The sequence below is a fragment of the Variovorax sp. S12S4 genome (assembly GCF_023195515.1).
In the GTDB taxonomy this organism is placed as follows: domain Bacteria; phylum Pseudomonadota; class Gammaproteobacteria; order Burkholderiales; family Burkholderiaceae_C; genus Variovorax.
On the sequence record NZ_JALPKR020000002.1, the window covers coordinates 1,058,385 to 1,114,664 of the forward strand.

The window sequence follows — 56,280 nt, forward strand, 5'->3', positions numbered from 1 at the left end:
GATTCCGGGCGCCCGGCGCGCCACCGACTCGCCGGGCCGCGAGACCGACATCGCCATCGACCACAGCGAGTTCACCCAGCTGAGCGAGGAAACCATCGCACAGGTGGTGGCGCTGATGCGCAGCGAAGGCATGCACGCTACCGTGAGCAGCATCCACATCAACGGCTGGTACGGCGACAACGACAAGCTCGAAGGCGCGCGCTGGATCGTGCGCGAGCTCTGGGGTCGCATGCTCGATGACGAAATCGACCGCTGGGCCTACGTAGGCGATTCGACCAACGACCAGCTGATGTTCCGCACCTTTGAGAGCAGCATCGGCGTGGCGAACGTTGCGCGCTTCGTGCCGCAGCTGGAGCACCTGCCGCGCTACGTAACCGAAGGCGAGCGCGGCGCGGGCTTTGCCGAGGCGGCGCGGGCCGTGCTCTCGGCGCGCGCTACTCGCTGACCGGCAGGCTGCGCCCCGGCGCGCCCCGCAGCGCCGCCCATTGGCGCCAGGCGCCGAAAGCCGCGATAAGCAGCAGCACAGCCGCATAGCCTTCCGCCACACGCAGCAGCCCCAACGGCGCCACCAGGAAGCCCGCGAGCATCGCAGGCAAGCTGAACGCAAGGTAGGAGACCACGAAGATGGCCGCGAACAGCTCGCCGCGCTCATGCGCATCCGCGAGCGGGGCCAGAATTTGAATCAACGCCGAGAACGCGCCGCCGAAGCCGATTCCCGCGACCGCCGTACCGACGAAGAAGAGCGTGAGCGACTGCGTGGCCAGCGAAGCGAGCAGCAGCACCAGCCCGATCGCAATGCTGACTGTGCCGAAGATGACCGAACGAGGGGCACCCAGGCGGCCCAGCAGCGTGGGCGCGACCGCGCCAAAGCCCGATAGCACCGCGATCGTGAGGCCGTTGACCACACCGTTGTCGATGCCGAACACGTGGTGCATCAGCGAGGGAGCGAGCGACAGTTGCAGCCCGCCGAGCGCCCACACCACGATAAACACCGGCAGGCCGCGCGCAAACTCTTGCCGCGCCCGCACGGGAATCGAGACGCGCGGCACCAGCGAGGCCAGCGCACCGGCACGCGGCGTCACGGTTTCCGGCAGCCACAGCACGGCGACTGCGCCCAGCACGAACACCGCCGCCAGCACACCGAAGACCAGCGCCACCGGCACGCCGGTGAACTTGACCGCCATGCCCGTCAGCAGCGCCCCCACTGCGAGCCCTGAGAGTGGCGACACGCTCGTGATCAACGCCCCCAGCCGCTTGCGCGATGCCGGCGCCGCCTCGACCACCGCTGCACTCAGCGCGCCGCTTGCCACGCCCGTGGCTACGCCCTGCACGATGCGCGCTGCGATCAGCCCCGCGATGTCATGCGCCCACAAGAAAAGCCCCATCGCCACGGCCTGCAGCACCAGCGCCGCCAGCACCACCGGCCGGCGCCCGATGTGGTCCGACAGCGATCCCGCCACCAGCAGCGAGATCAGGAGCGCAATTGCGTAGACCGCAAAGGCCACCGTGAGCATCGACGCCGAGAAACCCCAGGCGTGCTGAAACACCACGAAGAGCGGCGACGGCGCGGCCGCCGCAAAGAAGAACGCAAAAAGCACCGCAGCGAGCAACACAAAGCTGAGCGACGCCGGAAGACGCCAAGGCTTGGACCGAGTGGCGGTGGCGGCTGTGGCAACCGCGAGTTCAGGGCAGGAAGACGGCATGGCAGATCCTTAACGCAACTTTTTTAGCTTTTGCGATTCTAGACCTGCATACCCCTAAAGCAAATATCTTTGCGTTAAAGTGTGGCCATGAATGATGTCGTTCTTCCCAGCAAGCGGCCCGGCGGCCGCAGCGCGCAAGTGCAGGCACTGGTGCGCACCGCCCTCGAGGAATTGGTGGCCGAGCAGGGCCGTGAGCGCGTAACCGTGCCCGCCGTGGCCGAGCGCGCGGGCGTCAGCGCCTCGAGCATTTACCGGCGATGGGGCGACCTGTCAGGCCTGCTGGCCGAAACCGCAACCCACCGGCTCGACCCGAACCGGCCCTTGCCAGATACGGGTTCGCTGCGGCAGGACCTGGTGGCCTGGGCGCAGGAACTCATCACCCATCTGGCGCAGCCCTGCAGCAAGTCTTTGTTGAAAGCCGCAGCCGCGTTGGCCAACGACGGCGCGGACACCGACTGCCTGCGCAACCGCCGCAAGGAGGCGGCCACGCTGGTCGAGCAGGCGCACGCCCGCGGCGAGCATGCGCCCGAGACGCAGCAAGTGATCGATCACCTGATTGCGCCCATCGTCTTCCGGCTGGTGTTCGGGGCCGAGCCGGTGAAGCCCGAACTCGCCCAGCGGCTGGTGGACGAACTGTTTGCGATCAGTTCGCCTTCGGCGGCTCCTTCGCCAGGCCCAGCTTCTCGATAACGGCCTTCTCCTTCACCACGGTCTCCTGCGCAAACTTGGTATAGGTTTCCGAGCTCATGTAGTTCGGCAGCATGTCGTAGCGGCCAAGCGACGCCACATAGCTCGGCTCTTCCATCGCCTGCTTGAACGCATCGTGCAGCTTCTTCACCACCTCGGGCGGCGTGCCCTTGGGAGCGCCGATGCCGAACGGCGAGTTCTGCACCAGGTCGTAGCCCAGTTCCTTCAGCGTCGGCGCATCGGGGAACTTGGCCAGGCGCTTTTCGCCCCAGGTGTTCAGCACGCGCAGCTTGCCGGCCTCGACTTGCGGCGCAAAGCCGGTGCTGTCGGCGGCGGCCATCAGCTGGCCGCTGACCACCGCGAGCATCAGGTCGGCGCTGCCCTTGTAGGGCACGTGCTGCAGTTCGATGCCGGCCTTCTGCGCAATGATTTCGGTCGTGAGGTGCGGACTCGTCAGGTTGCCGGTGGAGCCGTAGGTGAGCTTGCCGGGGTTGGCCTTGGCGTAGGCGACAAAGTCGGCCCAGGTCTTGAACGGGCTGCTTGCCGGCACCACGATGCCGAAGGCGTATCCCGTCACGTTGAGGACATAGCTGATGTCCTTGAGCGGATCCCAGTTGATCTTGGTGGTGTAGCCAAGGCGGAACACGCCGAGCGGGATCTGCGCGACCGTGTAGCCGTCGGGCTGCGAGGTTTGCAGCGCCTGTGCGGGCAGCGTGCCGCCGGCGCCGGGCTTGTTGTCGACGATGACGGGCTGGCCGAGGATCTTGCTCGCGTTGTCGGCCAGCTGGCGCATGGTGATGTCGGTCGGGCCGCCCGCCGGGAAGGCGATGACCAGCTTGATCGGCTTGCTGGGAAAGGCCTGGGCAAGCACCGCCAAGGAAAAGCAAGTCCGCACGCGGCAAGCGTGGCGGCACAAAGAAGGGAACGGCGGGACATGGCGGAAGACTCCTGAAACTGAAATGAACCGCGCATTGGGCCTTGCCCCGCCGCCCCCGGCAATCGGGGCTCACCCCACTGCTGTCGCCGAGGTTGCTCAGCCGGCCCGCTGGCCGAAACCTTCGAGCACGTTCACCGTGTTGATGCCCACTTCCGCGACCGCGTAGCCACCCTCGAACACGAACACCGTGGGCAGCCCCGCGCCTGCGAGGTCTTCGCCCATGCGCAGGTAGTCCTCGCTTTTCAGCTTGAACCCGGAGATCGGATCGCCCTCGAAGGTGTCGACGCCGAGCGACACCACCAGGGCACCGGCCTTCACTTTCGCGATGCCGTCGAGCGCTGACTTGAGCGCCGTGCGCCATGCGGCAAAACCGGTGCCGCGCGCGAGCGGCAGGTTGTGGTTGAAACCCTCTCCTTGGCCGGCGCCGCGCTCGTCGGCATGGCCGAGGTAATACGGGTAGTCGGTGAGCGGGTCGCCGTGCAGGCTTGCAAAGTGAACATCGCTTCGCTCATAGAAGATGGCCTGCGTGCCGTTGCCGTGGTGGTAGTCCACGTCGAGCACCGCAACGCGCTCCACACCGGCGTTGCGCAGCGCCTCTGCGGCGACCGCGGCGTTGTTGACAAAACAGTAGCCGCCAAAGAAATCGGCGCCCGCATGGTGGCCCGGCGGCCGCGTGAGCGCAAAGGCGGAGCGGCGACCGCCAATGACGCGCTGCGCCGCGGTCCATGCGCAGGCGGCGCCATGCCGCGCGGCGTCCCAACTGCCCGCCGTGAGCGGCGTGCCCGCATCGAACGAGAACAGGCCCAGACGGGCCGGAAAACTCTGGGGCAGCACATCGGTGCGCATGCCGCGCGTGGGCCAGTAAGAAGGCAGCGCATCGCGCGAGGCGTTGGCTGCGTCGAGCGCCACCCACTCCTCCCAGGCATGCGCGATGAAGTCCAGGTAGCGCGGCGCATGCACCTTGGCGAGCAGCGCCTCATCGAACGCATCGGGCACCTGCAACGGACCCAGGGCTCGACGCTCCAATTCATGCTTCACATGGTCGACGCGGGCCGGCACCTCGAAGCACGGCACCAGCTCGCCGCGGAACATCTCGACTTTGCCTTGGTGAAGTGCGTGCTGGTCGTTGTAGATGGTGAGCATGAATGAAAAAGCAGGTGGGCGTTGCTGCGAAGCCGCCCATCATGCCGCACGCCGCAGCACCGCACGGCGCCGGCCGGATGCAGTCAACCCGAACAGATCCTTCGGGTCGTCCAGCTCGGGCACCAGCGCAATCTGCTGGCCCACACCCCGCTCGATGGCCAACTGGTGGATGTAGCGCAGCGCGGTGTAGTCCTCGAGCGCGAAGCCGACCGAGTCGAACACGGTGACCTGGTCGGCGGTTTCGCGGCCCGGCACGTCGCCGACAAGCACCTTCCAGAGTTCGTGCACAGGAAAGTCGGCCGGCAGTTGCTGGATCTCGCCCTCGACGCGGGTCTGGGCCTCGTACTCGACGAACACGCGTGCCAGGCGCAGCACATCGGGGTGCAGCTCGGTCTTGCCGGGCGAATCGCCGCCCACGGCATTGATGTGCATGCCGGGCTCGATCATGTCCGGCGTGAGGACGGTGGCCTGCCCCTGAAATGCGGTGACGGTGGTGACGATGTCCGCGCCGCGCACGGCATCGGCCACGGAATGCGCGCGCACGACGTCCAGCGGCGTGCACACCGAGAGATGGCGCACCAGCTTGTCGGTCGCCCGCGGGTCGATGTCGAACACACGCACTTCCTCGATGCCCAGCAGCGCATGAAAGGCCAGCGCCTGGAACTCGCTTTGCGAGCCGTTGCCGATCAGCGCCAGGCTGCGCGAGCCGGGCCGCGCCAAGGCCTGCGCCGCCATGGCCGAAGTGGCAGCGGTGCGCAGCGCGGTAGTGAGCGTGAGTTCGGACAACAGCACCGGGTAGCCGGTATCGACCTCGGCCAGCACCCCGAAAGCCATGACCGTGGGCAAGCCGACCGACGTGTTGTGCGGATGCCCGTTGACGTATTTGAAGGCGTAGGCGCCGTCGTCGGCCACAGGCATCAGCTCGATCACGCCGAGATGCGAATGGCTGGCCACGCGCGCTTTCTTGTCGAACTCGCGCCAGCGCAGGAAATCGTCGCGCAGCGCGTCGGCCAACGCCTTGAGAAATTGCGGAACGCCGGTTTCGTCCACCAGGCGAACCAGGCTGTGAACATCGATGAAGCGGGTCATGACATGGCTCCTTGCGTAGCCCCGGCACGGCGCTTCATCCTGTCACCCGACTCGATCCCCCATGGCTGATTCAGGATGCGCCTGCGCCAAGGATTGAAGCCATTGTGCGCCGCCTTTCGGCGCTTTGCGAGCCCCGGCGCAGAACACCGCGGGACCGGCGTTTGCCGGTCCGCGGTGTTGCCTATCTCGTCAATACCGGCGCCAGGGCCACGCCCGTGTGGGTACCCAGCCGCACCACCTCTTCCGGCGGCGCCGCCGCGACGATGCGACCGCCGGCGTTGCCGCCTTCCGGCCCCAGGTCGATGATCCAGTCGGCCTCGGCAATCAGGTCGAGATCGTGCTCGATCACCACCACGCTGTGGCCGCCGTTCACCAGCCGGTGCAGCACGTGGATCAGCTTCTCGACGTCGGCCATGTGCAGGCCTACGGTCGGCTCGTCGAGCACGTAGAGCGTATGCGGCGCCTTCTGCCCGCGGCGCGTGATGTCGTCGCGCACCTTGCTGAGCTCGGTCACCAGCTTGATGCGCTGCGCCTCGCCGCCCGAGAGCGTGGGCGAAGGCTGCCCGAGCGTGAGATAGCCCAGGCCGACGTCCTTCAGCAATTGCAGCGGATGGCTGATGTTGGGCATGGCCGCGAAGAACTCCACCGCCTCGTCCACCTCCATCTGCAGCACGTCGCCGATGCTCTTGCCGCGCCAGCTCACGGCCAGCGTCTCGGGGTTGAAGCGCGCACCGTGGCACACCTCGCACGGCACTTTCACGTCAGGCAGAAAGCTCATCTCGATGGTGCGCACGCCCGCGCCGTCGCAGCCGGGGCAGCGACCTTCGCCGGTGTTGAAGCTGAAGCGCGCCGGGCCGTAGCCGCGCGCCTTGGCTTCGAGCGTGTCGGCAAACAGCTTGCGGATGGTGTCCCAGAAGCCGATGTAGGTGGCCGGGCAGCTGCGCGGCGTCTTGCCGATAGGGGTCTGGTCGACCTCGAGCACGCGGTCGATGGTTTCGTAGCCCTCGACGCGATCGCAGCCGGACCACGCCGGGCGCTTGCCCGCGGCATCGGCGTCGCGGCCGGCCTTGGTCATGCGCTGAATCACGACGGCCTGCACGCTGGCCAGCAGCACGTCGCGCGCAAGCGTCGACTTGCCCGAGCCGCTCACGCCGGTGACCACCACCAGGCGGTGCAGCGGCAGCGTGGCGGTCACGTCCTGCAGGTTGTGCAGGTCGGCGCCGTGCACCGTGAGCCAGTTGCCGCTGTCTTCCGCCTTCGGGTCCGGCGAGGGAATGAGCCGGCGCGCCTGCAGCGGATGCTTGATGGCATCGCGCAGGTAGCGGCCGGTTTGCGAATCGCCCGCCGACTGGATGTCGGCCACCGAGCCTTCGGCCACGAGGCGGCCGCCCCGCTTGCCGGCGCTGGGGCCGATGTCGATGATGTGGTCGGCGCGGCGGATGGTGTCTTCGTCGTGCTCCACCACCACCAGCGTGTTGCCCTTGTCGCCGAGCTTGTGCAGCGCGTCGAGCAAGATCTGGTTGTCGCGCGCATGCAGGCCGATGGTCGGCTCGTCGAGCACGTAGCACACGCCCTGCAGATTGCTGCCGAGTTGCGCTGCGAGCCGGATGCGCTGGGCTTCGCCGCCGCTCAATGTCGGCGCGCCGCGGTCGAGCGTGAGGTAGCCCAGGCCCACCTCTTCGAGAAACTCGAGGCGGCTCTTGATCTCGGGGACCAGGTCGCGCGCAATCTCGGCTTCGCGGCCCGTCAGAGCCAGGCCTTCGAACCATTGCCGCACCTCGGTCACGCTCATGCGCGCGAGTTCGGTAATGCCGATGCCGCCCATGCCGTCCGCCAGCGATGCACCGAAGCTCACCGCGCGCGCCGTGGCATTGAGCCGCGTGCCTTCGCAGGTCGGGCAGGCGGTGTCGGCCAGGTCTTCCACCTCGGGCTCTGCAAAGGTCTGCTCGCGGCCCTTGTTGTCGTCGTCGCGAATCGAGTCGTCGAAGACCTTGCGCTGGTCCTTGCTGAGCTTGACGCCGGTGCCCACGCAATCGGGGCACCAGCCGTGCTTGCTGTTGTAGCTGAACAGCCGCGGGTCGAGCTCGGCATAGCTGGTGCTGCAGACCGGGCAGGCGCGCAATGTGGAGAACACATTCACGCGACCGATGCCGTGTGCCGACACGCCGGCCATCATCGCGGCCTTCAGGCCGTCGAGCTGGCTCAGCACGTGCACCACGCCCTTGCCGTGTTCCAGCGCCTTGGTGAGCGCCTCGCGCAGTTCGTTCTCCTTCGATGGCAGCACGTCGAGGCTGGCCACCGGCAGTTCGATGCTGTGCTCCTTGAAGCGGTCGATGCGCGGAAAGCCCGTGGTCGGAAGAAACTCCCCGTCCACGCGCAGGTGCGTAAAGCCGCGCGGCCGCGCCCAGTCGGCGAGCTCGGTGTACACGCCCTTGCGGTTGCTCACCAGCGGCGCCAGCAGGCCGATGTGCTGGCCCTTGAAGTTGCGCATCAGCTGCGCCGCAATGCTGTCGGGCGTCTGCGGCTGCACGGCCGCGCCGTCGTGCGTGCAATGCTGGATGCCCAGCTTGACGTACAGCAGGCGCAAGAAGTGCCACACCTCGGTGGTGGTACCCACCGTGCTCTTGCGGCCGCCGCGCGACAGGCGCTGCTCGATGGCCACCGTCGGCGGAATGCCGTACACCGCATCCACTTCGGGCCGGCCCGCGGGCTGCACGATGCTGCGCGCATAGGCGTTGAGCGATTCGAGATATCGCCGCTGCCCTTCGTTGAACAAGATGTCGAAGGCCAGCGTCGACTTGCCCGATCCGCTGACGCCCGTCACCACGCTGAATTTGCCGCGCGGAATATTGACGCTGAGGTTCTTCAGGTTGTGCTCGCGCGCGTTGACGATCTCGATCGCCTTGCCGCCCGGCGCCGTCTTGGCGTTGGCCACATAGCGCCGCGCGGCGCGCTCGGCCACCTTGTAGGCCTCGGGGCCAATGGCCAGCTCGTAGTCGGCCAGCGCCGCGCCGGTCAGCGAAGCGCGGTTCTCGCGCAGCTGCTCGGGCGTGCCCTCGGCCACCACCTGGCCGCCGCCCTCGCCGCCTTCGGGGCCAAGGTCGATGCACCAGTCGCTTGCGCGGATCACGTCGAGGTTGTGCTCGATCACGATCAGCGAATGGCCCGCGTCGAGCAGCTTGCGCAGCGCGCGCATCAGGCGCGCAATGTCGTCGAAGTGCAGGCCGGTGGTCGGCTCGTCGAACAGAAACAGCGTGCCCTTGCGCGCGACCGATTGCTTGCTGGCCGTGCCGTTCTTTGCCGCTTCCGCAAGAAACCCCGCGAGCTTCAGGCGCTGCGCCTCGCCGCCACTCAGCGTGGGCACCGGCTGGCCGAGCTTCACGTAGTCGAGCCCCACGTCTGAAATGGGCTGCAGCACCCGCAGCACGTCGCGGTCGGCTTCAAATACGGCGGCCGCTTCGGCCACGGTCAGCTCGAGCACGTCGGCCACGTTGTAGCTCTTGCCTTTGCGCTCGACCTTCACTTCCAGAATTTCGGGGCGGTAGCGCTTGCCGTCGCAATCAGGGCAGCGCAGGTACACGTCCGACAAGAACTGCATCTCGACGTGCTCAAAGCCCGAGCCGCCGCAGGTCGGGCAGCGGCCGTCGCCGGAGTTGAAGCTGAACTTGCTCGCGGTGTAGCCGCGCTGGCGCGAGAGCGCAGCGGTGGCGAAGATCTCGCGAATCGCGTCCCACGCGCCCACGTAGCTCGCCGGGTTGGAGCGCGCCGTCTTGCCGATGGGCGACTGGTCGACAAAGACCACGTCGCCCAGGTGATCGGCGCCCAGCAGGCGGTCGTGCGCACCCGGCGTTTCGGTGGCCTTGCCGAAGTGGCGCATGAGCGCGGGTGCCAGCACGTCCTGGATCAGCGTCGACTTGCCCGAGCCGCTGACGCCGGTCACGCACACCAGGCGCGCGAGCGGAAACTCGACCGTCACGTTCTGCAGGTTGTGCTCTCGCGCACCTTCGAGAATGAGCCGGTGCGTGTTCTCGCTCACGAGCCGCTTGAAGCCCATGCCGATTTTCTTGCGCCCGCCCAGGTACTGGCCAGTGAGCGTGTCGGCGTCGCGCAACTGGTCGGTGGTGCCGTCGAACACGATCTGCCCGCCGCGAATGCCGGGGCCGGGGCCCATGTCGATCACGCGGTCGGCCGCGAGCATCACGGCCGGGTCATGCTCGACCACCACCAGCGTGTTGCCTGCATCGCGCAGGCGCAGCATGGCCTCGGTGATGCGGTTCATGTCGCGCGGATGCAGGCCGATGCTGGGCTCGTCGAGCACGAACAGCGTGTTGACAAGCGAGGTGCCGAGCGCCGTCGTTAAATTGATGCGCTGCACCTCGCCACCCGAGAGCGTGCGGCTCTGGCGGTCGAGCGTGAGGTAGCCGATGCCCACGTCGTGCAGGTAGCGCAGGCGGGTGGTGATTTCTTCATGGAGGAGCTTGAGGGCCTGGGCTTCGCCCTGTCTTGCTCCTTCCCCGCTGGGGAAGGTGGGGATGGGGGCTCCCGGCCTCCACCACCGCCACAACTTTTGCAGAGGCCGCGTGCCCCCACCCCAGCCCTCCCCCAGCGGGGAGGGAGCCAAACCCATGCGGTCGAAAAACTTGCGCAGCCGCTCGATCGGCAACAGCATCAGGTCATGCAGGCACAGCCCCGGCAGCGCTTCCAGCTGCGCGCGGGTCCACTTGGCGCCGGTCGGCATGAAGCGCTTGGCGGGCTCCAGCACGGCATCGGCGTCTTCCTTGCTGCCGATGCGCCACAGCAGGCTGTCCAGCTTGAGCCGCGCGCCGCTGCACACGGGGCACGGCGTGTAGCTGCGGTACTTCGACAAGAGCACGCGGATGTGCATCTTGTAAGCCTTGCTCTCCAGGTAGCCGAAGAAGCGGCGCACGCCGTACCACTGCTTGTTCCAGTTGCCCTCCTTGTAATTGGGCGTGCCCTCGATCACCCAGTGCTTCTGCTCGTCGGTGAGCTTGTTCCAGGGCGTGTCGCGCGGAATGCCGGCCGCCTCGGCGTGCCGCATGAGGTCGTCCTGCGCTTCTTTCCAGGCCGGCGTCTGAATGGTCTTGATCGCACCGGCCCGCAGCGTGAGCTTGTCGTTCGGAATCACCAGGCCGAGGTCGACCCCGATCACGCGGCCGAAGCCGCGGCAGGTGTCGCAGGCGCCCACGGCCGAGTTGAACGAGAACATCGACGGGATCGGGTCGGTGTAGCGGATGTCGCTCTCGGGGCAGTGCAGGCCGGTCGAGAACTTCCACACGTCCGTCGGCGCGTTCTCATCCGCGCCCGTGGCATGCACGGTGACGCGCCCGCTGCCGCGCTTGAGCGCCACTTCAATGGCTTCGACCACGCGCGACCGCTCGGCGCTCGAAATGCGGAAGCGGTCGGCCACCACGTCGAGCATCTTGCGCGGCCCGGTGGGCGTGGCCACCTCGCGCTCCGCCTGCACCCGCGTGAAGCCGCTGGCCGACAGCCACTGCGTGACTTCTTCCGCCGAAGTGCCCGCGGGCAGTTCGACCGGGAAGGTGACCACAAGGCGTGGATCGCCCGCCGCAGCCGCGCGCTCGGCAATCTGCGCATAGATGCTGTCCGGCGAATCGTGGCGCACAGGCAACGCGGTTTCGCGGTCGAACAGCTGGGCCGCGCGCGCGTAGAGCAGCTTCAGGTGGTCGTTCAGCTCGGTCATCGTGCCGACCGTGGAGCGCGAGGAGCGCACCGGGTTGGTCTGGTCGATGGCAATGGCGGGCGGCACGCCCTCCACTTTGTCGACGGCCGGCTTGTCCATGCGGTCCAGGAACTGGCGCGCATAGGCGGAGAAGGTCTCCACATAGCGCCGCTGGCCTTCGGCATAGAGGGTGTCGAACACGAGGCTCGATTTGCCCGAGCCGCTGGGCCCGGTGACCACGGTCATCTCGCCTGTGCGGATGTCGAGGTCGAGGTTCTGGAGGTTGTGCTGGCGCGCGCCGCGAATCCGGATGGAGCCCTGTGTCATGAGTGCCTTGGGGGGTGGGGCAAACATTCTAGGGAGTGGCTGGTGACGAATTTGTGCACTCCGTCACATGGACTGTGCCCGTGCAGGGGTTTATACGGATTCAGTCGAAGACACTTTGAGTAACAAATAGACGATTTTGTTTACGTTTACTCGAACACCTCCGGACGACCACCCATGAAGACGCTGCACGCGCTTTGCGCCGCCCTCCTGACGATGGCCGCTACGGCCGCTTCGGCCCAGATCCTGATCGGCCAGACGACCGGCGTGACCGGCTCGGTGGCCGCCAGCGTGAACGAAGCCCTGGGCGGTGCCCAGCTGGTGATCGATGCCGCCAATGCCCAGGGCGGCATTCACGGCGAGAAGATCGAGATCCTCCGCATGGACGACGCCTTCGACGTGAAGCGCGCCAGCGAAAACGCCCGCGTGCTGATCGAAGACAAGAAGGTGCTGGCGCTGTTCCTGAGCCGAGGCACTCCGCATTCGCAGGCCATCGTGCCCTGGCTCGACAAGCATGGCGTGCCGCTCATCGCGCCTTCCACCGGCGCCATGGCGCTGCACAAGCCGGTTCTCAAGCACGTGTTCAACGTGCGCGCCACCTACCAGCGCGAAGCGGAAAAGGCGATCCAGCACCTGCTCACCACCGGCATCGCGCGCATTGCGGTGGTCTACGTGACCGATTCCTTCGGCCAGGACGCGCTCGAAGGCGCAATGACCGGCTTTGCCAAGGCCCAGGCCAAGCCCATCGTTACCGTGCCGGCCGACCGCGAGAAGCCCGACTACAAGTCCATCGTGCCGGCCATCAAGGACGCCAATGCGCAGGCGGTGCTCTGGATCGGCTCGGGCGTGGCGGTGGTCGAAGGCATCAAGGCGCTGCGCGCGGGGGGCTCCTTCGCGCAGGTGGTCACCTTGTCGAACAACGCCTCGTCGGGCTTCATCAAGCAGTTGGGCGATGCGAGCAAAGGCGTGATCGTGACCCAGGTGTTCCCGAGCGAACGTTCCATCAGCTACCCAATGGTGAAGGAAGCCATGGCGCTTGCACAGGCCAAGGGCCAGACCGAACTCTCACCCGCGGCGCTCGAGGGCTTTGCCTCGGCCAAGGTGCTGGTGGAGGCGCTGCGCCGCGCCGGGCCCAAGCCCACGCGCGCCAAGGTGCTCGCGGCGCTTGAAACGCTGCGCGCCTATGACCTCGGCGGCCTGGAAGTGAGCTATTCGCCGCAGGACCATTCGGGCATCGACTTCGCCGACCTGGCCATCATCAGCGACGGCCGCTTCAAGCGGTAAACCGCGCCCGCGCGAGCCACGTTGTTGCGGGGCTCCCTGTCCGTTCCATAGGAAACTATGGTTTGACAGGGTTTCCACGAGCGAGTGAACGCCACTCGCTGCAACACATTTGCGCATCTTCCGACGGAAGCATCCGCTTCGCGTAAAGGCTCGTTCGATGAAGATGTACAGGTTCCGCGCCGCCGCGCTCTTCTTGGGCGTGGCCTTGGCCATGGCGGTCTCCGGCGCATCGGCGCAGATCGTCATCGGCCAGTCGGCCGACCTGTCGGGTCCGGCGGCGGTGGGCGTGAAGGAAACGATCATGGGCTCGCAGCTGGTCATCGACCATGTGAACGCCCAAGGCGGTGTGCATGGCCAGCAGATCGAGGTGATCCGGCTGGACGACGGCCTGGACCCCAAGCGCTCGGTCGAGAACACCCGCATCCTCATCGAGGACAAGAAGGTGCTGGCGCTGCTGCTCAACCGGGGCACGCCCAACACCCTTGCCGTCATTCCCCTGCTCGATCAACACGGCGTGGCGCTGGTCGGCCCTTCGACCGGTGCCATGGCGCTGCACAAGCCGCTGCAGAAAAACGTATTCAACGTGCGCTCGACCTACCAGCGCGAGGCCGAAACGGCGGTGCAGCACCTGTACACCACGGGCATCCAGCGCATTGCGGTGGTGCAGGCCGACGATGCATTCGGCAGGGACGCGATGGAAGGCGCGAGCCGGGGCTTCGAGCGGGCCGGTCTGGCGCCGGCGGTGCTCGCGCTGGCCGACCGCAGCAAGCCAGACTACGCGGCGATCGTGCCGCAGCTCATCAAGGCCAACGCGCAGGCGGTGCTGTGGATAGGCTCCGGCACCGCGGTGACCGATGGCGTGAAGGCGCTGCGCGCCGCGGGCTCGGCGGCGCAGATCATCACGCTGTCGAACAACGCGGCGTCAGGCTTCATCAAGGAGCTTGGCTCCGTCAGCACCGGCGTGATCGTGACGCAGGTGCTGCCCTACGAGCGCGCGCTCGGCCATCCGCTGGTCAAGGAAGCGATGGCGCTCGCGCAGGCCCGGGGCCAGACCGAGCTGTCGCCGGCATTCCTCGAAGGCTTTGTGGCCACCAAGGTGCTGGTGGAAGCCCTGCGCCGCACCGGCCCGAGGCCGACCCGCGCCCGGCTGATCGCCACGCTCAACCGCTTTCGCTACGACGTGGGCGGCAAGCTCGACGTGAGCTACTCGCCGCAGGACCACACAGGCATCGACTACGTCGACCTGTCGATCGTCAGCGAAGGCCGCTTCAAGCGGTAGCGGCTTACTTGGCGGGCGCAGCAGGCGCTGCGGGGGCCGCCGGGGTGGCGGGCGCCGGCTCGTGCGTCACATCGCCGCCGTGCTTCTCGCCGGACATGTCGATCTTGTCACCGCCCTTCGAAATCACGTAAAGGGCAACAGCGGCAAAGATGACGAAGCCGACAACGAGTTTCCACATGGGTTCAATCTCCTGATGGGGTTCAATGGGTTCAAGAAAAAGGCCTCATGCCGACGGCATGAAGCCCCTTTGTTGAACGGAGGGCCGGCTTGCGCCCTCCTGTCGAACATGCCTCGCGTCAGTCGTTCGCGTAGATGTCCACGTCCTTCGTCTCGCGGATGAAGAGCATGCCCACCACCAGCGTCATTGCCGCAATGATGATCGGGTACCAGAGGCCGTTGTACATGTTGCCGGTGGTCGCCACGATCGCGAAGGCGGTGGTCGGCAGCAGGCCGCCGAACCAGCCGTTGCCGATGTGGTACGGCAGGCTCATCGAGGTGTAGCGGATGCGCGTGGGGAACAGCTCGACCAGCATGGCGGCAATGGGGCCGTACACCATGGTCACCAGCAGCACCAGCCAGAACAGCAGTGCCACGACCATCAGCTTGTTCATCTTGGCGGGGTCGGCCTTGGCCGGATAGCCCGCCACCTTCAGGTCGTCGGCCACGGCCTTCTTGAAGGCTGCGATTTCCTTGGCGGACGATTCGTCGAACTTCAGGTTGACCACGTTGCCGACCGGCGCTTCGATGGTCTTGCTGCCGATCTTGACGATGGCCTTGGAGCCCGGGGCGCCTTCGACGTTGTCATAGCTCACCGAGTTCTGCACCAGGTAGCGCTTGGCAATGTCGCAAGAGCTCCTGAAGTCGATCTCGCGTGCCACCGGGTTGCCCTGGAACGAGCACGACTTCGGATCGGCCGTCACCGTGACGCCGGCGGTCGCTTGCGCGCGGGCCAGGTCGGGGTTGGCATATTCCGTGATCATCTTGAAGACCGGGAAGTAGGTCACCACGGCCAGCAGGCAGCCCGCCATGATGATCGGCTTGCGGCCGATCTTGTCGGACAGCGTGCCGAACACCACGAAGAACGGCGTGCCCAGCAGCAGCGAGGCGGCGATCATCAGGTTGGCGGTGGTGCCGTCGACCTTCAGTTGCTGCGTGAGGAAGAACAGCGCGTAGAACTGGCCCGTGTACCAGACCACGGCCTGGCCGGCGGTCAGGCCGATGAGCGCCAGGATCACGATCTTGAGGTTCTTCCACTGGCCGAACGATTCGGACAGCGGCGCCTTCGAGGTCTTGCCCTCGGCCTTCATCTTCTGGAAGGCGGGCGACTCGCTCAGCGACAGGCGAATCCACACCGAGATGCCGAGCAGTGCGATCGACACCAGGAAGGGAATGCGCCAGCCCCAGTCGCCGAACGCCTGTTCGCCGAGCCAGGTGCGCACACCCAGGATGACCAGCAGGCTCAGGAACAGGCCGAGCGTTGCAGTGGTCTGGATCCACGAGGTGTAGGCGCCGCGCTTGCCGTGCGGCGAGTGCTCGGCCACGTAGGTGGCGGCACCGCCGTACTCACCGCCGAGCGCAAGGCCCTGCAGCATGCGCAGCGCAATCAGGATGACCGGCGCGGCAACGCCGATGGTTGCGTAGCTGGGCAGCAGGCCGACGATGAAGGTCGACAGGCCCATGATCAGGATGGTGACCAGGAAGGTGTACTTGCGTCCGATCATGTCGCCCAGGCGGCCGAACACGATGGCGCCGAACGGCCGCACCAGGAAGCCCGCGGCAAATGCCAGCAGCGCAAAGATGAAGGCGGCGCCCGCATCGAGGCCGCTGAAGAACTGCTTCGCGATGATCGCTGCCAGCGAACCGTAAAGGTAGAAGTCGTACCACTCGAACACCGTGCCAAGGGAGGAAGCGAAGATGACCTTCTTTTCCTCCGCGGACATGGGCCGGGGGGCCGGATGCGGCATCCCCCTCGAATCCAGTGTTGCTGCCATTTGCGTCGTCTCCTGTGTATGCGTTCGTTCAGCCCCGGCATTCGGGACCGTGAGGCATTCTTGGAGGCGCGACTGACCCGAGCCTTTCGCGAAACTGAACCGACGCTTACGGATTAAGGTGAAACCCGCAGGGCTCGTTTCAGGTTGTAAGAAATCGGGAAACCACCAATCAGTTTTTGCTGCTGCGCAGCATGGATGGACGCTGGTCGGCACCGGCCCATTGCGGCCCGTCGAACCACGTGTCGCCGGCCAAGTAGGCACGCAGCATCGCAAGCCCGTCGAAGCCCCAGAACAGTCGGCCGTCCACCGCATAGGCGGGCGTGCCGAACACGCCGGCCTGCAGCGCTTCGTCGATGTTGCGCTTGAGGAGGGCCTTGCTCTCGTCGCTGTTCATGTCGCGCTTGGGCTGCAGCTGCGCAGCCAGCGCGGCCAGGCGCGCGGTATCGCCGGCCTCTTCTCCGCCGCGCCACACGTTGCGAAAGATCGTCTCGGCCGCGAGGCGGCTGATGCTGCCGTCGTCCGAAGTCGCGACCGCAAGCCGCAGGTGCGGCAGCGGGTTGTACGGATGCGATGCGGGCATCTCGATGTGGATGCCGTTCGCATGGCCGAGCCAGAGCACATGCCGGTAGGTCCAGGCGCGCTTGGCTGGAATCTCCGCGGGGCCGAGCTGGCCGTGGTGCTTGAGCAATGCGCCGAGCAGCACGGGCTTGTAGGCCACGCTGTAGCTCAGGCCTTCGAGCGCCTCTGGCAGGTGCTCGAAGGCAAGGTGCGCATAAGGCGAAATGAAGTCCAGGTAAAAGTCGATGTGCTTCATGCGTGCTTGTCTCCAGATGCCTCGGGGATGCGCCAGATGCCGGCGCGCGCCCGCAACTCTATGGCACGCCACACGCCGCGCCGCGCGGCATCGTCCATCTTGCTCCAGGCCGCAATCTCGGGAATGGTGCGCAGGCAGCCTTCGCAAAAGCCGCTCTGGCGGTCCATGCGGCAGACGGAGGTGCAGGGCGAAGGCGCATCGCCGGCCGAGCTCTGTACGGCGGTGGCGCGCTCGGCCAGCAGTTCCGCGGCGTCGAAGTTCACACCACGTCCGCCACCGGCGCGCCGGTGAGCTTCTCGAGGTCATGCGGACGCAGCTGGAACACCGCGTGCGGATGGCCCGCGGCCGCCCATATCTCCTCGAAGCGGAACAGTTCGCGGTCGATCAGAACCACCGGCTTCGTCACATGCCCCACTGGCGACACGCCGCCGATGGTGAAGCCGGTGCGCGCCTTCACGAACTCGGCGTCGGCGCGGCCGGTCTTGCCGATGAGTGCGTCGACCTTCTTCTCATCAACACGCTTGTCACCCGAGGTAATCACCAGCACCGCCGCGTCGTCGCTCTTGCGACGGAAGATGATGCTCTTGGCGATCTGCCCGACCAGGATGCCGAGCGCGTCGGCAGCCTGCTGCGCGGTGCGGCAGGCGTCGTCGAGCATGCGCGGCAAATGGGGGTGACCCGCGTCCTGCAGCACACGCGAAACGCGCTGCACGCCCTCGGGCAGCGAATGAAGTTCAGCACCGCACATCAGTTTGCCTCCGCGCTTTCGTTACTCTCATCAACCAGCCCTCTTGGTACGGATCGCTTTCGACGCACGCGAATTCGGCTCACGTCCCAGCGCCTCGCTGATGTACACGCCCGCGTCGATCAGCTTGTCCAGGTCGATGCCGGTCTCGATGCCCATGCCGTGCAGCATGTAGACCACGTCCTCGGTCGCCACGTTGCCGGTCGCACCCTTGGCGTAGGGACAGCCGCCCAATCCGGCGGAGGATGACTGGAAGTTCCAGACCCCCAGCTCCAGCGACGCCAGCGTGTTGACCAATGCCTGGCCGTAGGTGTCGTGGAAGTGGCCCGATATCTGGTCCACGCCAAAGTGCGCCAGCGTGGCCTCGATGGCAGCCCGCACCTTGCGCGGCGTGCCCACGCCGATGGTGTCGGCCACGTCCACGCGCTGCACGCCGATGTCCTTCATCAGCTTGGCCAGCATGCTCACGCGCTCGGGTGCAACCTCGCCTTCGTATGGGCAGCCCACCGTGCACGACATGGCGCCGCGCACGTCGATGCCCTTCTCGCGAGCCGCGGCCACCACGGGCGCGAAGCGCTCGATGCTTTCGGCAATCGAGCAGTTGATGTTCTTCTGGCTGAAGGCCTCGCTCGCGGCGCCGAACACCACGATCTCGTCGGGCCACTCTTCGCGCGGCGCGGCAATGGCGGCCTCGAAGCCTTTCATGTTTGGCGTGAGCACCGAATAGCGCACGCCGGGCTTGCGCTGGATGCCGTGCATCACCTCGGCGTTGTCGGCCATCTGCGGCACCCACTTGGGGCTCACGAAGCTGGTGACCTCGATCTCCTTCAGGCCGGCGTCCTGCAGGCGATGCACCAGCCCGATCTTGACTTCAGCCGAGACCGGCTGCTTCTCGTTCTGCAGTCCGTCGCGCGGACCGACGTCGACGATCTTGACCTTGGCGGGGAGTTTCATGGCGTGTCTCTGGGTTCGCTGGAGAAAGGAAAAAGCGTGCGCCGATTGTCGGCCGTCTGCGTCCAGCGTGCTCGGCCGCGCCTGCGCCTGGGGTTGCAATGCCTGCCAGCGGCGTTGCAGATCGCGCCAGCGCGTCTGTTCACACAGTTTCGCGCTGCACGAAATCCGTTGGCGGCTCTGCGGGCGCGGGAGCCTCCACCGCATCGAGCGCATCCACGCGTGCGCCGTCCGGACCGCTGCGGGCCCAGGCGACGAGCGCATCGACCGCCGCAGCCGGCCCGAAGGCCATCGCCTCCACGCTGCCGTCGCGGCGGTTGCGCACCCAGCCGCACACGCCCAGGCGCCGCGCGGCCTGCACCATCGACCAGCGATAGCCCACGCCCTGCACCAGGCCGCGGACGACGAGATGACGGGTGACGGCGGATGGATTCATGGCATGGGCAACATCAGTACGACTTGGGCAGGCCGAGCGCTTTTTCCGCGATGAAGTTCAAGATCATCTGCGGGCTGACCGGCGCAATGCGCGGAATGTAGCTCTCGCGCAGCAGCCGTTCGACATGGTATTCCTTCGCATAGCCCATGCCGCCCAGCGTGAGAACCGCGTTCTGGCAGGCGTCGTGTGCCGCCTCGGCCGCGAGGTACTTGGCAGCGTTGGCCTCGATGCCGCAAGGCTCGCCCGCGTCGTACAGCGTGGCGGCCTTGAACACCATCAGGTCGGCCGCCTCGAGGTTGGCCCAGGCGCGCGCAAGCGGATGCGCCACGCCCTGGTTCTGGCCGATGGGCCGGCCGAACACGATGCGCTCCTGCGCGTACTGCGAGGCGATGCGCAGCGCGGCACGGCCGATGCCGATGGCTTCGGCCGCGATCAAGATGCGCTCCGGGTTGAGCCCGTGCAGGATGTATTCGAAGCCTCGCCCCTCCTCGCCGATGCGATCTTCCTCGGGCACCTGGAGCCCATCGATGAAGAGCATGTTCGAGTCCACCGCCGCGCGTCCGAGCTTGTGGATCTCGCGCACCTCGACCTTGGCGCGGTCCAGCGGCGTGTAGAACAACGTAAGGCCCTGCGTGGGCTTTTTCACCTGGTCGACGGGCGTGGTACGCGTGAGGATCAGCATGCGGTCGGCCACCTGCGCGGTCGATATCCAGATCTTGCGGCCGTGCAGCAGATAGCTGCCGTTGGGCTGGCGCACCGCCTGCGTCTTGAGGCTCGTGGTGTCGAGCCCCGCGTCGGGCTCGGTCACGGCAAAGCAGGCCTTCTCGGTGCCGGCAATCAGCGGCGGCAGGAAGCGCTGGCGCTGCGCCTCGCTGCCGAACACCACCACCGGGTTGAGCCCGAAGATGTTCATGTGCACCGCAGAAGCACCCGACATGCCCGCGCCCGATGCGCTGATGGCGCGCATCATCAGCGCCGCCTCGGTAATGCCCAGGCCCGCACCGCCCTGCGCCTCGGGCATTGCGATGCCGAGCCAGCCGCTGTCGGCCATGGCGCGGTGGAACTCGTGCGGGAACACCGCGCGGTCGTCGTGGTCGCGCCAGTAGTCGGCGGGAAAGTCTTCGCACAGCCGCTCGATGGCCGCCACCAGCGAGCGCTGGTCTTCGTTCAGGGAAAAGTTCATTCGCTGTCCTTCGTGGGTTCCGGCTGCAGCGTGACGCCGCGCGCGAGCATCCGGTCGATCTCTTCGCTTGCATAGCCCGCCTCGCGCAGCAGCTCGACGCTCTGTTCGCCGATGCGAGGTGCGGGCCGACGAATGGCCGCGGGCGTGGCGCTGTAGCGGCCGACCGGCGCCAGCGTGCGGATGCGGCCTTCGCTCGGATGGTCGAGTTCGGGAAAGAAATCGACCGCGCGCAGGTGCGGGTCGCCGAGCAGGCTCTCGGTGCTGTGCAGGCGCGCGACCGGAATGTCGGCGGCTTCGAGCACCGCCATCCATTCATCGCTGCCACGCGCAGCCATCACCTCGGCCACGAATGCGTAGACCGCACCAATGTTCGCGGCGCGCGCCGTGTGCGTGCCGAACATCGACGAGTCGCGCAGCTCGGGCCTGCCGATCACGTCGAAGAAGGCCTGCCAGTGCTTATCGTTGTAGATCAGCACGCTCAGGTAGCCGTCGGCCGTGGCGTAGGGCTTGCGGTGTGGCGCGAGCAGGCGCGCATAGCCGGTGGGGCCGAGCGGCGGCTCGAAACTGTGGCCACCAAGGTGGTCGCCCATCACGAACTGCGAGAGCGCCTCGAACATCGGCACTTCCACCGCCTGGCCCTTGCCGGTGCGCTGCGCATGCAGCACGGCAGCCAGCAGGGCGATGGCCGCCTGCAAACCCACGGCGCGGTCGGCCAGCGTGACCGGAGCGTAGCGCGGCGCATCGCCGCTTTGCTGCGCGAACAGCGAGGCAACGCCGGCCGCGCCCTGAATCAAGTCGTCGTACGCGGGCTTGCCGGCATACGGGCCTTCTTCGCCGTAGCCGAACGCACCGAGGTAGACGATCTTCGGGTTGACCGCGGCCACCGCTTCGTAGCCGAGCCCGAGCCGCGCCATCGCCTGCGGCCGCGTGTTGTAGATGAGGGCATCGCAGCCGGCCGCGAGCCGCAGGCAGGCCTCGCGGCCTTCGGGCTGCTTGAGGTCGAGCACGATCGAGCGCTTGTTGCGGTTGAGGTGCAGCGCCATCGCGCCCATGCCGGCATTGCGCATCGGACCGACCGCGCGCAGGTTGTCGCCTGAGGGCGGCTCGACCTTGATGATGTCCGCGCCCAGGTCGCCGAGCGTCTGCGTGGCGTACGGGCCCATCACCACGGCCGTGAGGTCGAGGATGCGGATGCCGTCTAGAGGTCCCGTGGTGTTCATGTCTTGGTGTTGGTATTGGCTCCTTCCCCTCTGGGGGAAGGCTGGGATGGGGGCAGGCAGAGCGCCCGATGGATACGCCGCGTGCCCCCACCCCTGCCCTCCCCGGGAGGGGAGGGAGAAATTCAACAGCACGCTCATTCCGGTTGAATACCCGCGGCCTGAATCAGCTTCTTCCACTTGGCCAGTTCCGCCACAGTGAATGCACCCAACTCTTCAGGCGTGCTGCCGAACGCATCGAAGCCCAGCTTCGCGACGCGTTCCCGAAACACCGCGCCGTTCGCCATTTCCGACAGCGCCTTGTTGAGCTTCAGCACAACGTCGCGCGGCGTACCTGCAGGCGCGAACACGCCGTTCCACGAGGTGATGTCGAAGCCCTTGAGCTCGGGCGTATCGGCCAGCGGCGGCAGTTCGGGAAAGAGCTTGGTGCGCTCCTGCGTGGTGACCGCAATCGCGCGCATCTTCCCGGCCTTCACCGTGGCGAGCCCCGCGGCCAGGTCGACCACCATCATCGACACCTGCCCGCCGATCAGGTCGGCAATGGCCGGCGGCGTGCTCTTGTAGGGAACGTGCAGCATCGGCACGCCGCTCATGCGCGACAGCGTGGCGCCGCTCACGATGCCGGTGCTGTTGCCGCTTGCATAAGTGAGCTTGCCCGGATGGGCCCGCCCCCAGGCCAGCAGCTCGGCCACGCTCTTCACCGGCAGGTCGTTGTTCACCACCAGCATGAACGGCAGGTTGCCCATGCGGCTCACGGGTGCGAAGTCCTTCACCGGGTCGTAGGGCAGCGACTTCATCAGGCTCGGGTTGGCCGAATGCGTGGTGTTGGTCGTCATGAAGAGCGTGTAGCCGTCGGGCGCCGCCTTGGCCACGAACTCGGCGGCGATCACGCCGTTGGCCCCTGCGCGGTTGTCGACGATGACCGAGGTCTTCAGCGCCTCGCCCAGCATCTGCGCGGTGATGCGCGCCACCGCATCGGTGCCGCTGCCGGCCGCAAAGGGCACGATGAGCTTGATGGGCTGCTTCGGATAGCCCTCTTGCGCAAAAGCCCACGGCGCCGCGCCGGCCAAGCCCGCGGCGGCACCGATGGAAATGAAACGGCGGCGGCTTGCCACCGCGACTGTTTCTGTCGCGTTCTTCGTCGTCTGCATGTTGTCTGTCTCCGGGGTTGTTGTCGGTCAGGGCCGGGTCACGCGCTCCGGCAATTCCTCGTACGGCGGGCTGTAGATGACCAGCACGCGCACCGGCTCGTCGCTCACCACCGTGAAGGTGTGCATCGCATCGGCCGGAAAAAAGCAGCTGTCGCCGGGGTGCAGCTCTTGCCGCTGGCCGCCCACTTCGGCCACGGCCCGCCCTTCGAGCATGTAGCAGACCTGCTCGATGCCGGGGTGGGCATGGGGCAGCGCGCCCTTGCCCTTCTGGATGTGGCCGACCAGCACCTCGAGCTGCTTCGCGCCCACGGTCTCAGGGCCGATGAGCCGCTTGTTGAGCGTGCCGGTGTGGTTGGCCGGGTGGTAGCCGGCGATGTCGGCTTCGCGGACGAAGTAGCGTGGGAGGGTCATGGTCTTTCAGCCTTTGTGTTCGATGGCCAGGCAGGCGGAGCGCAGCATGGCGGCCACCTCGTCGATGCGGGGCTCCAGCCGGTAGCGCGGGCCCGCCACCGAAATGGCGTAGGCCTCGCCTCCGATACGCAGCGGCCATGCGAGGCCGACCAGATCGGGAATGCTTTCGCCCAGGTTGCCGTACCAGCCGCGTGCGGGCGAGCGTTCGAGCTCTTGTTCGATGGCTTCGGCGGTGGTCAGCGTGGCATCGGTCAGCGGCACCAGCCGGGTGGCTTCGAGCAGCTTGCGGCGCGCCTCGGGCGCGAGCGTGGAAAGCAGCGCGCGGCCCATCGAGTTGGCATAGGCCGGGCGGGTTTCGCCCGACTCGGCGGAATAGCGAATGCTCTGAGGCGCACTGAGCACCTCCAGGTAGACGACAGTGCTCGGGTCGCGGAACTTGCCGAACAGCACGGTTTCGCGCGCGCCGTCGCGCAGCTCTTCGAGCGCGGGCCGCACGCGGTCGAGCACCGGGTCGTGCGCCGCGATGATCTGCGCCATGGCGAGCAGCCGGCCGGTGGGGTAGTAGCCCTGGCGCCGCCCGGTTTCGTACATGTAGCCCTGCTCTTCGAGCGTACGGATGAGGCCCAGGCAGCTGGACACGGGCATTTCGAGCAGGCGCGCCATTTCGGACAGCGCCAGCGGCTGCTTCTCCCGGGCGAAGAGCTCGACGATCTCGATCACGCGAAAAGCAGTTTTCACAACCATGAAGGAATTTTCGCGTATGTGAAAAACAAACGCGTCGGGGTTTGCCCCTGCCTGCCCCTCCTTTCAGCGCAATCGGCGATAACGCATGCCGTTCGTTGTCAGTAGCCCCGAACCGGATCGACCACGCCGCTGACCGGCAGGCCCTGTTCCATCGCGCGGATCTTTCCGGCGATCTGGGCGATGGATTCTTCACGCAGCGTGCGCGCCGAGCCGTGCGGCGTCACCGTGATCTTCGGATGGCGCCAGAAGGCATGGTCGGCCGGCAGCGGCTCGACCTGGAACACGTCGAGCGTGGCGCCCGCCAACTGGCCCGCGTCGAGCATCGGGATCAGGTCGTCTTCGACCAGGTGCGCACCGCGCGCGATGCTGATGAGATAGCCGCCGGGCCGCAGCTTGCCGAGCGTGTTGCGGTTGAGAATGCCGCGCGTGGCATCGGTCAGCGGCAGCAGGTTGACCAGCACGCGCGTGGACGACAGGAACTCGTCGAACTGCGCCTCGCCGCTGAACACCTTCACGCCGTCGATCGCCTTGGGCGAACGGCTCCAGCCCAGCACCGGAAACTCGAACTGCGCCACGGCCTTGGCAACCCTTTCACCCAGCACGCCCAGGCCCATGATGCCGACCGGAAAGTCGCGCCGCAGCCGCGGCTTGCGGTAGCTCCAGCGCCCTTCGCGCGCATCGGCTTCATACACGTCGAATTCGCGAAAGTGCCGGATCAGCGTGTGGCACACGTACTCGGCCATCTGCACCGACATGCCGGCATCGTCGAGCCGCACGATGCGCGTCTGCGCCGGCACCTTCAGCTTGAGCAGCGCATCCACGCCCGCGCCGATGTTGAAGAGGCCGCGCAGTTGGGGCTGCTCGTCGAGCAGTTGCTGCGGCGGCGCCCACACCACGGCATGGTCGGCCTGGGCGGCACCCGGCTGCCAGGTCTCGATCTGCGCTTCAGGCAACTCGGCCTTGAGGCCTTCGATCCACGGTTCGGGGCGGTTGTCGGTGAGAGAGACGATGATTTTCATGGCTCAATCTTAGAGGGGCCATCAGACCGGTTGCTGGAGGGGCCGGCCACGCCGCGGCCTGCCCGGGCCCATGACCAATGGCCGCTTGTAGCGCCCCGGGCCTTCTTCTATGCTGGTGCGCGACCACCGAAGACATCGAAACACCAGGAGACCGAAGCAATGATCAAAGTCAGCGTGATGTACCCCTACACCGAGGGCGCCCGGTTCGACCACGCCTACTACCGCGACACGCACATGCCGCTTCTGAAGGCCCGCATGGGAGACGCCTGCAAGTCGTACACCATCGACAAGGGCCTCGCCGGCGGCGCGCCCGGCACGCCGCCGACCTATGTCGGCATGTGCCATGTGTTCTGCGAATCGACCGACGTTTTTCAGGCGGCCTTCGGTCCGCACGCCAAGGAAATCCTCGGCGACATCAGGAACTACACCGACATCGCGCCCGTGATGCAGATCAGCGAAGTGGTGGTGGGCTGACTCAGGCTGCTGCCGCGGCCATCCGCAGCAATTCTTCGCCCTCGGCCACCTGCTCGCCGGGCGCGAACATCAGCTCTTCCACGGTGCCGTCGGCCGGCGCGGCGATGGTGTGCTCCATCTTCATGGCTTCCATCACCGCGAGCGGCTGGCCGCGGCTGACCTTGTCGCCGGCCTTGACCGCGAACGACACGACCTTGCCGGGCATCGGCGCAGTGAGCCGGCCGCCTTCGGCATGGGTGTCGCCGGCATGGGCGAGACGGTCGATAGCCGTGATCTTCGTCGCGCCCTTCGATGCGAAGACGTGGGCCGTCGCGCCGTCCAGATGCACGTCGAGCGTCTGCCGCGTGCCCGCGAACTCGACCTCGAATTCACCCGACGGAAACTGGCCCACGAGCAGCGGGCCTTGCACGCCACCGGCTTCGAGCCACAAGCTGCCGTCGCGCTTGTAGGTCAGCAAGGCCGTCTGCTCGGCGCCGCGAAACTCGAAGTCGAAGTGGCGCCGGTACTCGCCCATCGCGCGCCAGCCGTCGCGCCGTTCGAACGGGTCGGGTGCGCCAGCCGGCCGTTCGGTAATCAGCGTGCGCGTGATGGCGGCAGCAGCGGCCAGCGGCAGGCCCAGCGCCTCGCGGTCGAACAGCACGGCGCGCTCGCGCTCGATCAGCGCGGTGTCGAGGTTGGCCTTCGAGAACGATTCGGTCGCGAGAATGCCGCGCAGGAACTGCACGTTGGTCGACACACCCACGATCTGCACCTGCGCCAATGCGGCATCGAGCCGGGCCAACGCCTCGGCACGCGTGGAGCCGTGCACGATCAGCTTGGCGATCATCGAGTCGTAGAACGGCGAGATCTCGCCGCCCTCGCGCACGCCGTCGTCGATGCGCACGCGGCTGCGTTGGAACGCCGTCGCCTGCGGCTTGCGGTACACGCGCAAGGTGCCGGTGGCCGGCAGGAAGTTGTTGTCAGGGTTCTCGGCGCAGATGCGCGCCTCGATGGCGTGGCCGTGGATCTGCAAGTCTGCCTGTTTCGCGGGCAGCGCCTCGCCCGAGGCCACGCGCAGTTGCCATTCGACGAGGTCGAGGCCGGTGATGGCTTCGGTCACCGGGTGCTCCACCTGCAACCGCGTGTTCATCTCCATGAAGAAGAAGTTCATCTCGCCGCCTTCGCGCTGCTCGACGATGAACTCGACGGTGCCCGCGCCCACGTAGTTCACGGCACGCGCCGCGGCCACCGCTGCATCGCCCATTTCCTTGCGCATCGCCTCGGTCATGCCGGGCGCGGGCGCTTCTTCGAGCACCTTCTGGTGCCGGCGCTGCACCGAGCAGTCACGCTCGAACAGGTAGACATAGTTGCCGTGCGTGTCGCCGAACACCTGGATCTCGATGTGGCGCGGGCGTTGCACGTACTTTTCGATGAGCACCGCATCGTCGCCGAAGCTGTTGATCGCCTCGCGCTGGCACGAAGCGAGCGCCGCCGCGAAGTCTTCCGCCTTGTCGACCGCGCGCATGCCCTTGCCGCCGCCGCCCGCACTGGCCTTGATGAGCACCGGGTAACCGATGCGGTCGGCCTCGCGCTGCAGCAGCGCCGGGTCCTGGTCGTGGCCGTGGTAGCCGGGCACCAGCGGCACGCCGGCCTTTTCCATCAGTTGCTTCGATTCGGCCTTCAGGCCCATGGCCTTGATCGCCGAGGGCGGCGGGCCGATGAAGACGAGCCCTGCGTCCGCGCAAGCCTGTGCGAACTCCTCGTTCTCGCTCAAAAAGCCGTAGCCCGGATGCACCGCTTCGGCGCCCGTGGCCTTGGCCGCTTCGAGGATCTTCTGCCAGCGCAGGTAGCTGTCTTTCGGTGCGCTGCCGCCCAGATGCACCGACTCATCGCAGGCGCGCACGTGGTTGGCATGCGCGTCGGCGTCGGAGTACACGGCCACGGTGCGGATCGCCATGCGGCGAGCGGTCGCTGCAACACGGCAGGCAATCTCGCCTCGGTTGGCGATCAGGATCTTCTTAAACATTCGGAGTGTCTCCCGGAGGATTCTTTTTCAGTTGAAATGCAGGCACGACGCCCGGATCGGGTCGGCCGCTGAAGATGCGCGCAACGCGGCTGAACAATGCCCTCAGAAAGCGCCAGCTCTTGCGGATGAGCCACACGCTGAGCACAAGCACCAGCACAAAAAGCACCAGGAAGACCAGCGGATGCGCCACCGCCAGCCACAAGCCGGCGGGCACCATGCTGTCTTCGACCAGCGAAGCGCCTACGTTAGAGAACGGCTCGGGTGACGTGTTGATGGCCGCGCGCGTCGTGGCCTTGGCGGCATGCGCGGTGGCCGCAAAGCCGCCGCCGAGCAGCGCCGCAACCACGGCCATCGCGCCATGGTCGGCGCCGAACACGCTGGCCGCGAGCGCCGCGCCGGCCGGAATGCGGATGGCGGTGTGCACCACGTCCCAGAGCGAATCGAGGCCGGGAATCTTGTCGGCGAAGAACTCGATGAACACCATGAAACCGCTCGCCGCAATGACGACCGGATGCGAGAGCATCTGCAGCCCGCCGGGCAGAGGCACCCAGCCGAAGTAGCCGGCCAACCCCGTGAGCAGCACGACCAGGTACAGCCGCACGCCGCTGGCCCAGCCGACTGCCGCAGCCAGGGCAAGCAGTTGGGGCATGTCGAGCGCGTTCATGGCGTGCACTCAGCGCCCGAGCCAGGACGGCTTGCGTTTCTGCAGAAAGGCCTGCACGCCTTCGCGGCCTTCCTCGCTCGCGCGGATGTCGGCGATGCTCTCGACCGTCTTGCCAATCAGCGCATCGTCGATCTCGCGTCCGTCCACGTCGGCAATCAGCTGCTTGCAGGAACGCACCGCGGCGGGGCTGGCACTGGTGAGCGCCTTCACCAGCTCATCGACCTTGGCATCGAGCGCATCGGCGCCAGCAACTACTTCATGCACGAAGCCGATGCGATGCGCCTCTGCAGCGGTGAAGCGCTCCGCTGTAAGAAAGTAGCGCTGCGATGCGCGTGTGCCCATGGCGCGCAGCACATAGGGGCTGATGGTTGCCGGCACAAGACCGATCTTCACTTCGCTCAGGCAGTACCAGGCTGTATCGACACTCACCGCCATGTCGCAGGCGGCCACCAGCCCCATGCCACCGGCGTACACATCGCCCTGCACGCGCGCGATGGTCGGCTTGGGGCATTCGGCAATGGTGCGCAGCATGGTGGCCAGCTTGCCCGCATCGGCGATGTTCTCGTCGCGGGTGTAGTCGGCCATGCGGCGCATCCAGTTGAGGTTGGCACCGGCGCAGAACGCAGGTCCGTCGGCGCCGAGCACGATGGCTTTGACTTGCGACTGGGCGCCGGCTTCGGTGAAGGCCTGGGTCAGCTCGGCGATGACGATGTCGTCGAAGGCATTGCGTGCGTCGGGCTGGTCTAGCCAGATGCGCGCTACTGTGTCCTGGACTTCCAGTTTCAGTTTGGTGAAGGTCATGTCAGTGATCCGAGGCGCGGTGCGCGTTTGTTCGATGCATTTGTTCGGGGCGTGTGCAAAGGCCACCGGGTACTCCCCTCCGCGAATGTCCCCGGGGCTGCGCCCCTCCTCCTTTATTTCGCTGCGCGGAGCACCCGATGCCCTGTGCACAGGGGCATGCTCGTGGTGTACCGCTGATCGACCACCGCTCTGCGTAACGCACCCGCTGGCGGGGTGCCTTGCGCAGCGAAATAAAGGAGGAGGCCGCAGGCCGGGGGACATTCGCGGAGAAAGGTACCCCGTCGGCGGGTGCGCGCCCTGAACGCCCCGAAACGCGACACCCATATCCACCCGAAGCCAAAGAAAGCCGTGCCATGACTACATCCGGAAGATGCCGAACTTCGGCTCTGGAATGGGCGCGTTGCGTGCAGCAGCAAGACCCAAAGCCAGCACCCGCCGCGTATCCGCCGGATCGATGATGCCGTCGTCCCACAGCCGCGCCGTCGCGTAATACGGGTGCCCCTGGTCTTCGTACTGCTGGCGAATCGGCGCCTTGAAGGCCTCTTCCTCGTCCTTGCTCCAGCTGCCGCCCTTGAGTTCGATGCCATCGCGCTTCACCGTGGCCAGCACGCTCGCGGCCTGCTCGCCGCCCATCACGCTGATGCGTGCGTTGGGCCACATCCAGAGAAAGCGCGGACTGTAGGCACGGCCGCACATGCCGTAGTTGCCGGCGCCAAAGCTGCCGCCGATGATGATGGTGAACTTGGGCACGTTGGCGGTGGCAACGGCCGTCACCATCTTGGCGCCGTGGCGCGCAATGCCTTCGTTCTCGTACTTGCGGCCCACCATGAAGCCGGTGATGTTCTGCAAAAACACCAGCGGAATCTTGCGGTGGCAGCACAGCTCGATGAAGTGCGCGCCCTTTTGGGCGGACTCGCTGAACAGGATGCCGTTGTTGGCGACGATGCCAACGGGCATGCCCTCGATCTCCGCAAACCCGCACACCAGCGTGGCGCCGAAGCGGGCCTTGAACTCGTGGAACTCGCTGCCGTCGACGATGCGCGCGATGATCTCGCGCACGTCGAAGGGTTTGCGGGTGTCGGTGGGGATCACGCCGTAGAGCTCTTCGCGCGGGAACGCGGGTTCGCGTACGGCGGCCTTCTCGGCACCTTCCGTGGCCGTCTTCGCATTGAGGTTGGCCACCGCCGAGCGCGCAAGCGCCAGCGCGTGCAGGTCGTTCTGCGCCAGGTGGTCGACCACACCCGACAGCCGCGTGTGCACATCGCCGCCGCCCAGGTCTTCGGCTGTGACGACCTCGCCCGTGGCCGCCTTCACGAGCGGCGGGCCGCCCAGGAAAATGGTGCCCTGGTTCTTCACGATGATCGACTCGTCGCTCATCGCCGGCACGTAGGCCCCACCGGCCGTGCACGAGCCCATGACCACCGCGATCTGCGGAATGCCCTGGGCGCTCATGTTGGCCTGGTTGTAGAAGATGCGGCCGAAGTGGTCGCGGTCCGGAAACACCTCGTCCTGGTTCGGCAGGTTGGCGCCGCCCGAGTCGACCAGGTAGATGCAGGGCAGGCGGTTCTGCTCGGCGATCTCCTGCGCACGCAAGTGCTTCTTCACCGTCATCGGGTAGTAGGTGCCGCCCTTCACCGTGGCGTCGTTGCAGACGATCATGCAGTCGACACCGTTCACGCGACCGATGCCCGCGATGAGGCCGGCGCCGGGTGCCGATTCGGCTCCCTTGGCGTCGAGGTACATCGCGTGCGCGGCGAGCGGTGCGATTTCAAGGAACGGCGTGCCCGGGTCGAGCAGCTCGGCCACGCGGTCGCGCGGCAGCAGCTTGCCGCGCGCGGTGTGCTTGGCACGCGCGGCCTCGCCGCCGCCTTGCTCCACCTTGGCGAACTGCGCGTGCAGGTCGTCGACCAGTGCGCGCATCGCCGCGGCGTTGGCTTGGAAGTCAGCCGACCTGGCATTCAGTTTGGTTTCAAGTTTGCTCATGCTGTCTTTTCTTGCGTAAGACCGAGCTGCTCGGTCATGGCTTCGCGGATCTTGAATTTCTGGATCTTGCCGGTCACCGTCATCGGAAACTCGGAGACGAACTGGATGTACTTCGGCACCTTGTAGTGCGCGATCTGGCCCTTGCAGAAATCGCGTATCTCGGTATCGGTCGCGCTTTGGCCGGGCTTGACGATGATCCAGGCGCAGAGCTCCTCGCCGTACTTCCTGTCGGGCAGGCCGACCACCTGCACGTCCTGCACCTTGGGGTGGCGGTACAGAAACTCTTCGATCTCGCGCGGGTAGATGTTCTCGCCGCCGCGGATCACCAGGTCCTTGATGCGGCCGACGATGTTGACGTAGCCCTCGGCATCCATGGTGGCCAGGTCACCGGTGTGCATCCAGTGCTCGGCGTCGATGGCCTCGCGGGTCTTGGGCTCGTCTTCCCAGTAGCCGTGCATCACCGAGTAGCCGCGCGTGCACAGCTCGCCCGACTGGCCGGCCGGCACGATGGCGCCGGTCTCGGGGTCGACGATCTTCACCTCGATGTGCGGCTGCACGGTGCCCACGGTCGACACGCGCTTGTCCAGCGGCGTGTCGGTGCTGCTCTGGCAGCTCACCGGGCTGGTCTCGGTCATGCCGTAGGCAATGGTGATTTCGCTCAGGTGCATTTCGTTCACCACGCGCTTCATCACCTCGATGGGGCACGGCGAGCCGGCCATGATGCCGGTGCGCAGCGTCGAAAGGTCGAACTCCTTGAAGCGCGGATGGTCGAGCTCGGCAATGAACATCGTGGGCACGCCGTGCAGCCCGGTGCACTTCTCGGCCTGCACGGTTTCGAGCACCGTGAGCGGATCGAACCCGTCGTTCGGGTACACGATGGCCGAGCCGTGCGTGAGGCAGGCCAGGTTGCCGAGCACCATGCCAAAGCAGTGATACAGCGGCACCGGAATGCACAGCTTGTCGGCGGGCGATAGCTTCATGCACTCGCCGATGAAGAAGCCGTTGTTCAGGATGTTGCGGTGCGTAAGCGTTGCGCCCTTCGGAAAGCCCGTGGTGCCGCTGGTGAACTGGATGTTGATGGGGTCGGTGGCCTTGAGCGTCTTCTGCACCTCTGCCACGCGCGGGTCGGCTGCATTGCCGGTTGCAAGCAGCTGGCTGAAGCGCTGCATGCCGGGCTCTTCCACATCGGCGGCCGCGTTGCCGTCGATCCAGAAGGTGTGCTGCAGCTGCGGCAGGCGCTTGGGGCCCAGCTCGCGCAGCATGCCGAGGTAGTCGCTGGTCTTGAACCGCGCCATCGTCACCAGCACCTTGCAGCCGACCTTGTTGAGCGCGTATTCGAGCTCGGAGGTGCGGTAGGCCGGGTTGATGTTGACGAGGATCAGGCCGGCCTTCGCGGTGGCGATCTGCATCAGCACCCAGGGCGCGTTGTTGTGCGACCAGATGCCGACGCGGTCGCCTGCGGCGAGACCCAGGTTCAGCAACGCGCTCGCGAGTCGGTTCGATTCGGTCTGCAGCTCGCGGTAGGTGAAGCGGTTGCCTTCGTGGCGGCTGATGAGGGCTTCGCGGTCGGGCTGCCTGGCAACCATGTCGTCGAAGAAGTCGCCGATGGTTTGTTCGATGAGGGGGACGTCGGTGGCGCCTTGGGCCAGGCTCTGCGTCAGTGGCATCGTCTTGTCTCCTTGTCTTGCTCCCTCTCCCTTTGGGAGAGGGTTGGGGTGAGGGCGCTCGGCCTCGGAAGAAGCACAGCGCGCGACATGATCGCTGCTGCCCTCACCCCTGCCCTCTCCCAGAGGGAGAGGGAGCAAGAGCGGGCAGCGGCGCACATGCTAGGCCGTTTCCGCAAACAGCTCACGCCCGATCAGCATCCGGCGAATCTCACTCGTCCCCGCACCAATCTCATACAGCTTCGCATCGCGCCACAGCCGCTCGACCGGAAACTCCTTGGTGTACCCCACGCCGCCCAGCGCCTGGATCGCCTCTCCGGCCATCCACGTCGCCTTCTCGGCCGAATAAAGAATGGCGCCGGCCGCATCCTTGCGGAAAGTGCGCGCATGGTTGTTGCGGTCGCAGGCCTTGCCCACTGCGTACACATAGGCGCGCGTGGCCTGCCAGGTCGAGTACATGTCCGCCAGCTTGCCCTGCATGAGCTGGAACTCGCCGATGCTCTGGCCGAACTGCTTTCGCTCGTGAATGAAGGGCAGCACCGCGTCCATGCACGCGGCCATGATGCCCAGCGGGCCGCCCGAGAGCACGGCGCGTTCGTAGTCGAGGCCGCTCATCAGCACCTTGGCGCCCATGCCTTCGCCGCCGAGCACGTTCTCTTCCGGCACTTCGCAGTTGTCGAAAAACAGCGGGTAGGTGTTCGAGCCGCGCATGCCGAGCTTGTCGAGCTTGCTGCCGGCCGAAAAGCCCTTGAAGCTTTTCTCGACGATGAAGGCCGTCATGCCGCGTGCGCCCATTTCGGGTTCGGTCTTGGCGTAGATGACCAGCGTGTCGGCGTCGCCGCCGTTGGTGATCCACATCTTGCCGCCGTTCAGCACGTAGTAGCCGTTCTTCTTCTCGGCCTTGAGCTTCATGCTCACCACGTCGGAGCCGGCGTTGGGCTCGCTCATGGCCAGCGCGCCCACATGCTCGCCGCTCACGAGCTTGGGCAGGTACTTTTTCTTCTGCGCGTCGCTGCCGTTGCGGTGGATCTGGTTCACGCACAGGTTGGAATGCGCGCCGTAAGAGAGGCCCACCGAAGCGGAGGCGCGCGAGACTTCTTCCATGGCCACGATGTGCGCCAGGTAGCCCAGCTCGGTGCCGCCGAACTCTTCTTTCACCGTCATGCCGTGCAGGCCGAGCTCGCCGAGCTTTTGCCACAGGTCGTGCGGGAACAGGTTGTCGCGGTCGATGTCGGCGGCGCGGGGCGCGATTTCGTTCGCGGCAAAGTCCTGGATGGCGCTGCGCAGCGAGTCGATGTCCTCGCCCAGGTCGAAGTTCAGGCCGGGATCGTGCATGTGTCTTGTCTCCTCTGAGGGGGTCGGCGCGCAGAGCTACCCACGCGGATTGGCGCTTGGAAGAACACAGCTTACGCCTCGCCGCGCCGCAATTGGCGCCACAATGGTTGCAAATTGCGCCACGTACGCCTCGCTGAATCATGACCTCGCCCGCCTTCCTGAAGCCCGCCCGAGCGGTCACCCCCATGGCCTTTGTGAGAGCCATTGTGAAGGGCTATGAACGCTACGGCGTCGACCCGGCCGAGGCCTTGAAAGCGGCACAGATCACGCCGCGCGAACTGGCGCGGCCGGGCGCACGCGTCACGGCGGCGCAGTTCGAGGCACTCTCGGAACACGCCATGCAGGAGCTGGACGACGAGGCGCTGGGCTGGTTCTCGCGGCGCCTGCCCTGGGGCAGCTACGGCATGCTGTGCCGCGCATCGCTGAGTTCGCCCGACCTGGGCGTGGCCATCAAGCGCTGGTGCCGCCACCACCGGCTGCTGACCGAAGACATCGGCCTCGCGCTCGAGGTGGCGGGCGGCGTGGCCACACTGCGCATCACCGAGAACCGCTCCCTCGACGAGGCCTTCCGCGAGTTCTGCCTGGTGACCAGCCTGCGCTTCATGCACGGCTACATGTGCTGGGCCATCGACTCGCGCATTTCGCTGCGCAACGCGACCTTTCCGTTCGCAGCCCCGCCGCACCGCGATGCCTACGCGCCAATGTTCACGCCCGAGGTGCGCTTCGACGCGCCGCAGGCCACGATCAGCTTCGACGAGCGCTACCTCGCCCTGCCCCTGCAGCGCGACGAACGGGCGTTGCGCGCCATGCTCAAGCGCGCGCTGCCACTGACCATCCTGCAGTACCGCCGCGACCGCCTGCTGGGGCAGCGGGTGCGAGAGTTGCTGCGTTCGCGTGCCGGCGAGGCCACCACGGCGGAGGCGCTGGCCACGCTGCTCAATGTGTCGGGCCGCACGCTGCACCGGCAGCTGCACGAAGAAGGGACATCGCTGCAGGTGCTGAAGAACGAAGTCCGCCATGAGATGGCGGTGGAGCAGCTGCGCCGAACCAATCGGCCGATCAAGCAGGTGGCGCTGGCGGTGGGGTTTCGCAACGAGAAGAGTTTTTCGCGCGCGTTCCTGCAGTGGACCGGGCATGCGCCGCGTGACTTTCGGGCGTTAGGGTTGTAGCGGTTTTGTTGGTGTTGGGGGTGTTGTTCGAGAGGCGGTTGTTCAGGGCGCGTGCAAAGGCCACCGGGTACTCCCCTCCGCGAATGTCCCCGGGGCTGCGCCCCTCCTCCTTTATTTCGCTGCGGGGAGCACCCGATGCCCTGTGCACACCGGGCGCGGCGCTTGTTCCGTTCGATCAACGACCGCTCTGGACCACGCACACGTCGATGGGGTGCCTTGCGCAGCGAAATAAAGGAGGAGGGGCGCAGCCCCGGGGGACATTCGCGGAGAAAGGTACCCCGTCGGCGGGTGCGCCGCCCTGAAAGAAGCAGCGCTAAAGAACCCGGGCAATCACCCCGGCTGAGCAATCAAAGCCAGCGCATCCGAAATCGACTTGCTGTCTTCCGGCCGCACCAGCTTCGCGACCTCCTTTCCGTCTCGCATGAACACCAGCGTGGGCCACAGCCGCACGTTGAACGAGCGCCCCAGCGGACGGCCGCTGCCGTCCTCTACCTTGATGCGCGGGATGTCCGGATACTTGGAAAAAGCCTCTGCGATATTGGGTTGCGCGGCCTTGCAGATGCCGCACCAGTTGGTACCGAACTCGACCACCGCGGGGCCCTTCAGGGCGTCGATTTCAGCGCGGGCCGGTTGCTCGGTCTTGTATTCGGAAGTCATGGCGATCTGGCTCCTTTCTTGGGTTGCTTGGCCCATTGCACCAAAATTTTGCGGGCTTGTTCGCGGCAGGGGCTTGGTTTTTTCGACCTGTTTTTTCAGGCGGGCTGCATGCCATGCGAGGCAAGCAGCGCGGGCAGTTCCCGCATGTCGCTGAACACCTGCAGCGCGCCGACACTGCGCAGCGCCTCGGGTCCGCTGTGGCCTGATTCGCCGGTGCTGTAGCCGAACACCGTGGCGCCCGCCGCCACGCCGGCCATGGCGCCTGTGACGGTGTCTTCGACCACCGCGCAGCGCTTCGGATCGACCCCCAGAGCCTCGGCGGCGGCAAGGTACACGTCGGGGTGCGGCTTGGAGCGCGGCATTTCGTGGCCGCTGAAGATGCGGCCCTGGAAACAATCGATGAGGCCCACCTTCGCCAGTTGAAGCTCGACCTTGTGGCGGTCGGCACCCGAGGCGCACGCGATGCGGCCCTTGAGCCTTGCATGAATCTCGCGAATGGCTGCGGGAGCGTGGGGAATGGCTGCCAGGTCGCGTTCGAGGGCTTCGTTGCGGCGGGCCCTGAAAGCCCTCAGCCACTCCTCGGTAATCCGGAGGCCGGTCTTGGATTCGATGAGGTCCGTTTCGTCCTTCACGGCCTTGCCGGTGAAGGTGTTCATCGACTCTTCGGTGGTGAGGTGCCAACCGAGCTCGCCGAGCATTTCGGCAAGCACGCGGTTGGTGATGGGTTCGGAGTCGACGAGAACGCCGTCGCAGTCGAAGAGGACTGCGGCGAAGGGAAATGGGGTCATTGCACTGGAAGGGTTTCGGGGATAGCCCCCATGGTAGCAACGACCCCGGGCGCGCTCAGGCCACGGGCCGTATCGGGATGTAGATCTCCCCGCCGCCCGCCATGAACTCCTTCGACTTTTCCTCCATGCCCTCGGCCATGGCTTCGGCCTCCGCCACGCCCTTCTTGGCGGCGTATTCGCGCACTTCCTGCGTGATCTTCATCGAGCAGAACTTGGGCCCGCACATCGAACAGAAATGCGCCACCTTGCTCGAATCCTTGGGCAGCGTCTCGTCGTGGAATTCACGTGCCGTGTCGGGGTCGAGCCCCAGGTTGAACTGGTCTTGCCAACGGAACTCGAAGCGCGCCTTGCTGAGCGCATCGTCGCGCGACCGCGCGCCCGGGTGCCCCTTGGCCACGTCAGCCGCATGCGCGGCGATCTTGTACGCAATGATCCCCTGCTTCACGTCGTCGCGGTCGGGCAGGCCCAGGTGCTCCTTCGGCGTCACGTAGCAGAGCATCGCGGTGCCGGCCCAGCCGATCATCGCGGCGCCGATGGCGCTCGCAATGTGGTCGTAGCCAGGCGCAATGTCGATGGTCAGTGGCCCGAGCGTGTAGAACGGCGCCTCGTGGCAGTGCTTGAGCTGCTCGTCCATGTTCGACTGGATCATGTGCATCGGCACATGGCCCGGCCCTTCGATCATGGTCTGCACATCGTGCTTCCAGGCGACTTGCGTGAGCTCGCCCAGCGTGCGCAGCTCGGCAAACTGGGCCTCGTCGTTGGCATCGGCGCCCGAGCCCGGGCGCAGGCCGTCGCCGAGCGAGAAGCTCACGTCGTACGCCTTCATGATGTCGCAGATGTCTTCGAAGTGCTCGTAGAGAAAGCTCTCCTTGTGGTGCGCAATGCACCACTTGGCCATGATCGAACCGCCGCGCGAGACGATGCCCGTCATGCGGTCGGCGGTCAGGTGGATGAACGGCAGCCGCAGGCCCGCATGAATGGTGAAGTAGTCCACTCCCTGCTCGGCCTGCTCGATCAGCGTGTCGCGGTAGATCTCCCACGTGAGGTCTTCGGCCACGCCGCCCACTTTTTCGAGCGCCTGGTAGATCGGCACCGTGCCGATGGGCACCGGCGAGTTGCGCACGATCCAGTCGCGCGTGGTGTGTATGTTCTTGCCGGTCGAAAGATCCATCACGTTGTCGGCGCCCCAGCGAATGGCCCACACCAGCTTTTCGACTTCTTCCTCGATGCTCGAAGTGACGGCCGAGTTGCCGATGTTGGCGTTGATCTTCACCTTGAAGTTGCGGCCGATGGCCATCGGCTCGACCTCAGGGTGGTTGATGTTGGCCGGAATGATTGCTCGGCCGCGCGCCACTTCGTCGCGCACGAACTCGGGCGTGATGATGCGCGGAATGCTCGCGCCCATGGGATTGCCGGCCACGCGCTTGGCACGCTCCTCGTTGGCGAGGTATTCGGCCATCCACTCACGCTTGCCGTTCTCGCGCAGGGCCACGTACTCCATCTCGGGGGTGACGATGCCGCGGCGGGCATAGTGCATCTGCGTCACGTTGGCGCCCGACTTGGCGCGGCGCGGCGTGCGCTGCAGGGCCGAGGCGCCGGCGCGCAGTTCGGCCAGGCGCTGGGCGTCGCGGTCTTCGTTCTTGGCGCCGTCGTCCAGCGCATGGTGGGTGCGGCCTTCGTAGCTTTCGGTGTCGTTGCGCTCGATCACCCACGCACCGCGCACGTCGGGCAGGCCCCGGCGCACGTCGATCTCTACCTTGGCGTCGGTGTAGGGCCCCGAGGTGTCGTAGAGCGACACGGTCTCGCCGTTGGTGAGCAGAACGTCGCGCACCGGCACGTTCAGGTCGGGCCGGCTGCCCGGAATCAGGCACTTGTGCGAAGCGGGAAAGGGCTCGCGCGTGAGCGAGAGCAGGGAGGTGAACTTGTCGGGGGCATTCATGCGGGGCACTCCTTGTTGAGGGAAAGGGTGCTCCGCAATCGCTCGGTGGACTTTGGGCGCCACGGTGGGTGGACGTGTGGCGGGACCGGAGTCAGGGAGTGCAGCTCTTCTTACGCCGGTATGACCCGGATCAAGTTCGCGGGTCGGCAGCTTTGCCATCTCAGCACGCCACATGCGTGCACCCCGGAGCGAGGCCGATTGTGCGAGCCTCGGCCCGCCGCGTCAACCAGGGGTCTGCAAGTCGCCTTCGAGGTAGAACCAGCGATCGCCCTCGCGCACGAAGCGGCTGCGCTCGTGCAGCCGCGTGGCGGTGCCGGTGCTGCTGCGCTGCCGGGCGACGAATTCGACCTCGGCATGGTCGGCGTCGAGCACCGATCGCGAGCGGATGTCCAGGCCCAGCCATTTCACGCCGGGCTCGAACTCGATCGACGCCGGCCGCGTGGACGCGTGCCAGGTGGCAAGCAGGTAGGGCCCACGCTCCAGCACAAAGGCGGTATAGCGCGAACGCATCAGCGATTCGGCGTCCGGCGCGGGCGTGCCCTCGAAGTCTTCGAGGTAGCGGCCGCAGCACAGGGCATAGCCGATGGGCTTGTCTCGACGGTCCGTGCGGCCGCAGGGGCAGGGTCCGGTGGTGGGAACAGTGGCGCTCATGAAGGCCTCTATTGGAACACCTCGCGGCCCTGCCCCCGATGGGGCAACCCCGGGGCGCCTCCGGAGATCCACCCTTGGCGCAGTGCTTGCTAGAAGTTAGCCTTGTTTCTGCACACGAAAAGAACGAGGCGGCGATGTACCTGACAGGCTCCGAACAGCAGGCGCTGCGCGGCGTTTTCACGCTGCTGGCGGAAGACCGAGGCGAAGGCGACATTCGCGAGCGACTCGGCCGGGCGCTGCTCGTCCTGCTGCATGCGGACCAGTTCGCCTCCTTCGTCTGGAATGCCGAAAGCGGCCGATTCGATGGCCGGGTGGCCCTGAACATGGACCCCGCCAACCTCGACCGCTACGGCGAATGGCACCAGCACCACGACCCGATCACCTTCGTGCTGCAGTCGCATCGCCGCGCCACGCGCGTGACCGACGTGATGCCGCAGCGCGAACTGATGCGCACGGCGTTCTTTACCGACTTTCTTTCGCGCGACGGACTGCACTGGGGCATGAACCTGCATGCGTTCGAGGGCAACCGGGCGCTGGGCGACCTGCGCATCTGGCGGTGCAAAGGCCGCGGCGATTTCGGCGATCATGAAAAGACACTGCTCGACCTGATCGAGCCGGCTTTCATCGGTGCGCTGCAGCGTGCTCAGCGTAAAGCGGCTGCCGTGCAAATGCCCGCCGAAGCGCCGTGGAGTGCCCTGAGTGCGCGAGAGCAGGAGGTCGCTCAGGCTGTCTGCGAAGGACTGACCGACAAGGAAATCGCGCGCCGCATGGCGGTGAGCGTGCCGACGGTGCGCACCTACCTGCGGCGCATCTTCGACAAGCTCGGCATCGAACGCCGCTCGGCGCTGGCCGGCTGGGCCCAGCGCTGATACGGGCTAAAGCGCCCTACTTCGCCTTTGGAGCCGGCAGGCGGCCCAGCACGTTTTCCACCGCAAGGCCCACGGCGAGCAACTTTCGATCACTGCCGGCGGGCCCGTCGAGTTCCAACCCAATGGGCAAGCCGCTGGTTGCGCCAAGGCCCGACGGCAGCTGCACGCCCGGAATGCCGGCGTTGCTGCCGGGGTCGGTGTTCTGTATCAGCACGCCGAAGTTCTCGGGGCTGCTGGCCTCGGGTGCAGCCAGCGGCGCCACGCGCGGCACGGTGGGAAACACCAGCGCATCGAGGCGGTGCTGCGCGAAGGTGTCGCGGTAGAGCTTCTGCAACGCGGGCCGCGCGGCGTGCATTGCGTTGTCGTAGGCCGGCTTGGCGTCGACCGTGCCATTCGGCGCCGGCAGCTTGCGCGGAATCACGAACGCCTCGAAGGTGGCCTTGACGTCCGGGCTCGCAATGCCGGCCGTCAGCTGCGCGATGTCGATGCCGGTGCGGTATTTCGCGAGGTAGGCGACCATGTCGTCGTTCGCCTCGTAGAGCGCGACCGGAAAGCCGATGGCGCCATTGAGTTCCATGAGCTTCGGCATCTCCACGTCGACCAGCGTGGCGCCTGCCGCGCGCAGCTTGGCCAGTGCTGCGTCGGTTGCGGCGCGCGTATCGGCGTCGAGGTTGGCGTAGAAAGCCGGCACCACGCCGAGCCGCACGCGCTTCAGGTCGGCGGGCTTCAGCGGGGCGCCTCCCGCGATCACGCTGTCGAGCAATCCGACGTCGGCCATGGACTGCGCCATTGGCCCGGCGGTGTCGCGGGTGTGCGAGATCGGCGCGATGCCCCGCTGTGAATAACGGCCCATGCTGGGACGCAGCGAAGCGCAGCCGTTGAATGCGCACGGAATTCGCACCGAGCCGCCCGTGTCGGTGCCCAGTGCCGCCGGCGCCATGCGTGCGCCGAGCGCCGCGCCGTTGCCCGACGACGATCCGCCGGCCACGCGGCTGACGTCGTAGGCGTTGCGCACGCCCACCTCGGGGCCGGTCTGGAATGCGGGGTTGTAGCCGGTCACGCCGAAGGCCAGTTCGTGCATGTTCGTCTTGCCGAGAATGACGGCGCCGGCCGCGCGCAGCTTGGCGACCACCGGCGCATCGGCCTTGGGAACAAAGCCCTTGAGCGCCGGCGACCCGGCCGTGGCGGGCAGGCCCTGCACCTGGATGTTGTCCTTGATGACCACGGGCAGTCCGGCCAGCGGCTTGCAGGCACCGCCGCGCTTGCGCGTGGCATCGGCGGCACGCGCGGCCTTCAGTGCGCCGGCCTCGTCGAGCGTGATGAAGGCGTTGAGGTTTGCCTTTTGCCTGGCCTGCGCAACGTAGGCCGTCACGAGCTGCTCGCTGGTGACGGTGCCGGCGCAGAGCTGCTGCACGGCATCGCTCGCGGTCAGCGTGCCGATGTCAGCGGCGGCGGGCTGCGCCTGGGCGGATGCACCGAGGCACAGCAGGGCCGCGGCAAAGAAGAAGGGATTGGAATTGGACATGGCAAGAACCTTCGACGAAGAGACTGACATGCTGCGCCAAGGGCGCCGTCCTGTCTGTCATCAAAACCGATGACACCGCATCCAGGCCCTACTGGAACATCACCCACTCGGGCCGCATGTTGAAGCGCACCGGGAGAATGCTCACCCCCAGCCCGCTGGTCACGTACATGCGCTTGTCCTTGTGCGCGATCCAGCCATAGGCCCATTCGCGCGGCGCGCGCCCTGGCACGACCAGTGCGCCGTAGCCCGGCACGCTGATCTGCCCGCCGTGCGTGTGCGCGGCCACCACCAGCCCCTGGGTACGCGGCATGGTCGCGAAGCTGAAGGGGTCGTGCATCATGACGAGCGTGGCGGCGCCCTTCGGCACACCGGCCAGTGCCTTGTCCGGCTCCGAATGGCCGGTCGAGTCATCGCCGATGCCGACCACCCAGATGTCATGGCCCGGCAGGCGCACCGAGGCGTTTTCGAGCACGCGGATGCCCTGTGCAGACAAGGCCCGCGCCGTGCGCTCGCCGTCGTGCCACCAGTCGTGGTTGCCGAGCACTGCATACACGCCCTGCGGCGCTTTCAGGCGGCCCAGCACGGCAGCCATTTCCTCGATCGACAGGTCTTCGTCGCCACCCGAACCCGCAAGAAAGTCGCCGGGCAGCAGGATCACGTCGGGCTGCGCGGCGTTGATCTGGTCGACAATGCGCGCAGCGCGCTCCACGCTGGTAATGCGCCATGCCGAGCGCGTGGTGAGATGCCAATCGCCCGCCATGGCCACCTTGAGTCCGGCGGGCGCCTGCCAATGCGCCGAACTCAACGGCTCGACGCGTGCCGCGACCCAGCGCGGCTCGATGGCTACCGTCCAGACGGCCAGCGCCAGCAGCAGGACCGCCGCCGCGGTCCGGAGCACCGGCAGCCGGCGGCGCGTACCGGCGCTCACGCCAGCGCGCGTTGAATCAGCAGCTTCTGGATGTCGGACGTGCCTTCGTAGATCTGGCACACCCGCACGTCGCGGTAGATGCGCTCGAGCGGAAAGTCGTTCACGTAGCCGTAGCCGCCCAGCGTCTGGATGGCGGCGCTGCACACGCGCTCGGCCATTTCGCTCGCGAACAGCTTGGCCATGGCCGCTTCCTTCAGGCACGGGCGGCCGGCGTCGCGCAGGCTCGCGGCGTGCCAGATGAGCTGGCGGGCGGCTTCGAGTTGCGTGGCGCATTCGGCCAGGCGAAAGCCCACGGCCTGCTGTTCGAAGATCGAACCGCCGAAGGCCTGGCGCTCCTTGGCGTAGGCCAGCGCCACCTCGAACGCGCTGCGCGCCATGCCCACGCTCTGCGCCGCAATGCCGATGCGACCACCTTCGAGCGCGCCCAGCGCGATCTTGTAACCCTCGCCCTCCGCACCGATGAGGTTTTCCGCCGGAATGCGGCAGCCGTCGAAATTGATCTGCGCGGTGTCGCTGCTGTGCTGGCCGAGCTTGTCTTCGAGGCGCGCGACGCTGTAGCCGGGCGCATTGGTGGGCACGATGAACGCGCTCATGCCGCGCTTGCCCGCGCCTTTGTCGGTCACTGCGATGACGATGGCGACTTGGCCGTTCTTGCCGCTGGTGATGAACTGCTTCACGCCGTCGATCACGTAGCCGTCTGTGTCTTTCCGCGCCGTGGTGCGCAGGCTCGACGCATCGCTGCCGGCCTGCGGTTCGGTCAGGCAGAAGGCGCCGAGCATCTGTCCTTGCGCCAGCGGTTCGAGCCACTGCTTCTTCTGCTGCGCGTTGCCGTAGCGCATGAGGATGGCATTGACCGGGCAGTTGGTCACGCTGATGGCCGTGCTGGTGCCGCCGTCGCCGGCCGCGATTTCTTCGAGTACCAGCGCGAGCGTCAGGTAGTCGAGCCCCGCGCCGCCATGCTCTTCCGGCACGCAGATGCCGTAGGCGCCCAGTGCCGCAAGGCCCTGGTGCGCTTCCTTCGGAAAGCTGTGTTCGCGGTCCCACTTCGGAGCGTTGGGCCAGAGTTCGGCCTGCGAAAAATCGCGCACCGCGTCGCGGATGGCTTCCTGGTCGGCACTGAGCAGCATGGTGTGTCTCCTGTCTTTTTATTCTTGCGTACTTACTTGCCGGCGCCCAAGTCCATGATGAGCCGCGCCGCCATGTACAGGCGCCGTGGAATCGCGCTGATGTCGACGTATTCAGCCTTGTCGCTGTGATAGCCGAAGCCCGGCAGGCCCAGGCTTTCGATCACCGGCTTGCCCGAGAGCGCTGCGTAGGCTGCATCGGTGCCGCCGCCGGTGCGTTCTTCGACGCCCAGCGTGCCGCCGGCTTCCTTGTAGAAAGCCACGGCCTTTTCGACCAACTTCTTGCCGCCTTCGCCCGCGTTGAAGGCCGGGCGGCCGCGCGTGATCAACACCTTGACGTCCGATTCCGGCAGCTTCTTTTGCTGCGCCTTTTCTTCGAGTGTCTTCATGGCGGCCTCGAAGTCTTCGTTCTGCGCGTAGCGCACGTCGGCATTGAGCGTGGCGCTGGCGGGAATGATGTTCGACACGCTGCCGGCCTTGGCAATGGTCCAGTTGAAGCGCAGGTGCTTGGCCTTGTCGTCGATGCTCATGGTGCGCAGCACCAGGTCGGACGCCTCCACGAGCGCGTTCACGCCCAGGTCGGGCGCGGCACCGGCGTGCGAGGCCTTGCCGGTGATGTTGACCTGTACGTAGGCAATGCCCGAGGTGCCGAGCGATAGCTTTTCGTCGCCGGCGGCCGTGGGTTCGAAGGACAGCACGTAGTCGGCCTGCTTGGCTTCTTCCTGGATCAGGTCGCGCGAGCCGAAGGAGCCTTTTTCCTCGTCGGTGTTGAAGAGCACGGTGATGGTGCCGTAGTCGCGCACGCCGTAGTCCTTGAGCAGCTTCAGCGTGTGCAGGATGACGGCGTTGCCGCCCTTGTCGTCGGCAATGCCGGGGCCGTAGGCCTTGTTGCCCTCGATGCGGAAAGGCGCCTTCGCGAGCGTGCCCTTGAGGTACACGGTGTCCATGTGCGACATCAGCAGCAGGTTCTTGCCGCCCCTGCCCTTGATCTTGCCGACGATGTTGTCGCCCACCGCGAGCCCGGCCGACTTGCTGCGCGTGACGGTGAAGCCGAGGTTCTTGAGTTCGGCCTCGAGATAGTTGCCGGCAGCCGCAATGCCTTCGGCATCGCCCGTGCCGGTTTCGATGTTGACGAGCTGCTCCAGCGTCTTGAGCACCGCGGGCTGCGCATCGGTCGCGGCCTGGAAGAGCACGTTGTCGCGTTTCTGCGCCCAGCCGGCGGCGGGCGCAAGAAAGGCGCCGGCGAGCAAGGCCGTCATGACGGTACGTTGGATGGATGGGCGCATGAAGAACCTCCTGGCGTCTGCGATATTTTTGAAGAAAAACCACGAAGCGCCCCGGCAAGGGGCGCTTGTGGCGGTCGTTTTTATCAGAGCAATTCGAGTGCCACGGCGGTGCCCTCGCCGCCGCCGATGCACAGCGTGGCCACGCCGCGCTTCTTGCCGCGCGCCTTCAGCGCATGAATGAGCGTGACCATGATGCGCGCGCCGCTGGCGCCGATGGGGTGGCCCAGCGCACAGGCGCCGCCGTTCACGTTGACGATTTCGTGCGACACGTCGAGCTCATGCATCAGAGCCATCGGCACCACGGCGAAAGCTTCGTTCACTTCCCACAGATCGACGTCCTTGACCGTCCAGCCGGTCTTCTTGAACAGCTTGGCCACGGCGCCGACCGGTGCGGTGGAAAACCACTCGGGCTGCTGCGCATGCGTGGCATGGCCGACGATGCGCGCGATGGGCTTGGCGCCGATCTTCTTCGCGTGCGACTCGGTCATCATCACCAGCGCCGCGGCACCGTCGTTGATCGACGAGCTCGATGCGGCGGTGATGGTGCCGTTCTCTTTCTTGAACGCGGGCTTGAGCGTGGCAATCTTGTCGAGCTTGACCTTGCCCGGACCCTCGTCGATGGAAATGACGGTGTCGCCGCCGCGGCCCTTCACGGTGACGGGCGTGATCTCGTCCTTGAACGCGCCGGACTCGGTGGCCGCCTTGGCGCGCTGCACGCTGGCAATGGCAAAGGCGTCTTGCTGCTCGCGCGTGAACTTGTACTTGGCGGCGCAGTCTTCGCCGAAGGTGCCCATCGAGCGGCCCGGCTGGTAGGCGTCTTCGAGGCCGTCGAGCATCATGTGGTCATAGATCTTGTCGTGGCCCATGCGGTAGCCGCCGCGGCCCTTGAGCATGAGGTAGGGCGCGTTGGTCATGCTTTCCATGCCGCCTGCCACCATCACCTCGTGCGTGCCGGCCAGCAGCAAATCATGCGCGAGCATGGCGGCCTTCATGGCCGAGCCGCACATCTTGCTGAGCGTGACCGCGCCCGCGCTGTCGGGCAGGCCGCCCTTGTAGGCAGCCTGGCGCGCCGGCGCCTGGCCCTGGCCCGCCATGAGGCAGTTGCCGAACAGCACTTCGCCCACGCTGTCGGGTGCAATGCCGGCGCGCTCCACGGCGGCCTTGATGGCGGCGCCGCCGAGGTCGTGCGCGGAGAGGGAAGAAAAGTCGCCTTGGAAGCTACCCATGGGGGTGCGGGCGGCGCCGACGATAACGATGGATTCGGACATGGTGATCTCCTTCGGAAAGTTGAAAGGTGTCGCGGTGGACCGGGGTCTCAATCAAAAATGCGTCGCATGTCCGTCGTGCGGAAAGCGCTGCGCTTCTTCGTACGGGAACACATCGAGCATCTGCCCGGCCTGGATGCGTTCCTTGTGGTGCTGCCAGAAGGCGGCGTCGAGCAGGTCGGCGTGGTGCGCCATGAAGGCTTCGCGCACCGCGTCGTTGCCCAGCAGGAAGGGGCCGAAGGTTTCAGGAAACACGTCCTTCGGGCCCACTGAGTACCAGACCTCGCCGCTCATCTCGTCTTCCTCGTTGCGCGCCGCGGGCACCTTGCGGAACTGGCAATCGGTGATGTATTCGATTTCGTCGTAGTCGTAGAACACGACCTTGCCTCCGCGCGTGACGCCGAAGTTCTTCCACAGCATGTCGCCAGGAAAGATGTTGGCGGCCACCATGTCCTTGATGGCGTTGCCGTATTCGACGACCGCGTGTTCCAGCTGCTCTTGCGCGCGCTTGGCATGCGCCGGGCTCTCCGGGTTGGCCAGCGTGTCGAAGGCTTCCTGCAGAAAGATGTTGAGCGGGATCATGCGGCGCTCGATGTAGACGTGCTTGAGCACCAGCTCCATCTCCCCGTTGCCGTCGCGGTCGGCAATCTCGAGCTGGCTGGGCGCGAACTTCTGGATTTCCTCGATCAGCTCGGGCTCGAAGCGGTCGAGCGGAAAACCCACGTCGCTGTACTCCAGCGTGTCGGCCATGCGGCCGACGCGGTCGTGCTGCTTCACCAGCAGGTACTTGCCCTTGATCTGCTCGCGCGTGGTGTCTTTCTGCGGCGGATAGAAGTCCTTGATGACCTTGAACACGAAAGGAAACGAAGGCAGGTCGAACACCAGCATGACCATGCCCTTGATGCCCGGTGCAATGCGGAAGCGGTCGCTCGAATAATTGAGGTGCGAAAGAAAGTCGCGGTAGAACAGCGTCTTGCCCTGCTTTGCGAGGCCCAGCGCGTTGTAGATTTCGGCGCGCGGCTTGCGCGGCATGAGCGAGCGCAGGAACTGCACGCACGCCGAGGGCACTTCCATGTCGACCATGAAGTAGGCGCGCGCAAAGCTGAAGAGCATCTGCAGGTCGTCTTCGCCGAAGAGCGCCGCATCCACGTAGAACTTGCCATGCCTGTCGTGCAGTATGGGCAGCGAGAACGGCAGCTCGACAAAGCCGTTCATGATCTTGCCGACGACGTAGGCGCCCTTGTTGCGGTAGAACAGGCCCGAGAGCACCTGGATCTGGAAGTTGGCGCGCAGCTTCACCTGGTGAAAGCGCCCCATGATCGCGTGCGCCACGCGCTCGGCATCGCGCCGCTTGTTGGCAAAGCTGCCCTGCAGGCCGTAGTCGTCCAGCATCTGCTCGATGGTGTCGGCCAGCGTGTCGTGCGATGGGTAGTAGGGCCTGTACGTGGGCGCGCCGCGCGGCTCGATGTATTCGGTGCTGATGGCCGGCCGAACGAAGATGAAGTCGTTCTGAAAGTAGGCGCGGTGCAGGATCTTCGTCGTGACCGAGTTGAAGAAGCTCTCGGCCAGCTCGGGCTGGTGGTGGTCCACCAGAAGGCCGATGAAGTGCAGCTTGACCTGGTGCCACACCTCCATCGGCTGGTCGCCGGCCTTGAACTCCTTCTCGAGCCGGGCCACGGCTTCGTTCACCCGCAGGTCATAGAACTCGATGCGCTCGCGCTGCGCGCGCTGCTGGCCGTGCCAGTCGGCCGTTTCAAAGCGGTGCTTGGCACGGGCCGATTCGGCGCGGAAGAGGCTGTAATGGCGGTTGAACCCATCGATCATCGCCTTGGCGATGTCGTAAGCCAGCGGCGAATCGAGGCGCTGCGGGAACATGGGTTCAGCCGGTTTTCGTTTCGTCGCCTGCAGCGGCCTGGACGGCTTGTACGGCTGAAATGGCCGGAATGGCTTCAACGGCGATTCCGTCGGCGCCCGCCTGGCCGGACGGCGACGCGCCCAGCGGCTTGCTCCACTTGTAGCGAATGCGCTGAACCGCCGCCTTATACACCGCGTCCAGCGGCTTGGCGCCGTCGACGTTCAGGCCCAGGTCCTGCAGCAGGCCGTCGTGCACGCCGAAGGTCCAGCCGTGGATCTTGACCTTCTGGCCGCGTCCCCAGGCATCGACCATGACGGTGCTGACGGCCACGTTGACCACCTGCTCGGCCACGTTGAGCTCGCACAGCGCATCGACGCGCACGTCTTCGGGCAGGCTGTCGAGCATCACGGCGTGGCGGTCGCGCACGTCCTGGATGTGGCGGATCCAGTTGTCGGCCAGGCCGATACGCTTGCCGCTGAGCGCCGCCTTGACGCCCGCGCAGCCGTAATGGCCCACCACCATGATGTGCTCGACCTTCAGGTGCTCGACCGCGAATTGAATGGCCGAGAGCGCGTTCAGGTCGGAATGCACCACGATGTTGGCGACGTTGCGGTGCACGAACACCTCGCCGGGCTCGAGGCCGGTGATCTGGTTGGCGGGCACGCGGCTGTCGGAGCAGCCAATCCACATGTAGCGCGGCGTCTGCTGCTTCACCAGGCTGGTGAAGAAGCCGGGCCGGTCGCGTTCCATTTGTGCGGACCAGGCACGGTTGTGGGCAAAGAGGTCATCAAGATTGTCGGACATGGCGTGATTGTCGATGAGTCGTGATTCGGATGCGGTGTGTTTGATGTGCCCTGTCAGGCTGCCTTGGCCGACCGCTGGGCCTTGGCCAGTGCTGCGCGGCCTTTTTTCTCATGCTCGCGCACTTCGGCCAGGTTGGCCTGCAGTTCGGCAAGCTGCTCTTCCAGCTGGGCGCGGTGCGCGCCCAGCACGCCGAGAAACTTCTGCAGCTGCGCCACGGTGTCGCGCGGGCTGTCGTACATGTCGAGGATTTCCTTGGCCTCCGTCAGGCTCAGGCCCAGCCGCTTGGCGCGCAGCGTGAGCGTGAGCCGCGCCCGGTCGCGCGCGCTGTAGACGCGCTGCATGCCGGCCCGCTCCGGCGTCAGCAGCCCCATGTCTTCATAGAAGCGAATGGCGCGCGTCGTCAGGTCGAACTCCTTCGCGAGCTGGCTGATGGTGAAGGTTTGCGCGGACATGTATGTCTGGAATCGGTCGAAGAGCCGTCCGGAGGGGCGTTGCGGTGGCGACAGCAGGTTTGCCCCGGTCTCCCTACAATGGTGCCCCTAACCTATGACGTTTACGTAAACGTCAATCTTACATGAACCTCCTCGAACGCGAACTCCACTACCCACTGGGCGACACCCTGCCCGCGCCTGGCGAAGCACTGGAAGTCGCGCCGGGCGTGCGATGGATCCGCATGCGGCTGCCGTTTGCGCTCGACCACATCAACCTCTGGCTGCTGCGCGACAGCATCGACGGCGTCGAGGGCTGGACCGTGGTGGACTGCTGCATTGCCCACGACGAAGCCCGCGCGCAATGGGAGCAGGTGTTCGAAACGCAGCTGCAAGGCCTGTCGATCCTGCGCGTAATCGTCACGCACATGCACCCCGACCACATCGGCCTGGCCGACTGGCTGTGCAAGCGCTGGAGCGCGCCGCTGTGGATCAGCTCGACCGACTACCACGTGGCCCGCGTGCTGACCTCCGCCGGCGACACGCTGGCCGGCGGCGACCAGGCCGCCAGCTTCTTTGCGTCGCATGGCCTGACCGATCCGGAGGCAGTGGCCAAGATTCGCGCCCGCACCAACTACTACGCCAACATGGTGCCTTCGGTGCCCGAGCGCTTCACGCGCATGATGGACGGCGACACGGTCACCATCAACGGCCACGCCTGGCGCTGCATCAGCGGCTACGGCCACGCGCCCGAGCACATTGCGCTCTACTGCGACGAGCTGAAGCTCCTGCTGGGCGGCGACATGATGCTGCCGCGCATTTCCACCAACGTGAGCGTGCATTCGGGCGAGCCCGAAGCCAACTCGCTGCGGCTCTTCCTGGACAGCATCGACAAATTCAAGGCGCTGCCCGCCGACACGCTCGGGCTGCCTTCGCACGGCAAGCCGTTCACCGGCATTCACCGCCGCGTCGACCAGCTGCAGGAGCACCACCGCGACCGCCTGGCCGAATTGCTCGAAGCCTGCACGGCCCGCCCGCTGACTGCAGCCGAGGGCCTGCCCATTTTGTTCAAGCGCGAACTCGACCTGCACCAGATGACCTTTGCCATGGGCGAAACCGTGGCACACCTGCACCTGCTGTGGTTCTCGGGCCAGCTCAGGCGCGAACTGGGGCCGGACGGCATCTACCGCTTCGGAGCCCGCAGCGCCGCCGCGTAGGGATTTAGACTCGCCGGATGGACACGCTGGCTGAGCTGCGCGCCGGCCGGCTGGCTGGCGCCAAACGAATCGATCTCTCGTGCGGACTCACGGAGTTTCCGCGCGAGATTTATGACCTGGCGGATTCGCTCGAGGTATTGAACCTTTCGGGCAACGCGCTCGATACGTTGCCCGACGACCTGGACCGATTGCACCGCCTTCGCGTGCTGTTCTGCTCCGACAACCGCTTCACGCAACTGCCCGAATCCATCGGCCGGTGCCAGGGCCTGGAGATGGTCGGCTTCAAGGCCAACCGCATCCGCAATGTGCCCGCTGCGGCGCTGCAATTGCCTTCTTTGCGCTGGCTGATCCTGACGGACAACCTGGTCGAGACATTGCCCGAGGCGATTGGCCAGTGCACGGGAATGCAGAAGCTCATGCTCGCCGGAAATCAGTTGCGCGCGCTGCCGGAATCGCTGGCGGCCTGCAGCGAGCTAGAGATGCTGCGCACCTCCGCCAATCGCTTCGAGGTGCTGCCCGAGCTGGTGTTTTCGCTGCCGCGGCTTTCGTGGCTTGCAGGCGCGGGCAACCCTTACGATGCGCGAGCCGAAGACGCCGCCACTGCCGCGCACTCGGTGCCGCACGTCGACTGGCGCGACCTGGCGCTGGGTAAAAAGCTCGGCGAAGGGGCCTCGGGGGTGATCTACCAGGCGACGCTCGGCGCAGCATCGCAGCCCGTGGCGGTCAAGCTGTTCAAGGGGGCGGTGACGAGCGACGGCTGGCCGCACAGCGAAATGGCCGCGAGCATCGCGGCCGGCGCGCACCCGACATTGATTGCCGCGCAAAGCCGGATCGACGGCCATCCTGAAGGCATCGAAGGCCTGGTAATGGCGCTGGTGGACCCAACTTTTCGCACGCTGGCGGGCCCGCCGAGCCTGGCGTCGTGCACGCGCGACGTCTATGCGGCCGATGCGCAATGGCCTTCCGGCGTGGCGTTGCGCATTGCACGCGACATCGCTTCCGCCATGCAGCATCTGCATGCGCGCGGCATCTTGCATGGCGACCTCTATGCGCACAACATCCTGTGGAGTGCGCAGGGCGGCGGGCTGCTCGGCGACTTTGGTGCGGCGTGGATGACGGGCGCGCTCGACCCGGTGCAGATCGAAGCCTTGCAACGGCTGGAGATGCGCGCTTTCGGCTGCCTGCTGGAAGAGCTGCTCAGCCGCTGCAGCGATGCGCCGCCAGACGCCATGGCTGCGTTGAAGGACCGCTGCATGCAACCCGACATTGCCGCACGGCCGTCGTTTGCCGAGGCGTTGTCGCTGCTCCAGGGCGAGCTCTCGCAATGACAGGGCCACGCTTGCCGCTGCCCACGCGCGACGGGGTCGGCCCAAGCTGCGTCGGCCTGCCGCGAGGCCCCTGGCCCACCATCGTCGATTTTTTGATCGAACGCTTTCCGGCGATCTCGCGCGAGGCCTGGATGGCGCGCATCGAGGCCGGTGACGTGATCGACGAGCACGGGGCGCCCGTGACCGCGCAGCGCCGATACCAGGCACCGCTGCGCGTGTACTACTACCGCACGCTCGACGCCGAGGTGCGCATTCCGTTCGACGAGCAGGTGCTGTTCCAGGACGACCAGCTCGTGGTGGTCGACAAGCCGCCCTTCCTGCCCGTAACGCCCACCGGCAAGTACCTGCAGGAAAGCCTGCTGGTAAGGCTCAAGCGCAAGCTGAAGCTCGACGACCTGGTGCCGCTGCACCGCATCGACCGCAGTACGGCGGGGCTGGTGCTCTTTTCGGTACGCCCCGAAACGCGCGGCGCCTACCAGGCCATGTTTCCCGAACGGCGCATCGCCAAGCACTACGAGGCAGTGGTGCCATGGCAGCCGGGCGTGTCGTCGGTGCCCGGTATTTACCGCAGCCGGCTGGTCGACGACGAACATTTCATGCGCGTGAAGGAAGAAGCTGGCGAGCCCAATTCGGAAACGCGCATCGCCGTGCAGCAGGCGGCCGATGGCTACGCCCTGCTGGAGCTCTCGCCGGTGACCGGCCGCAAGCACCAACTGCGGGTGCACTGCATGGCGCTGGGCATGCCGATCGTCAACGACCCGATCTACCCCACCCTGCTGCCGCCCGACAGCGACGACTTCGACAAGCCCTTGCAGCTGCTGGCCAAGTCGGTGGCATTTCAAGACCCCGTGAGCGGCGAGCTGCGCACTTTCACGAGCCCCCGGAGCCTTTCGCTGCCGCCAAGGTGACGCACCGCGCGCAGGCGGCGCACTAAGCTCGTTTTCTGAAATCTTTCATTCAGGAGACACCTGCACCATGGACACCACCCAACTCTTCTCGCTGAAGGGCCGCAGCGCCTTGATCACCGGCGGCTCGCGCGGCATCGGCCGCATGATCGCCGAGGGCTTCCTGGCCCAGGGCGCGCGCGTGTACATCTCGGCGCGCAAGGCCGCGGCCTGCAACCAGACCGCCAAGGAGCTTTCGGCGTTCGGCCCGTGCGTGTCCTTGCCGGCCGACGTGTCGACACTGGAAGGCGCGCAGGCGCTGGTCGATGCGTATGCCAAGCATGAAGACTCGCTCGACATCCTGGTCAACAACGCCGGTGCGGCATGGGGCGCGCCGTACGACGAGTTTCCCGAGAGCGGCTGGGACAAGGTGGTGGACCTGAACCTGAAGACGCCCTTCTTCTTGACCAAGGCACTGACGCCGATGCTCAAGAAGGCAGCGACCGATCACTTGGCGAAGGTGATCAACATTGCGTCCATCGACGGCATTTCGGTGAACCCGCAGGAGACGTATTCGTATGCGGCGAGCAAGGCCGGGCTGATTCAGCTGACGCGGCGGATGGCGCTGAGGCTCGCGCAAGAACGGATTGTGGTGAGTGCCATTGCGCCGGGGGCGTTTGCTTCGGACATGAACAAGCTGGCGCGTGATCATGGGGATGAGGTGAAGGAGCGGATTCCTGCGGGGCGGATTGGGGTGCCGGAGGATATGGCTGGGGCGGCTATTTATTTGGCCTCTCGGGCGGGGGACTATGTGATGGGGTCTACGTTGGTGGTGGATGGGGGGTGACGCACGCGCGTTGAGTCTTTTGCTTCTTTGGTTTTTTGAGTTCCGAGGCCGGGTCTCGCCCCGGCGGGCGACTCACTTTCTTTGCTTCGCCAAAGAAAGTAAGCAAAGAAAGGCGACCCCTACTGTCTGCGTCCCCTGCGCTTCGCTGCGGGGAGACCTGCGGTGCTCGACTCCGGCGGGGGTCCGCAGAACTCGCTTCGCTCAAACAGCTGCGGCCCTGATCCCGCCTCCATCTGCGCTCCTCGGCGCATACAGAAGGGGCGGGGGCGGGCGACCTTCGCTTCGCTCGGCCCCAATACCAACAGCCGAAACCCACAGCCAATACAAACATCCAACTCATCCTAACCACGGCGGCGCGCAGCGCCGCAGTGGCTTGGCCGAGCGAAGCAAAGGCCCGGGTGGGTTGCCCTCCCCTCTGTATGCGCCGAGGAGCGGAGGGTTTCGCGGATCAGGGCTCGCAGCTGTTTGAGCGAAGCGAGTTCTGCGAGACCCCGCGAAACACGAGCACCGCAGGTTGCCCGCAGCGAAGCGGAGGGTCGCAGACAGTGGGGTCGCCTTTTCTTTGCTTACTTTCTTTTGGCGAAGCAAAGAAAGTGAGTCCGCCGCCGGGCGGAATCCCGGCCTCGGAACTCAAAATCAACCCCACCGAGGCACAGCCTCATCCTTCAACTGCTGCCGCAGCAACCCATAGTCCGGCACCACACTCTCCACCGTCTCCCAGAACCGATGCGAGTGATCCATCACCCGCAAATGCGCCAGCTCATGCGCCACCACATAGTCGATCACCGGCAGGCGAAAGTGAATCAACCGCCAGTTCAGCCGAATCGATCCATCCACACTCGCACTGCCCCACCGGGTGGCGGCATTCGACAACGACAGCTTCTGCCACCGCACTCCAAGCCGCGGCGCAAAGTGATCGAGCCTTTCGATGAACAGCCGCCGCGCCTGCCGCATGAGCCAGGCCTGGGCGGCATCGCGGATCTGCGAGGGCTCGGCGTTTTGCGCCACGGCCAGGCGCAAGATGCGAGGCCCGGTGCCGTCGCCGCCTGTCTCATCGAGCGTGCCACCGACGCTTGCAAAGCCGTGCTTGGGGTCGAGGCGAATCACGACCGGTTCGCCCATGAAAGGAAACTCCGCGCCGTCTCTCCACTCGATGCGCGTGGCCTCGACGCGTGCGTGGCGTTGCCGCGTTTCGAGCAGCTTGCGAATGATCCAGTCGGCCTTTTCCTGGATGGCGGCGTCCACGTCGCGCAGCGTGACCCAGCGCGGCGCACGCACCGATAAACCTTCGGGGCCGACCACGAAGCCGATGGTCTTGCGCTTGCCGCGCTTGAACTCATAGGCGACGCGCGCCGAACCCAGCACCGTTTCGCGCGTGGCCTGCGGATGCACGAAGCTCGCGAGCGTCAGCGTATCGCGCAGCGGAATGGCGGGCAAAGCGGCGGGGCCGGCGTTGTCTTGCTGCTGGGCATCGGCCACAGAAGGCGAGGCAGCCAACGGCGTGGCCACCGGCGGCGCGGCCTTCTTCTTCACTTTTCGCGGCTTGCGCTCGGGCGGCGTGGCCGGCGCAAGCTCGTTGCCCAGCCCTTCGAACAGATCCATCGTGAACTGAAGCAGTCCCCGCATTTCGGGCTTTCTCTTCTTCAGTGCACTTCTGGCGCCGCCTGCAGCGGCGGGCTGTCGCGATAAGCCTCTGGGTCGAGCCGGCGCATTTCCGATTCGATCCAGGCTTCGACCTCGCGCATCAGTTCATCGGGCTTGCGGCCGACACTGGGAATGGCAGGGCCGATCGACACGTCGACCACGCCGGGGCGCTTGATGAAGGCCTTGCGCGGCCACACCTTGGCCGACGTAACGGCAACGGGAATCACCGGCACGCCGGTTTCGCATGCGAGCCGCGTGCCGCCGCTCTTGTAGGTGCCCTTCTGGCCGCGCGGAATGCGGGTGCCCTCGGGAAACATGATGATCCAGATGCCCTGCGCAAGCAGCTTGCGGCCCTGGTTCACGACCTTGTTGAACGCCTGCGCGCGCTGGCTGCGGTCGATATGAATCATGTCGAGCCGAGCCATGGCCCAGCCGAAGAAGGGCACGTAGATCAGCTCTTTCTTGAACACGAATGCCAGCGGATGCGGCATCAGCGTAGGCATGAGGAATGTCTCGAAGGTCGATTGGTGCTTGACCAGCAGGATCGCGCCGGCGAGCTTGTCGGTCGGCAGGTTCTCCATGCCGGTGACGCGGGTCTTGATGCCCAGCAGCACGCGCGCGCCGCCGATGGCCCAGCTGAGCCACTGCACCGCCATCCAGTAGAGCGGTATGCCGCGCTTCCAGAGCGAACTGACGCACATGATGATGCCCCAGGGCACCACGGTGACGAGCATCCACAGTGCATGGACAACGGAACGAAGAAACGCCATCAGACAGCCACCTGCAGTGCGGCCTGCGCTTCGCGCGCAAGCAAAAAGTCGACAAAGGCGGCGAGGTTCTCGTGAACCATGGTGTTCGCCGGGTATTCGGGGGGCAGCGGGTCGACGCCGATGCAGGCGGCCCCCATGCCTGTGAGCAAAAGGTGCGGCTCGCAGCCCGCGGCGGCGCCCGCCTGCAGGTCGCGCAGGCTGTCGCCCGCAGTTGGCACGCCCTGCAGATCGATGCCGTAGCGGTCGCCGATCTGCAGGAACAGGCCCGGCTTGGGCTTGCGGCAGTCGCAGTCCTCGTCGGGGCTGTGCGGGCAATAGAACACCGCATCGACCTTGCCGCCCACGGCCGCGAGCATCTTGTGCATCTTGGCGTGCATGGCGTTGAGCGACGCCATGTCGAACAGGCCGCGGCCCAGGCCCGACTGGTTGGACGCGATCACCACGTGCCAGCCCGCATGGTTGAGCTTGGCCACCGCTTCGAGCGCACCGGGCAGCGGTGTCCACTCGATGTCGCTCTTGACGAAGTCTTCGCGGTGCACGTTGATCGTGCCGTTGCGGTCGAGGATG

At 66.2% G+C, this 56,280-nt stretch carries 49 protein-coding genes, 1 pseudogene and 1 riboswitch (2 of these 51 running past the window's edge); of the genes and pseudogenes, 11 read left to right on the top strand and 39 right to left on the bottom strand.

Translation table 11 applies throughout. The features are described from left to right. A protein-coding gene (locus M0765_RS05510; protein ID WP_258502459.1) for an HAD-IIB family hydrolase crosses the window boundary here: on the top strand, positions 1–445 show its 3' portion. The gene continues 392 nt to the left of window position 1, outside the view; 445 of the gene's 837 nt are visible here — the last part of the coding sequence; its start codon lies off the left edge, out of view; its stop codon occupies positions 443–445. Here M0765_RS05510 and M0765_RS05515 read toward each other — a convergent pair. Further along, complete coding sequence (locus M0765_RS05515; protein WP_258502460.1) at positions 435–1,703, bottom strand: MFS transporter; 1,269 nt, start codon at positions 1,701–1,703, stop codon at positions 435–437. The genes M0765_RS05510 and M0765_RS05515 overlap by 11 nt on opposite strands. Before the next feature lie 87 nt (positions 1,704–1,790). Here M0765_RS05515 and M0765_RS05520 point away from each other — a divergent pair, with 87 nt between their 5' ends. Further along, entirely contained in the window at positions 1,791–2,393 is a 603-nt protein-coding gene (locus M0765_RS05520; protein WP_258502461.1) for a TetR/AcrR family transcriptional regulator, read from the top strand. On the opposite strand, the pseudogene M0765_RS05525 reads toward M0765_RS05520, so the two are convergent. The 4 genes and pseudogenes from M0765_RS05525 to uvrA all read right to left on the bottom strand — a co-directional run bounded on the left by M0765_RS05525 (position 2,347) and on the right by uvrA (position 11,587). Beyond that, a pseudogene (locus tag M0765_RS05525) lies at positions 2,347–3,326 on the bottom strand (Bug family tripartite tricarboxylate transporter substrate binding protein). The gene M0765_RS05520 and the pseudogene M0765_RS05525 sit on opposite strands and share 47 nt — an antisense overlap. 97 nt (positions 3,327–3,423) lie before the next feature. Continuing rightward, positions 3,424–4,470, bottom strand: a complete 1,047-nt coding sequence (locus tag M0765_RS05530; RefSeq protein ID WP_258502462.1) for a histone deacetylase family protein — start codon at positions 4,468–4,470, stop codon at positions 3,424–3,426. A gap of 39 nt (positions 4,471–4,509) precedes the next feature. Then, positions 4,510–5,559, bottom strand: coding sequence for an ornithine cyclodeaminase (locus M0765_RS05535; RefSeq protein WP_258502463.1), 1,050 nt, complete (start codon positions 5,557–5,559; stop codon positions 4,510–4,512). Between the two features lie 181 nt (positions 5,560–5,740). Next, on the bottom strand, positions 5,741–11,587 hold the full coding sequence (gene uvrA, locus M0765_RS05540; RefSeq protein WP_258502464.1) for an excinuclease ABC subunit UvrA: 5,847 nt from the start codon (positions 11,585–11,587) through the stop codon (positions 5,741–5,743). Between the two features lie 174 nt (positions 11,588–11,761). Here uvrA and M0765_RS05545 point away from each other — a divergent pair, with 174 nt between their 5' ends. Both M0765_RS05545 and M0765_RS05550 read left to right on the top strand, forming a co-directional pair. Next, entirely contained in the window at positions 11,762–12,868 is a 1,107-nt protein-coding gene (locus tag M0765_RS05545) for an ABC transporter substrate-binding protein (protein WP_258502466.1), read from the top strand. Between the two features lie 157 nt (positions 12,869–13,025). Continuing rightward, the gene (locus M0765_RS05550; RefSeq protein WP_258502467.1) at positions 13,026–14,147 is read left to right on the top strand and encodes an ABC transporter substrate-binding protein; all 1,122 of its coding nucleotides are present in this window, start codon (positions 13,026–13,028) and stop codon (positions 14,145–14,147) included. A gap of 4 nt (positions 14,148–14,151) precedes the next feature. On the opposite strand, the gene M0765_RS05555 is transcribed toward M0765_RS05550, so the two are convergent. The 13 genes from M0765_RS05555 to M0765_RS05615 all read right to left on the bottom strand — a co-directional run bounded on the left by M0765_RS05555 (position 14,152) and on the right by M0765_RS05615 (position 24,809). Next, on the bottom strand, positions 14,152–14,325 hold the full coding sequence (locus M0765_RS05555) for a hypothetical protein (RefSeq protein WP_165442116.1): 174 nt from the start codon (positions 14,323–14,325) through the stop codon (positions 14,152–14,154). 118 nt (positions 14,326–14,443) lie between these two features. Continuing rightward, complete coding sequence (locus M0765_RS05560; protein WP_258502469.1) at positions 14,444–16,138, bottom strand: MFS transporter; 1,695 nt, start codon at positions 16,136–16,138, stop codon at positions 14,444–14,446. Between the two features lie 169 nt (positions 16,139–16,307). After that, the gene (locus M0765_RS05565; RefSeq protein ID WP_258502470.1) at positions 16,308–16,952 is read right to left on the bottom strand and encodes a 2-hydroxychromene-2-carboxylate isomerase; all 645 of its coding nucleotides are present in this window, start codon (positions 16,950–16,952) and stop codon (positions 16,308–16,310) included. Further along, complete coding sequence (locus M0765_RS05570) at positions 16,949–17,215, bottom strand: DUF1289 domain-containing protein (RefSeq protein ID WP_258502471.1); 267 nt, start codon at positions 17,213–17,215, stop codon at positions 16,949–16,951. The genes M0765_RS05565 and M0765_RS05570 overlap by 4 nt, the downstream gene beginning before the upstream one ends. After that, the gene (locus tag M0765_RS05575) at positions 17,212–17,700 is read right to left on the bottom strand and encodes a YbaK/EbsC family protein (RefSeq protein ID WP_258502472.1); all 489 of its coding nucleotides are present in this window, start codon (positions 17,698–17,700) and stop codon (positions 17,212–17,214) included. Before M0765_RS05575 ends, M0765_RS05570 begins: the two co-directional genes overlap by 4 nt. A gap of 30 nt (positions 17,701–17,730) precedes the next feature. Next, on the bottom strand, positions 17,731–18,651 hold the full coding sequence (locus tag M0765_RS05580; protein ID WP_258502474.1) for a hydroxymethylglutaryl-CoA lyase: 921 nt from the start codon (positions 18,649–18,651) through the stop codon (positions 17,731–17,733). 139 nt (positions 18,652–18,790) lie between these two features. Further along, complete coding sequence (locus tag M0765_RS05585) at positions 18,791–19,084, bottom strand: acylphosphatase (RefSeq protein ID WP_258502475.1); 294 nt, start codon at positions 19,082–19,084, stop codon at positions 18,791–18,793. A 13-nt stretch (positions 19,085–19,097) separates the two neighbouring features. Then, complete coding sequence (locus tag M0765_RS05590; RefSeq protein ID WP_258502476.1) at positions 19,098–20,267, bottom strand: acyl-CoA dehydrogenase family protein; 1,170 nt, start codon at positions 20,265–20,267, stop codon at positions 19,098–19,100. Continuing rightward, the gene (locus M0765_RS05595; protein WP_258502477.1) at positions 20,264–21,487 is read right to left on the bottom strand and encodes a CaiB/BaiF CoA transferase family protein; all 1,224 of its coding nucleotides are present in this window, start codon (positions 21,485–21,487) and stop codon (positions 20,264–20,266) included. The genes M0765_RS05590 and M0765_RS05595 overlap by 4 nt, the downstream gene beginning before the upstream one ends. A gap of 134 nt (positions 21,488–21,621) precedes the next feature. After that, positions 21,622–22,635, bottom strand: a complete 1,014-nt coding sequence (locus tag M0765_RS05600; protein ID WP_258502478.1) for a Bug family tripartite tricarboxylate transporter substrate binding protein — start codon at positions 22,633–22,635, stop codon at positions 21,622–21,624. Positions 22,636–22,662: 27 nt separating this feature from the next. Next, positions 22,663–23,046: a cupin domain-containing protein gene (locus M0765_RS05605; RefSeq protein WP_258502480.1), complete on the bottom strand. Its 384-nt coding sequence runs from the start codon at positions 23,044–23,046 to the stop codon at positions 22,663–22,665. A gap of 6 nt (positions 23,047–23,052) precedes the next feature. Next, the gene (locus M0765_RS05610) at positions 23,053–23,790 is read right to left on the bottom strand and encodes an IclR family transcriptional regulator (protein WP_258502481.1); all 738 of its coding nucleotides are present in this window, start codon (positions 23,788–23,790) and stop codon (positions 23,053–23,055) included. A 98-nt stretch (positions 23,791–23,888) separates the two neighbouring features. Next, the gene (locus M0765_RS05615; RefSeq protein ID WP_258502482.1) at positions 23,889–24,809 is read right to left on the bottom strand and encodes a 2-hydroxyacid dehydrogenase; all 921 of its coding nucleotides are present in this window, start codon (positions 24,807–24,809) and stop codon (positions 23,889–23,891) included. Between the two features lie 159 nt (positions 24,810–24,968). On the opposite strand from M0765_RS05615, the gene M0765_RS05620 reads away from it, so the two are divergent. Further along, on the top strand, positions 24,969–25,283 hold the full coding sequence (locus M0765_RS05620; RefSeq protein WP_258502483.1) for an EthD family reductase: 315 nt from the start codon (positions 24,969–24,971) through the stop codon (positions 25,281–25,283). Between the two features lies 1 nt (position 25,284). On the opposite strand, the gene M0765_RS05625 is transcribed toward M0765_RS05620, so the two are convergent. The 6 genes from M0765_RS05625 to M0765_RS05650 form a co-directional block, all read right to left on the bottom strand. Beyond that, the gene (locus tag M0765_RS05625; RefSeq protein WP_258502484.1) at positions 25,285–27,288 is read right to left on the bottom strand and encodes an acetyl/propionyl/methylcrotonyl-CoA carboxylase subunit alpha; all 2,004 of its coding nucleotides are present in this window, start codon (positions 27,286–27,288) and stop codon (positions 25,285–25,287) included. Beyond that, complete coding sequence (locus M0765_RS05630; protein ID WP_258502485.1) at positions 27,281–27,952, bottom strand: DUF4126 domain-containing protein; 672 nt, start codon at positions 27,950–27,952, stop codon at positions 27,281–27,283. Before M0765_RS05630 ends, M0765_RS05625 begins: the two co-directional genes overlap by 8 nt. 9 nt (positions 27,953–27,961) lie before the next feature. Continuing rightward, entirely contained in the window at positions 27,962–28,753 is a 792-nt protein-coding gene (locus tag M0765_RS05635) for an enoyl-CoA hydratase/isomerase family protein (protein ID WP_258502486.1), read from the bottom strand. A gap of 357 nt (positions 28,754–29,110) precedes the next feature. After that, a complete protein-coding gene (locus tag M0765_RS05640) occupies positions 29,111–30,736 on the bottom strand; it encodes a carboxyl transferase domain-containing protein (RefSeq protein ID WP_258502488.1) in 1,626 nt (541 codons plus the stop codon). Further along, positions 30,733–32,403, bottom strand: coding sequence for an AMP-binding protein (locus tag M0765_RS05645; protein ID WP_258502490.1), 1,671 nt, complete (start codon positions 32,401–32,403; stop codon positions 30,733–30,735). The genes M0765_RS05640 and M0765_RS05645 overlap by 4 nt, the downstream gene beginning before the upstream one ends. A gap of 159 nt (positions 32,404–32,562) precedes the next feature. After that, a complete protein-coding gene (locus tag M0765_RS05650; protein WP_258502491.1) occupies positions 32,563–33,735 on the bottom strand; it encodes an isovaleryl-CoA dehydrogenase in 1,173 nt (390 codons plus the stop codon). Between the two features lie 140 nt (positions 33,736–33,875). On the opposite strand from M0765_RS05650, the gene M0765_RS05655 reads away from it, so the two are divergent. Beyond that, positions 33,876–34,904 (top strand): AraC family transcriptional regulator, encoded by a 1,029-nt coding sequence (locus M0765_RS05655; RefSeq protein ID WP_258502492.1) that lies wholly within the window; start codon positions 33,876–33,878, stop codon positions 34,902–34,904. 330 nt (positions 34,905–35,234) lie between these two features. On the opposite strand, the gene M0765_RS05660 is transcribed toward M0765_RS05655, so the two are convergent. The 4 genes from M0765_RS05660 to M0765_RS05675 form a co-directional block, all read right to left on the bottom strand. Further along, positions 35,235–35,561, bottom strand: coding sequence for a thioredoxin family protein (locus M0765_RS05660; protein ID WP_258502494.1), 327 nt, complete (start codon positions 35,559–35,561; stop codon positions 35,235–35,237). A gap of 95 nt (positions 35,562–35,656) precedes the next feature. After that, positions 35,657–36,349 (bottom strand): HAD family hydrolase, encoded by a 693-nt coding sequence (locus M0765_RS05665; protein ID WP_258502495.1) that lies wholly within the window; start codon positions 36,347–36,349, stop codon positions 35,657–35,659. Positions 36,350–36,404: 55 nt separating this feature from the next. After that, positions 36,405–38,288 carry a phosphomethylpyrimidine synthase ThiC gene (gene thiC, locus M0765_RS05670; protein WP_258502497.1) on the bottom strand — a complete coding sequence of 628 codons (1,884 nt, stop codon included), beginning with the start codon at positions 38,286–38,288 and terminating at the stop codon, positions 36,405–36,407. Between the two features lie 90 nt (positions 38,289–38,378). Continuing rightward, positions 38,379–38,484, bottom strand: a riboswitch (TPP riboswitch). Between the two features lie 26 nt (positions 38,485–38,510). Next, the gene (locus M0765_RS05675; RefSeq protein WP_258502498.1) at positions 38,511–38,939 is read right to left on the bottom strand and encodes a YchJ family protein; all 429 of its coding nucleotides are present in this window, start codon (positions 38,937–38,939) and stop codon (positions 38,511–38,513) included. Positions 38,940–39,073: 134 nt separating this feature from the next. Here M0765_RS05675 and M0765_RS05680 point away from each other — a divergent pair, with 134 nt between their 5' ends. Further along, positions 39,074–39,808, top strand: coding sequence for a helix-turn-helix transcriptional regulator (locus M0765_RS05680; protein ID WP_258502499.1), 735 nt, complete (start codon positions 39,074–39,076; stop codon positions 39,806–39,808). 16 nt (positions 39,809–39,824) lie between these two features. Here M0765_RS05680 and iaaH read toward each other — a convergent pair whose 3' ends face one another. The 8 genes from iaaH to M0765_RS05720 form a co-directional block, all read right to left on the bottom strand. Further along, complete coding sequence (gene iaaH / locus M0765_RS05685) at positions 39,825–41,333, bottom strand: indoleacetamide hydrolase (protein ID WP_258502500.1); 1,509 nt, start codon at positions 41,331–41,333, stop codon at positions 39,825–39,827. Positions 41,334–41,421: 88 nt separating this feature from the next. Continuing rightward, positions 41,422–42,261, bottom strand: coding sequence for a metallophosphoesterase (locus M0765_RS05690; RefSeq protein ID WP_258502501.1), 840 nt, complete (start codon positions 42,259–42,261; stop codon positions 41,422–41,424). Further along, entirely contained in the window at positions 42,258–43,388 is a 1,131-nt protein-coding gene (locus M0765_RS05695) for an acyl-CoA dehydrogenase family protein (RefSeq protein ID WP_258502502.1), read from the bottom strand. Before M0765_RS05695 ends, M0765_RS05690 begins: the two co-directional genes overlap by 4 nt. A 32-nt stretch (positions 43,389–43,420) precedes the next feature. Next, entirely contained in the window at positions 43,421–44,671 is a 1,251-nt protein-coding gene (locus tag M0765_RS05700; protein WP_258502503.1) for a glutamate carboxypeptidase, read from the bottom strand. A gap of 83 nt (positions 44,672–44,754) precedes the next feature. Beyond that, positions 44,755–45,939 carry an acetyl-CoA C-acyltransferase gene (locus tag M0765_RS05705; RefSeq protein ID WP_258502504.1) on the bottom strand — a complete coding sequence of 395 codons (1,185 nt, stop codon included), beginning with the start codon at positions 45,937–45,939 and terminating at the stop codon, positions 44,755–44,757. A gap of 51 nt (positions 45,940–45,990) precedes the next feature. Continuing rightward, positions 45,991–47,811 (bottom strand): bifunctional isocitrate dehydrogenase kinase/phosphatase, encoded by a 1,821-nt coding sequence (gene aceK / locus M0765_RS05710; protein WP_258502506.1) that lies wholly within the window; start codon positions 47,809–47,811, stop codon positions 45,991–45,993. Positions 47,812–47,815: 4 nt separating this feature from the next. Beyond that, the gene (gene can / locus M0765_RS05715; RefSeq protein ID WP_258502507.1) at positions 47,816–48,595 is read right to left on the bottom strand and encodes a carbonate dehydratase; all 780 of its coding nucleotides are present in this window, start codon (positions 48,593–48,595) and stop codon (positions 47,816–47,818) included. 53 nt (positions 48,596–48,648) lie between these two features. Next, positions 48,649–49,047 carry a MerR family transcriptional regulator gene (locus M0765_RS05720; RefSeq protein WP_157616072.1) on the bottom strand — a complete coding sequence of 133 codons (399 nt, stop codon included), beginning with the start codon at positions 49,045–49,047 and terminating at the stop codon, positions 48,649–48,651. A 122-nt stretch (positions 49,048–49,169) separates the two neighbouring features. Between M0765_RS05720 and M0765_RS05725 the strand changes: the two genes are divergently transcribed. The 4 genes from M0765_RS05725 (at position 49,170) to M0765_RS05740 (ending at position 53,299) form a co-directional block, all read left to right on the top strand. Then, positions 49,170–50,240 carry an MBL fold metallo-hydrolase gene (locus tag M0765_RS05725; protein WP_258502508.1) on the top strand — a complete coding sequence of 357 codons (1,071 nt, stop codon included), beginning with the start codon at positions 49,170–49,172 and terminating at the stop codon, positions 50,238–50,240. 17 nt (positions 50,241–50,257) lie between these two features. After that, the gene (locus M0765_RS05730) at positions 50,258–51,568 is read left to right on the top strand and encodes a leucine-rich repeat-containing protein kinase family protein (protein ID WP_258502510.1); all 1,311 of its coding nucleotides are present in this window, start codon (positions 50,258–50,260) and stop codon (positions 51,566–51,568) included. Continuing rightward, complete coding sequence (locus tag M0765_RS05735; protein ID WP_258502512.1) at positions 51,565–52,476, top strand: pseudouridine synthase; 912 nt, start codon at positions 51,565–51,567, stop codon at positions 52,474–52,476. Before M0765_RS05730 ends, M0765_RS05735 begins: the two co-directional genes overlap by 4 nt. A gap of 67 nt (positions 52,477–52,543) precedes the next feature. Further along, positions 52,544–53,299 (top strand): SDR family oxidoreductase, encoded by a 756-nt coding sequence (locus M0765_RS05740; protein WP_258502514.1) that lies wholly within the window; start codon positions 52,544–52,546, stop codon positions 53,297–53,299. A 636-nt stretch (positions 53,300–53,935) separates the two neighbouring features. Here the strand turns inward: M0765_RS05740 and M0765_RS05745 are convergent. The 3 genes in view from M0765_RS05745 to gmhB are tightly spaced (at most 17 nt apart) and all read right to left on the bottom strand, a layout consistent with a single transcriptional unit that may run on beyond the window. Continuing rightward, on the bottom strand, positions 53,936–54,925 hold the full coding sequence (locus M0765_RS05745) for a M48 family metallopeptidase (RefSeq protein WP_446751540.1): 990 nt from the start codon (positions 54,923–54,925) through the stop codon (positions 53,936–53,938). A gap of 17 nt (positions 54,926–54,942) precedes the next feature. Beyond that, positions 54,943–55,713: a lysophospholipid acyltransferase family protein gene (locus M0765_RS05750; RefSeq protein ID WP_258502516.1), complete on the bottom strand. Its 771-nt coding sequence runs from the start codon at positions 55,711–55,713 to the stop codon at positions 54,943–54,945. Further along, positions 55,713–56,280: the 3' portion of a D-glycero-beta-D-manno-heptose 1,7-bisphosphate 7-phosphatase gene (gene gmhB / locus M0765_RS05755; protein ID WP_126748264.1), read on the bottom strand. It continues 11 nt past the right edge of the window; only the last 568 of its 579 coding nucleotides appear in the window; its start codon lies beyond the right edge, outside the window; its stop codon occupies positions 55,713–55,715. The genes M0765_RS05750 and gmhB overlap by 1 nt, the downstream gene beginning before the upstream one ends.

Bases quoted from the DNA above. Each gene is read 5' to 3' on its own strand.
- M0765_RS05745 (WP_446751540.1), bottom strand. From the start codon at position 54,925: ATGCGGGGACTGCTTCAGTTCACGATGGATCTGTTCGAAGGGCTGGGC.
- M0765_RS05650 (WP_258502491.1), bottom strand. From the start codon at position 33,735: ATGCACGATCCCGGCCTGAACTTCGACCTGGGCGAGGACATCGACTCG.
- M0765_RS05695 (WP_258502502.1), bottom strand. From the start codon at position 43,388: ATGCTGCTCAGTGCCGACCAGGAAGCCATCCGCGACGCGGTGCGCGAT.
- uvrA (WP_258502464.1), bottom strand. From the start codon at position 11,587: ATGACACAGGGCTCCATCCGGATTCGCGGCGCGCGCCAGCACAACCTC.
- can (WP_258502507.1), bottom strand. From the start codon at position 48,595: ATGTCCGACAATCTTGATGACCTCTTTGCCCACAACCGTGCCTGGTCC.
- M0765_RS05660 (WP_258502494.1), bottom strand. From the start codon at position 35,561: ATGACTTCCGAATACAAGACCGAGCAACCGGCCCGCGCTGAAATCGAC.
- M0765_RS05590 (WP_258502476.1), bottom strand. From the start codon at position 20,267: ATGAACTTTTCCCTGAACGAAGACCAGCGCTCGCTGGTGGCGGCCATC.
- M0765_RS05640 (WP_258502488.1), bottom strand. From the start codon at position 30,736: ATGAGCAAACTTGAAACCAAACTGAATGCCAGGTCGGCTGACTTCCAA.
- M0765_RS05750 (WP_258502516.1), bottom strand. From the start codon at position 55,713: ATGGCGTTTCTTCGTTCCGTTGTCCATGCACTGTGGATGCTCGTCACC.
- M0765_RS05610 (WP_258502481.1), bottom strand. From the start codon at position 23,790: ATGGTTGTGAAAACTGCTTTTCGCGTGATCGAGATCGTCGAGCTCTTC.
- M0765_RS05555 (WP_165442116.1), bottom strand. From the start codon at position 14,325: ATGTGGAAACTCGTTGTCGGCTTCGTCATCTTTGCCGCTGTTGCCCTT.
- M0765_RS05550 (WP_258502467.1), top strand. From the start codon at position 13,026: ATGAAGATGTACAGGTTCCGCGCCGCCGCGCTCTTCTTGGGCGTGGCC.
- M0765_RS05600 (WP_258502478.1), bottom strand. From the start codon at position 22,635: ATGCAGACGACGAAGAACGCGACAGAAACAGTCGCGGTGGCAAGCCGC.
- M0765_RS05575 (WP_258502472.1), bottom strand. From the start codon at position 17,700: ATGTGCGGTGCTGAACTTCATTCGCTGCCCGAGGGCGTGCAGCGCGTT.
- M0765_RS05560 (WP_258502469.1), bottom strand. From the start codon at position 16,138: ATGGCAGCAACACTGGATTCGAGGGGGATGCCGCATCCGGCCCCCCGG.
- M0765_RS05705 (WP_258502504.1), bottom strand. From the start codon at position 45,939: ATGTCCGAATCCATCGTTATCGTCGGCGCCGCCCGCACCCCCATGGGT.
- M0765_RS05565 (WP_258502470.1), bottom strand. From the start codon at position 16,952: ATGAAGCACATCGACTTTTACCTGGACTTCATTTCGCCTTATGCGCAC.
- M0765_RS05620 (WP_258502483.1), top strand. From the start codon at position 24,969: ATGATCAAAGTCAGCGTGATGTACCCCTACACCGAGGGCGCCCGGTTC.
- M0765_RS05625 (WP_258502484.1), bottom strand. From the start codon at position 27,288: ATGTTTAAGAAGATCCTGATCGCCAACCGAGGCGAGATTGCCTGCCGT.
- M0765_RS05740 (WP_258502514.1), top strand. From the start codon at position 52,544: ATGGACACCACCCAACTCTTCTCGCTGAAGGGCCGCAGCGCCTTGATC.
- thiC (WP_258502497.1), bottom strand. From the start codon at position 38,288: ATGAATGCCCCCGACAAGTTCACCTCCCTGCTCTCGCTCACGCGCGAG.
- M0765_RS05605 (WP_258502480.1), bottom strand. From the start codon at position 23,046: ATGACCCTCCCACGCTACTTCGTCCGCGAAGCCGACATCGCCGGCTAC.
- M0765_RS05635 (WP_258502486.1), bottom strand. From the start codon at position 28,753: ATGACCTTCACCAAACTGAAACTGGAAGTCCAGGACACAGTAGCGCGC.
- M0765_RS05585 (WP_258502475.1), bottom strand. From the start codon at position 19,084: ATGAATCCATCCGCCGTCACCCGTCATCTCGTCGTCCGCGGCCTGGTG.
- M0765_RS05520 (WP_258502461.1), top strand. From the start codon at position 1,791: ATGAATGATGTCGTTCTTCCCAGCAAGCGGCCCGGCGGCCGCAGCGCG.
- M0765_RS05720 (WP_157616072.1), bottom strand. From the start codon at position 49,047: ATGTCCGCGCAAACCTTCACCATCAGCCAGCTCGCGAAGGAGTTCGAC.
- aceK (WP_258502506.1), bottom strand. From the start codon at position 47,811: ATGTTCCCGCAGCGCCTCGATTCGCCGCTGGCTTACGACATCGCCAAG.
- M0765_RS05595 (WP_258502477.1), bottom strand. From the start codon at position 21,487: ATGAACACCACGGGACCTCTAGACGGCATCCGCATCCTCGACCTCACG.
- M0765_RS05725 (WP_258502508.1), top strand. From the start codon at position 49,170: ATGAACCTCCTCGAACGCGAACTCCACTACCCACTGGGCGACACCCTG.
- M0765_RS05580 (WP_258502474.1), bottom strand. From the start codon at position 18,651: ATGAAACTCCCCGCCAAGGTCAAGATCGTCGACGTCGGTCCGCGCGAC.
- iaaH (WP_258502500.1), bottom strand. From the start codon at position 41,333: ATGTCCAATTCCAATCCCTTCTTCTTTGCCGCGGCCCTGCTGTGCCTC.
- M0765_RS05545 (WP_258502466.1), top strand. From the start codon at position 11,762: ATGAAGACGCTGCACGCGCTTTGCGCCGCCCTCCTGACGATGGCCGCT.
- M0765_RS05530 (WP_258502462.1), bottom strand. From the start codon at position 4,470: ATGCTCACCATCTACAACGACCAGCACGCACTTCACCAAGGCAAAGTC.
- M0765_RS05630 (WP_258502485.1), bottom strand. From the start codon at position 27,952: ATGAACGCGCTCGACATGCCCCAACTGCTTGCCCTGGCTGCGGCAGTC.
- M0765_RS05700 (WP_258502503.1), bottom strand. From the start codon at position 44,671: ATGCGCCCATCCATCCAACGTACCGTCATGACGGCCTTGCTCGCCGGC.
- M0765_RS05735 (WP_258502512.1), top strand. From the start codon at position 51,565: ATGACAGGGCCACGCTTGCCGCTGCCCACGCGCGACGGGGTCGGCCCA.
- M0765_RS05645 (WP_258502490.1), bottom strand. From the start codon at position 32,403: ATGCCACTGACGCAGAGCCTGGCCCAAGGCGCCACCGACGTCCCCCTC.
- M0765_RS05535 (WP_258502463.1), bottom strand. From the start codon at position 5,559: ATGACCCGCTTCATCGATGTTCACAGCCTGGTTCGCCTGGTGGACGAA.
- M0765_RS05675 (WP_258502498.1), bottom strand. From the start codon at position 38,939: ATGAGCGCCACTGTTCCCACCACCGGACCCTGCCCCTGCGGCCGCACG.
- M0765_RS05615 (WP_258502482.1), bottom strand. From the start codon at position 24,809: ATGAAAATCATCGTCTCTCTCACCGACAACCGCCCCGAACCGTGGATC.
- M0765_RS05655 (WP_258502492.1), top strand. From the start codon at position 33,876: ATGACCTCGCCCGCCTTCCTGAAGCCCGCCCGAGCGGTCACCCCCATG.
- M0765_RS05680 (WP_258502499.1), top strand. From the start codon at position 39,074: ATGTACCTGACAGGCTCCGAACAGCAGGCGCTGCGCGGCGTTTTCACG.
- M0765_RS05515 (WP_258502460.1), bottom strand. From the start codon at position 1,703: ATGCCGTCTTCCTGCCCTGAACTCGCGGTTGCCACAGCCGCCACCGCC.
- M0765_RS05730 (WP_258502510.1), top strand. From the start codon at position 50,258: ATGGACACGCTGGCTGAGCTGCGCGCCGGCCGGCTGGCTGGCGCCAAA.
- M0765_RS05665 (WP_258502495.1), bottom strand. From the start codon at position 36,349: ATGACCCCATTTCCCTTCGCCGCAGTCCTCTTCGACTGCGACGGCGTT.